This window comes from Pseudomonas sp. MWU13-2100 (assembly GCF_023242365.1).
GTDB lineage: Bacteria > Pseudomonadota > Gammaproteobacteria > Pseudomonadales > Pseudomonadaceae > Aquipseudomonas.
In genome coordinates this window covers 1-57234 of sequence record NZ_JALLIX010000011.1, presented here as the reverse complement: position 1 = coordinate 57234, position 57234 = coordinate 1, and the positions used below count along the sequence as shown (strand labels likewise).

Annotated in this window: 51 protein-coding genes (1 of these 51 only partly in view); 25 read left to right on the top strand and 26 right to left on the bottom strand. The window is 61.3% G+C overall.

Annotation, left to right across the window (positions count from 1 at the left end; translation table 11 throughout):
• The 4 genes from M5B99_RS10125 to rpsU all read right to left on the bottom strand — a co-directional run.
• Window positions 1-3238: the 5' portion of a bifunctional diguanylate cyclase/phosphodiesterase gene (locus M5B99_RS10125; RefSeq protein WP_248803902.1), read on the bottom strand. 503 nt of this gene lie to the left of the window's left edge; only the first 3238 of its 3741 coding nucleotides appear in the window; its start codon is at window positions 3236-3238; the stop codon falls past the left edge of the window.
• 119 nt (window positions 3239-3357) lie between these two features.
• Entirely contained in the window at window positions 3358-5205 is a 1848-nt protein-coding gene (gene rpoD, locus M5B99_RS10120) for an RNA polymerase sigma factor RpoD (protein WP_248803901.1), read from the bottom strand.
• Window positions 5206-5272: 67 nt separating this feature from the next.
• On the bottom strand, window positions 5273-7237 hold the full coding sequence (dnaG, locus tag M5B99_RS10115) for a DNA primase (RefSeq protein ID WP_248803900.1): 1965 nt from the start codon (window positions 7235-7237) through the stop codon (window positions 5273-5275).
• A gap of 242 nt (window positions 7238-7479) precedes the next feature.
• A complete protein-coding gene (rpsU, locus tag M5B99_RS10110) occupies window positions 7480-7695 on the bottom strand; it encodes a 30S ribosomal protein S21 (RefSeq protein ID WP_002551877.1) in 216 nt (71 codons plus the stop codon).
• Between the two features lie 198 nt (window positions 7696-7893).
• Between rpsU and tsaD the strand changes: the two genes are divergently transcribed.
• Window positions 7894-8919 (top strand): tRNA (adenosine(37)-N6)-threonylcarbamoyltransferase complex transferase subunit TsaD, encoded by a 1026-nt coding sequence (tsaD, locus tag M5B99_RS10105; RefSeq protein ID WP_103495704.1) that lies wholly within the window; start codon window positions 7894-7896, stop codon window positions 8917-8919.
• Window positions 8920-8965: 46 nt separating this feature from the next.
• Here tsaD and plsY read toward each other — a convergent pair whose 3' ends face one another.
• On the bottom strand, window positions 8966-9535 hold the full coding sequence (gene plsY / locus M5B99_RS10100; protein ID WP_248803899.1) for a glycerol-3-phosphate 1-O-acyltransferase PlsY: 570 nt from the start codon (window positions 9533-9535) through the stop codon (window positions 8966-8968).
• A gap of 74 nt (window positions 9536-9609) precedes the next feature.
• Between plsY and folB the strand changes: the two genes are divergently transcribed.
• Together folB and folK are read left to right on the top strand one after the other, a co-directional pair.
• The gene (folB, locus tag M5B99_RS10095; protein WP_121135137.1) at window positions 9610-9963 is read left to right on the top strand and encodes a dihydroneopterin aldolase; all 354 of its coding nucleotides are present in this window, start codon (window positions 9610-9612) and stop codon (window positions 9961-9963) included.
• Window positions 9954-10472, top strand: coding sequence for a 2-amino-4-hydroxy-6-hydroxymethyldihydropteridine diphosphokinase (gene folK, locus M5B99_RS10090; protein WP_248803898.1), 519 nt, complete (start codon window positions 9954-9956; stop codon window positions 10470-10472). The genes folB and folK overlap by 10 nt, the downstream gene beginning before the upstream one ends.
• Before the next feature lie 200 nt (window positions 10473-10672).
• On the opposite strand, the gene M5B99_RS10085 is transcribed toward folK, so the two are convergent.
• From M5B99_RS10085 to M5B99_RS10035, 11 genes are all read right to left on the bottom strand, one after another.
• Window positions 10673-11902 carry a multifunctional CCA addition/repair protein gene (locus M5B99_RS10085; protein WP_248803897.1) on the bottom strand — a complete coding sequence of 410 codons (1230 nt, stop codon included), beginning with the start codon at window positions 11900-11902 and terminating at the stop codon, window positions 10673-10675.
• Between the two features lie 64 nt (window positions 11903-11966).
• A complete protein-coding gene (locus tag M5B99_RS10080) occupies window positions 11967-13538 on the bottom strand; it encodes a SpoVR family protein (protein WP_248803896.1) in 1572 nt (523 codons plus the stop codon).
• Window positions 13535-14806, bottom strand: a complete 1272-nt coding sequence (locus M5B99_RS10075) for a YeaH/YhbH family protein (protein ID WP_248803895.1) — start codon at window positions 14804-14806, stop codon at window positions 13535-13537. Before M5B99_RS10075 ends, M5B99_RS10080 begins: the two co-directional genes overlap by 4 nt.
• A 140-nt stretch (window positions 14807-14946) precedes the next feature.
• Window positions 14947-16869, bottom strand: a complete 1923-nt coding sequence (locus M5B99_RS10070; RefSeq protein ID WP_248803894.1) for a PrkA family serine protein kinase — start codon at window positions 16867-16869, stop codon at window positions 14947-14949.
• A 301-nt stretch (window positions 16870-17170) separates the two neighbouring features.
• On the bottom strand, window positions 17171-17500 hold the full coding sequence (gene glpE / locus M5B99_RS10065; protein WP_248803893.1) for a thiosulfate sulfurtransferase GlpE: 330 nt from the start codon (window positions 17498-17500) through the stop codon (window positions 17171-17173).
• 36 nt (window positions 17501-17536) lie between these two features.
• The gene (locus tag M5B99_RS10060) at window positions 17537-18412 is read right to left on the bottom strand and encodes a symmetrical bis(5'-nucleosyl)-tetraphosphatase (RefSeq protein ID WP_248803892.1); all 876 of its coding nucleotides are present in this window, start codon (window positions 18410-18412) and stop codon (window positions 17537-17539) included.
• Entirely contained in the window at window positions 18412-18792 is a 381-nt protein-coding gene (apaG, locus tag M5B99_RS10055; protein ID WP_248803891.1) for a Co2+/Mg2+ efflux protein ApaG, read from the bottom strand. Before apaG ends, M5B99_RS10060 begins: the two co-directional genes overlap by 1 nt.
• Window positions 18793-18899: 107 nt before the next feature.
• Window positions 18900-19718, bottom strand: a complete 819-nt coding sequence (rsmA, locus tag M5B99_RS10050) for a 16S rRNA (adenine(1518)-N(6)/adenine(1519)-N(6))-dimethyltransferase RsmA (protein WP_248803890.1) — start codon at window positions 19716-19718, stop codon at window positions 18900-18902.
• A complete protein-coding gene (gene pdxA, locus M5B99_RS10045) occupies window positions 19715-20704 on the bottom strand; it encodes a 4-hydroxythreonine-4-phosphate dehydrogenase PdxA (RefSeq protein WP_248803889.1) in 990 nt (329 codons plus the stop codon). The genes rsmA and pdxA overlap by 4 nt, the downstream gene beginning before the upstream one ends.
• Window positions 20701-22017: a peptidylprolyl isomerase gene (locus M5B99_RS10040; protein ID WP_248803888.1), complete on the bottom strand. Its 1317-nt coding sequence runs from the start codon at window positions 22015-22017 to the stop codon at window positions 20701-20703. Before M5B99_RS10040 ends, pdxA begins: the two co-directional genes overlap by 4 nt.
• On the bottom strand, window positions 21998-24796 hold the full coding sequence (locus M5B99_RS10035) for an LPS-assembly protein LptD (protein ID WP_248803887.1): 2799 nt from the start codon (window positions 24794-24796) through the stop codon (window positions 21998-22000). Before M5B99_RS10035 ends, M5B99_RS10040 begins: the two co-directional genes overlap by 20 nt.
• A gap of 130 nt (window positions 24797-24926) precedes the next feature.
• Here M5B99_RS10035 and M5B99_RS10030 point away from each other — a divergent pair, with 130 nt between their 5' ends.
• The 3 genes from M5B99_RS10030 to M5B99_RS10020 are packed head-to-tail and all read left to right on the top strand — an operon-like array spanning window position 24927 to window position 27393.
• Window positions 24927-25952 (top strand): aminoglycoside phosphotransferase family protein, encoded by a 1026-nt coding sequence (locus tag M5B99_RS10030; RefSeq protein ID WP_248803886.1) that lies wholly within the window; start codon window positions 24927-24929, stop codon window positions 25950-25952.
• Complete coding sequence (murU, locus tag M5B99_RS10025) at window positions 25949-26623, top strand: N-acetylmuramate alpha-1-phosphate uridylyltransferase MurU (protein WP_248803885.1); 675 nt, start codon at window positions 25949-25951, stop codon at window positions 26621-26623. The genes M5B99_RS10030 and murU overlap by 4 nt, the downstream gene beginning before the upstream one ends.
• A 2-nt stretch (window positions 26624-26625) precedes the next feature.
• Window positions 26626-27393 (top strand): TerB family tellurite resistance protein, encoded by a 768-nt coding sequence (locus tag M5B99_RS10020; RefSeq protein ID WP_248803884.1) that lies wholly within the window; start codon window positions 26626-26628, stop codon window positions 27391-27393.
• Window positions 27394-27403: 10 nt separating this feature from the next.
• Here M5B99_RS10020 and M5B99_RS10015 read toward each other — a convergent pair whose 3' ends face one another.
• Window positions 27404-28393 carry an alpha/beta hydrolase family protein gene (locus tag M5B99_RS10015; RefSeq protein ID WP_248803883.1) on the bottom strand — a complete coding sequence of 330 codons (990 nt, stop codon included), beginning with the start codon at window positions 28391-28393 and terminating at the stop codon, window positions 27404-27406.
• A gap of 72 nt (window positions 28394-28465) precedes the next feature.
• Between M5B99_RS10015 and M5B99_RS10010 the strand changes: the two genes are divergently transcribed.
• The 14 genes from M5B99_RS10010 (at window position 28466) to M5B99_RS09945 (ending at window position 44304) form a co-directional block, all read left to right on the top strand.
• Window positions 28466-30859, top strand: coding sequence for a PAS domain S-box protein (locus M5B99_RS10010; protein ID WP_248803882.1), 2394 nt, complete (start codon window positions 28466-28468; stop codon window positions 30857-30859).
• 133 nt (window positions 30860-30992) lie between these two features.
• A complete protein-coding gene (locus tag M5B99_RS10005) occupies window positions 30993-31622 on the top strand; it encodes a response regulator (RefSeq protein ID WP_248803881.1) in 630 nt (209 codons plus the stop codon).
• Between the two features lie 354 nt (window positions 31623-31976).
• Complete coding sequence (locus M5B99_RS10000; RefSeq protein ID WP_100940517.1) at window positions 31977-33101, top strand: ABC transporter ATP-binding protein; 1125 nt, start codon at window positions 31977-31979, stop codon at window positions 33099-33101.
• Between the two features lie 69 nt (window positions 33102-33170).
• The gene (locus tag M5B99_RS09995; protein ID WP_248803880.1) at window positions 33171-34211 is read left to right on the top strand and encodes an ABC transporter substrate-binding protein; all 1041 of its coding nucleotides are present in this window, start codon (window positions 33171-33173) and stop codon (window positions 34209-34211) included.
• Between the two features lie 223 nt (window positions 34212-34434).
• On the top strand, window positions 34435-35682 hold the full coding sequence (locus tag M5B99_RS09990; RefSeq protein WP_248803879.1) for an ABC transporter permease: 1248 nt from the start codon (window positions 34435-34437) through the stop codon (window positions 35680-35682).
• Between the two features lie 12 nt (window positions 35683-35694).
• Window positions 35695-36519 (top strand): ABC transporter permease, encoded by an 825-nt coding sequence (locus M5B99_RS09985; protein WP_248803878.1) that lies wholly within the window; start codon window positions 35695-35697, stop codon window positions 36517-36519.
• A 240-nt stretch (window positions 36520-36759) separates the two neighbouring features.
• Complete coding sequence (locus tag M5B99_RS09980; protein WP_248803877.1) at window positions 36760-37908, top strand: iron-containing alcohol dehydrogenase; 1149 nt, start codon at window positions 36760-36762, stop codon at window positions 37906-37908.
• 117 nt (window positions 37909-38025) lie between these two features.
• Entirely contained in the window at window positions 38026-38700 is a 675-nt protein-coding gene (gene rpe / locus M5B99_RS09975) for a ribulose-phosphate 3-epimerase (RefSeq protein WP_248803876.1), read from the top strand.
• The gene (locus tag M5B99_RS09970) at window positions 38697-39515 is read left to right on the top strand and encodes a phosphoglycolate phosphatase (RefSeq protein ID WP_248803875.1); all 819 of its coding nucleotides are present in this window, start codon (window positions 38697-38699) and stop codon (window positions 39513-39515) included. Before rpe ends, M5B99_RS09970 begins: the two co-directional genes overlap by 4 nt.
• A gap of 70 nt (window positions 39516-39585) precedes the next feature.
• Window positions 39586-41073 (top strand): anthranilate synthase component I, encoded by a 1488-nt coding sequence (trpE, locus tag M5B99_RS09965; protein WP_248803874.1) that lies wholly within the window; start codon window positions 39586-39588, stop codon window positions 41071-41073.
• Between the two features lie 13 nt (window positions 41074-41086).
• The gene (locus tag M5B99_RS09960) at window positions 41087-41680 is read left to right on the top strand and encodes an aminodeoxychorismate/anthranilate synthase component II (protein WP_103495730.1); all 594 of its coding nucleotides are present in this window, start codon (window positions 41087-41089) and stop codon (window positions 41678-41680) included.
• Between the two features lie 9 nt (window positions 41681-41689).
• Complete coding sequence (gene trpD, locus M5B99_RS09955; protein ID WP_248803873.1) at window positions 41690-42739, top strand: anthranilate phosphoribosyltransferase; 1050 nt, start codon at window positions 41690-41692, stop codon at window positions 42737-42739.
• Window positions 42736-43575 (top strand): indole-3-glycerol phosphate synthase TrpC, encoded by an 840-nt coding sequence (trpC, locus tag M5B99_RS09950; RefSeq protein WP_248803872.1) that lies wholly within the window; start codon window positions 42736-42738, stop codon window positions 43573-43575. Before trpD ends, trpC begins: the two co-directional genes overlap by 4 nt.
• Before the next feature lie 27 nt (window positions 43576-43602).
• Complete coding sequence (locus M5B99_RS09945) at window positions 43603-44304, top strand: biotin/lipoate A/B protein ligase family protein (RefSeq protein WP_248803871.1); 702 nt, start codon at window positions 43603-43605, stop codon at window positions 44302-44304.
• Here M5B99_RS09945 and crp read toward each other — a convergent pair.
• Window positions 44301-44951 carry a cAMP-activated global transcriptional regulator CRP gene (gene crp, locus M5B99_RS09940; RefSeq protein WP_177145678.1) on the bottom strand — a complete coding sequence of 217 codons (651 nt, stop codon included), beginning with the start codon at window positions 44949-44951 and terminating at the stop codon, window positions 44301-44303. The two genes, M5B99_RS09945 and crp, sit on opposite strands and share 4 nt — an antisense overlap.
• Window positions 44952-45172: 221 nt before the next feature.
• Here crp and M5B99_RS09935 point away from each other — a divergent pair, with 221 nt between their 5' ends.
• Window positions 45173-45595 (top strand): OsmC family protein, encoded by a 423-nt coding sequence (locus M5B99_RS09935; RefSeq protein WP_048372189.1) that lies wholly within the window; start codon window positions 45173-45175, stop codon window positions 45593-45595.
• A gap of 243 nt (window positions 45596-45838) precedes the next feature.
• Complete coding sequence (gene speD / locus M5B99_RS09930; RefSeq protein WP_248803870.1) at window positions 45839-46633, top strand: adenosylmethionine decarboxylase; 795 nt, start codon at window positions 45839-45841, stop codon at window positions 46631-46633.
• Between the two features lie 75 nt (window positions 46634-46708).
• On the opposite strand, the gene coq7 is transcribed toward speD, so the two are convergent.
• The 6 genes from coq7 to hemJ form a co-directional block, all read right to left on the bottom strand.
• A complete protein-coding gene (gene coq7 / locus M5B99_RS09925) occupies window positions 46709-47356 on the bottom strand; it encodes a 2-polyprenyl-3-methyl-6-methoxy-1,4-benzoquinone monooxygenase (RefSeq protein ID WP_248803869.1) in 648 nt (215 codons plus the stop codon).
• Between the two features lie 238 nt (window positions 47357-47594).
• Window positions 47595-47933, bottom strand: coding sequence for a histidine triad nucleotide-binding protein (locus M5B99_RS09920; RefSeq protein WP_248803868.1), 339 nt, complete (start codon window positions 47931-47933; stop codon window positions 47595-47597).
• A gap of 63 nt (window positions 47934-47996) precedes the next feature.
• Window positions 47997-48785 (bottom strand): SDR family NAD(P)-dependent oxidoreductase, encoded by a 789-nt coding sequence (locus M5B99_RS09915; RefSeq protein WP_248803867.1) that lies wholly within the window; start codon window positions 48783-48785, stop codon window positions 47997-47999.
• Between the two features lie 60 nt (window positions 48786-48845).
• The gene (locus tag M5B99_RS09910) at window positions 48846-49811 is read right to left on the bottom strand and encodes a DUF805 domain-containing protein (RefSeq protein WP_248803866.1); all 966 of its coding nucleotides are present in this window, start codon (window positions 49809-49811) and stop codon (window positions 48846-48848) included.
• Between the two features lie 56 nt (window positions 49812-49867).
• Window positions 49868-50839: an NAD(P)H-dependent flavin oxidoreductase gene (locus M5B99_RS09905; RefSeq protein ID WP_248803865.1), complete on the bottom strand. Its 972-nt coding sequence runs from the start codon at window positions 50837-50839 to the stop codon at window positions 49868-49870.
• 36 nt (window positions 50840-50875) lie between these two features.
• Window positions 50876-51304, bottom strand: a complete 429-nt coding sequence (gene hemJ, locus M5B99_RS09900; RefSeq protein ID WP_100940497.1) for a protoporphyrinogen oxidase HemJ — start codon at window positions 51302-51304, stop codon at window positions 50876-50878.
• 134 nt (window positions 51305-51438) lie between these two features.
• On the opposite strand from hemJ, the gene argC reads away from it, so the two are divergent.
• Window positions 51439-52473: an N-acetyl-gamma-glutamyl-phosphate reductase gene (argC, locus tag M5B99_RS09895; RefSeq protein ID WP_248803864.1), complete on the top strand. Its 1035-nt coding sequence runs from the start codon at window positions 51439-51441 to the stop codon at window positions 52471-52473.
• Window positions 52474-52642: 169 nt separating this feature from the next.
• On the top strand, window positions 52643-52993 hold the full coding sequence (gene erpA, locus M5B99_RS09890; protein WP_007906865.1) for an iron-sulfur cluster insertion protein ErpA: 351 nt from the start codon (window positions 52643-52645) through the stop codon (window positions 52991-52993).
• A gap of 55 nt (window positions 52994-53048) precedes the next feature.
• On the opposite strand, the gene M5B99_RS09885 is transcribed toward erpA, so the two are convergent.
• Window positions 53049-54137, bottom strand: a complete 1089-nt coding sequence (locus M5B99_RS09885; protein ID WP_248803863.1) for an anhydro-N-acetylmuramic acid kinase — start codon at window positions 54135-54137, stop codon at window positions 53049-53051.
• A 6-nt stretch (window positions 54138-54143) separates the two neighbouring features.
• Window positions 54144-55556, bottom strand: a complete 1413-nt coding sequence (locus M5B99_RS09880) for a peptidoglycan DD-metalloendopeptidase family protein (RefSeq protein WP_248803862.1) — start codon at window positions 55554-55556, stop codon at window positions 54144-54146.
• Window positions 55557-55765: 209 nt separating this feature from the next.
• Here M5B99_RS09880 and tyrS point away from each other — a divergent pair, with 209 nt between their 5' ends.
• A complete protein-coding gene (tyrS, locus tag M5B99_RS09875) occupies window positions 55766-56965 on the top strand; it encodes a tyrosine--tRNA ligase (RefSeq protein ID WP_248803861.1) in 1200 nt (399 codons plus the stop codon).
• Window positions 56966-57234 lie beyond the last annotated feature (269 nt).

Below are 57234 nucleotides of genomic sequence, written 5' to 3'. Positions count from 1 at the left end.
GGCGCAACTGCGCGCCGGCGAGGTTGACCGAGAGCGGGCCGAAGTCGCCATGGGTCCTGTTCCAGCGTTGCATTTGTTGGCAGGCGCGCTCCAGTACCCAGTCGCCAATCTGCAGGATCATGCCGTTCTCTTCGGCCAGCGGAATGAAATGCTCCGGTGGCACCTCGCCAAGGGTCGGGTGCTGCCAGCGGATCAAGGCTTCGGCCCCCACCATTTGGCCGCTGTCGAGGCTGATCTTGGGCTGATAGAGCAGGTGCAGTTCCTGGCGTTCGAGGGCCCGGCGCAGTTCGTGCTCCAGGGCCACGCGTTCGCTGGCCTGGGCCGTGAGGTCGCGGGTGTAGCTTTCCACCCGGTTGCGGCCCTTGGCCTTGGAGCGGTACATCGCCGCATCGGCGTTCTTGACCAGGGTCGCTACGTCGCTGCCGTCCTTGGGGTAGAGGCTGGTGCCGATGCTGGCACTGATGAAAAACTCATGTTCACCGGCCTGGAACGGCGCGCTGAAGCACTCCAGCAGTTTGTTGGCCAGGTGTGTGGCGTCGCTGGCCTGATGCAGACCCGGCAACAGGATAATGAACTCGTCGCCGCCCAATCGGGCCACGGTGTCGATGTCTCGCAACTGTTCCTTGAGCCGGGCGGCAATGCCCTTGAGCAACAGGTCGCCAACCGGATGGCCGAGGCTGTCGTTGATGTGTTTGAAACGATCAAGGTCGAGAAAAAGCACCGCCCCCTGGCCGCCGTTTTCCGCTTGGTTGTTCAGGGCGGCCAACAGGCGACTTTCGAACAGGGTGCGATTGGGCAGGCCGGTCAGCGGGTCGTGGTGGGCCTGGTAATCCAGGCGTGCCTGGGCGTGCTTGAGGCTGGAGATGTCGGCGAATACGGCGACGAAGTGGGTGATCACGTTATTGCGGTTACGCACGGCACTGATGGTCAGCCAGCTGGGGTAGAGCTCGCCGTTCTTGCGCCGGTTGCAGATCTCGCCTTGCCAATGACCTTCGGCGGTCAGTTGATGCCACATGGCCGCGTAGAAGGCACTGTCATGCTGGCCGGAGGCAAGCAGGCGCGGGGTGTGACCCAGGGCTTCGGTTTCGCTGTAGCCGGTGATTTCGCTGAAGGCCCGATTGACCGCACTGATGTGTTGTTGGGTGTCGGTGATCAGCACGCCCTCGGCAGTGCTTTCGAAAACGGTGGCGGCCTGTTGCAGTTTTTCCTGCATCAAGTGGCGTTCGGTGATGTCTCGGGCGATGGTCAGCATGCAGTCCTCGCCGCCGATCGGCAGCGGACGGCTGGAGACCTCGCACAGGCGGATCAGTCCGTCGTTGCGGCGGATATGGCAGCTGAAATCGCGGACGAAACCATCGCGATGCATCAGTTCGAGCATGTGTTTGCGTTCGTTCAGGTTGACCCAGATGCCCAGTTCCAGGGTCGAACGGTCCAGCGAGGTGGCGGCGTTGTAGCCGGTGAGGCGGCTGAAGCCTTCGTTGACTTCCAGCAGCAGGCCGTCGCTTTGCCGGCTCAACAGCAAACCGTCGGGGGAGGCATGGAAGGCCTTGGCGAACTTTTCTTCGGAGGTTTGCAGTTGTTGTTGGGTCTGCTTGAGCTGGCTGATGTCCCTGACCACCACCACCAGGGCCGGCGTGGTGTCGAGTTCGAAGGGTTCGGCGGAGATCAGCCCGGTAAACAATTGGCCATTGCTGCGCCTGAACGGCATCTCCAGGTTGCGGATACTGCCGCCTTGCAAGCGCTGCAACAGTCCCGAGCCGACACCCTCGATGCCCCAGATATTGAGTTCGGTGGCGGTATGCCCGATCACTTCCCTGGCATTCAAGCCGATCTGCTCTTCGAAAGCGCTGTTGACTTCCAGCAGACAGCCGTCGGACAGGCGGGCGATCACCAGGATGTCCGGGCATTGCCGGAAGACCGAGGCGAATTTCTGTTCGGACAGGCGCAACGCTTCCTCGGTGCGCTTGGTTTCGCTGATGTCGATCATCAGACCGCGGATCAGCGGCTCACTGTCGTGTTCGATCAGGCTGACCAGGTCGCGGACCCAGAGCGTGCGGCCATCGGCGCTGATCACCCGATAGTCGAGCGTGTGGTCGCGGCCTTCGGTGATCTCCTTGTCGCAGAAGGCCTGGGCCCGGATCAGGTCGGCGGGGTGGGTGATGCTGCGCCAGAAGCCGGGAATCAGCCAATGGCCCAGCGGATAACCGAGCAGGGCTTCAGCGTGGGGCGAGACATAGGTGTAGGTGAAATCCATGCGCGCTTCCCAGGCGATGGCCGACAGGCTCTCCACCAGGCCACGGTAATGGTATTCGCTGCTGCGCAGTTCCTGTTCGAGGGCCACACGCTGGGATATTTCCGAACTCAGGCGGCGGTTGATGCGGATAACCACCACCAGTACGCTGGTCAGCAGCAGGATGCCGGGCAGGCCATAGAGCAGCAGGTCGGTCCAGAGCGTGGGATTGATCAGGACATTGCCCACCCAGCGCTTCTGGATTGCCTCGGTCTCGGCGACGGTCATGTCGGCCAAGACCTTGTCGAGAATCCCCACGAAAATTTTCTGGTCCTGCGGCACGGCCATCGCCAACTGGTAGCGATAGGGTGTTTCACCGCTGACGTAGAGCCCTTCGAGCTTGAGCTGGCGCAGGCTCCAGACACTGGAGGCGAGATCGCCGACGACAGCATCGACCTCGTCGGTGGCCAGGGCCTGCAGGGCCGAACTGACGTTGGGCAGTGCCACGAGGTTGAGGTCCGGGTGATGGCTGCGTAACAGCTCATGGGGAGCATAGTTCTCCACCACGGCGATCTTCAGGCCATAGAGCTCTTTCATGTTATGGGGTTTGGCACCGCCTTTGTGGGCCAGGATAACAATCGGAAAGTCCAGGTAAGGACGGGTAAAGGACAGGTAGGTCTGGCGTTCCGGGGTCGACATGATGCCGGGCAGCAAATCGATCTGATTGGTCTTTGCCAGTTGCAGCACTTCGGTCCAGCTCACCGGGTCGATGGGGGTGAGCTTGATGTCCAGGCGGTCTTCGATCAGCTGGATGTAATCGGCTGTCAGCCCCTGATAGGCGCCGCCTTCGCTCCTGAACTCGAAGGGTGGCCACGAGGCATCGACACCCAGGCGCAGTTGCGGGTGGGCTTTCAGCCAGTCACGTTCATCATCGGTGAGATTCAACGCGCCAGCCGTTGCGGTCCAGGTAAGCAGCGAAAACAGAAGCAGGGCCGACAGTCTGGGCATAACGGTCTCGTTATGGCTCGGAGGGATGATTCGAGTGTAGACGGGCAGCGCGCGGGCGGCGGACAGAGAGAGGGGAATCTGCAGAAAGCAAAACCCCCGGCGAGCCGGGGGTTTTGGTGTTACTCGTCGAGGAAGGAGCGTAGATGCTCGCTTCGCGTCGGATGGCGCAGCTTGCGTAGCGCCTTGGCTTCGATCTGACGAATCCGCTCACGGGTAACGTCGAACTGCTTACCGACTTCCTCAAGGGTGTGGTCGGTATTCATGTCGATGCCGAAGCGCATGCGCAGAACCTTGGCTTCACGGGCAGTGAGGCCGGAGAGTACTTCGCGTGTCGCTTCCTTAAGGCTCTCAACGGTGGCGACATCGATTGGCGACTGCATGGTCGAGTCTTCGATGAAGTCACCCAGATGGGAGTCTTCGTCATCACCGATCGGGGTTTCCATGGAGATCGGCTCTTTAGCGATCTTCAATACCTTGCGGATCTTGTCCTCAGGCATTTCCATGCGTTCGCCCAGCTCTTCCGGGGTCGGTTCGCGACCCATTTCCTGCAACATCTGCCGGGAAATACGGTTGAGCTTGTTGATCGTCTCGATCATGTGCACCGGAATACGGATGGTGCGGGCCTGGTCGGCGATCGAGCGAGTGATCGCCTGACGGATCCACCAGGTGGCATAGGTCGAGAACTTGTAGCCGCGACGGTATTCGAACTTGTCCACCGCCTTCATCAGGCCGATGTTGCCTTCCTGGATCAGGTCGAGGAACTGCAGGCCGCGGTTGGTGTACTTCTTGGCGATGGAGATCACCAGACGCAAGTTCGCTTCAACCATCTCTTTCTTCGCGCGGCGGGCCTTGGCCTCACCGATCGACATGCGACGGTTGATGTCCTTGATCTCGGCGATGGTCAGGCCGGTTTCGGTCTCGAGCGCGGTCAGCTTCTGCTGGCAACGAACGATGTCGGCCTGTACGCGACCAATGGCTTCTGCGTATTTGCTCTTGCCTTTGGCCAGTGCATCGGTCCAGCTTTCGTCGACTTCATTGCCCGGGAACTGGCGCAGGAAGTCAGCACGCGGCATGCGAGCATCACGCACGCACAGCTGCATGATGGCGCGTTCCTGCTGACGCAGGCGATCCAGGGCACCCCGAACACGCTCGACCAGGCCTTCGAATTGCTTCGGTACCAGTTTGATCGGCATGAACAGCTCGGCCAGGGCCAACAGTTCGGCAATCGCCGCCTTGTTGCTGCGACCGTGCTTTTTCAGGGCCTTGCGGGTGATCTCCATCTGCTCGGCCACGGCGCCGAAGCGCTGTGCGGCAATGACTGGATCCGGACCGCTTTCGGCTTCTTCTTCGTCGTCGCTGGCTTCGGCTTCTTCGTCGTCAGTGTCGTCGTCGGCCTTCACCGCCTTGGCGTCGACAGGCGGCGGTACTTCGGCGGCCGGCGGCGCAATGCCGTCGTCCGGGTCGATGTAGCCGCTCAGGACGTCGGACAGCCGACCGCCTTCGCTGGTAACACGATCATATTCGCTGAGGATGTGATCAACCGTGCCAGGGAAGTGCGCGATTGCGCCCATCACTTCACGGATGCCTTCCTCGATACGCTTGGCGATTTCGATTTCGCCTTCACGTGTGAGCAGCTCTACCGTACCCATTTCGCGCATGTACATGCGCACCGGGTCAGTAGTGCGACCGATGTCGGTTTCCACGGCCGCCAACGCAGCCGCTGCTTCTTCGGCAGCGGCTTCGTCGGTATCGGCTTCGGCCAACAAAAGGGCATCCGCATCCGGAGCACTCTCGAATACGTTGATCCCCATGTCGTTGATCATGCGGATGATGTCTTCCACCTGTTCCGGATCTGAAATATCCTCCGGCAGGTGGTCGTTGACCTCCGCGTAAGTCAGGTAACCCTGCTCACGACCACGGCTGATCAACTCTTTGAGGCGAGACTGCTGTTGCGCTTTTCCGGACATAACACCCTATCCACTGAAGGTCTTGGCGGGCAAAAAACAAGCCGAGGATTATACCCGAGCTATGACCTCACGCGCCAGTTGAGGTCGGGTTTGATGCAGGAAGATTGCGTTTTAGTAGATCAAGCAGCTGAATTTTGTCTTCAGCGCTCAAATCGCCCTGTCGCGACTTCCTGATGAGTTGTTCCAGCTTTCGCTCGGTTTGACGGGCTGACAAGCTGGTTATGGTGTCGAAAAACTGTTGTTCAAGGTTCTCTCCTTCAATCAGCCACTCCTTTTCCGCCAAACGGGTGAGTAATCGACCCTGTTCGGTGCCGTGCCAACGCGATATCAGTTGAAATGAGCTTAGTCCAGGATTCTTTTGCACGGCTTCGAGCAGGGCCACGAGCAGCTGTGCATGGGTATTTTCTTCGTCTGCGAGGTGACCAGCGGTCTCGACCTTGCCGGCCAGTTGCGGGTGATGGACCAGGGTGCGCAGGGCGGTGAGCGTCGGCGGCTCGACAGCGGCCGGGATGCGCGGGCCGCGTGGCTCGTCGCGGTCGCCGCCGCGCTTGCCGTTCTTGTCCCAGGGCTTCTTGTCCCACTTCTTGCCGCCCGCACCGGGTTTTTTCGGTGTCCACTCCTGCTGGGGCGCGTAAGCCTCCTGCAGGGGAGCATGATAGTCCGAATAGTCGGGCATGGCGTCATAGTCGATGCCAGGGTCATAGGCCGGCGGCGCCTCGGCCGGTGCGCTGTGCACCAGCTGACTGACGGTTTCGTGGGTCAGGCCGGTGATCTGGGTCAGGCGCTGGCGCATCAGGGTGCGCAGGTTGGCCCCCGGTACCTTGTCGATCAGCGGTGCGGCGAGGGTGGCCATGTGTGCCTTGCCCTCCAGCGAGCGCGGGTCGGCCTCTTCGGTCAACTGCTGGAAGAAGTAATCCGCGAGCGGCTGCGCATGCTGGTTGATCCGGGCGCGGAAGGCGTCAGTGCCTTCGGCGCGAATCAGGGTGTCCGGGTCTTCACCTTCGGGCAGGAACAGGAAACGCGCGCGGCGACCGTCCTGCAGGCTGCCCAGGGTCGCTTCCAGTGCGCGCCAGGCGGCGTTGCGACCGGCCTGGTCGCCGTCGAAGCAGAACAATACGTTGGGCACTACGCGAAACAGACGCTTGAGGTGTTCTTCGCTGGTGGCGGTGCCCAGGGTCGCGACGGCGTTGCGCAGGCCTTGCTGGGCCAGGGCGATGACGTCCATGTAGCCTTCGACGACGATGATTTCGTCGAGGTTGCGGTTGTTCTTGCGCGCCTCGAACAGGCCGTAGAGCTCCTGGCCCTTGTGAAACACCGGGGTTTCCGGGGAGTTCAGGTATTTCGGCTTGTCGTCGCCCAGCACCCGGCCGCCGAAGGCGATGATCCGGCCGCGGCTGTCGCGGATGGGGAACATCACGCGGTCGCGGAAACGGTCATAGCGCTTGCCGGTTTCGGCGTTCTCGATCAGCAGGCCGGCGTCGATCATGGCCTTTTGCTGCAGTGTGTCGCTGGCGAGGTGCTTGTACAGGTTGTCCCAGCCCGGCGGGGCGAAACCCAGGCCGAAATCCCGGGCGATCTCGCCGGTCAGGCCGCGGCCCTTGAGGTAGTCCACCGCCGCCTTGCGCGCCGGATGGCTTTTCAGGGCCTGGCGATAGAAGTCGGCGGCCGCGCTAAGGAGCGGGTAGAGCGGCGAGTCGGTCGGCTGGCGCGGTTTGCGCGCGTGGCCGCTTTCCTCGCGGGGGACTTCCATGCCGGCGGCTTTGGCCAGGTCCTCGATCGCCTGGGGGAAATCCAGGTTGTCGTGGTCCATGAGGAAGCCGAGGGCGTTGCCGCCAGCGCCGCAGCCAAAGCAGTAGTAGAACTGCTTGTCCGGGCTGACGCTGAAGGACGGGGTCTTTTCCTTGTGGAACGGGCAGCAGGCGGTGTAGTTCTTGCCGGCCTTTTTCAGTTGCACGCGCGAACTCACCACGTCGACGATGTCGGTGCGGTTGAGAAGGTCGTCGATAAAACTTTGGGGAATTAGCCCGGCCATGGCGTTCTCATCATCGCAGAGTGCTCGATAGCTGGAACGGAAAGGGTGTGCTCGTCGTTAGCCTTGGAAGGCTCGTCAGTAAAGACGCGCACCACTGGCAAGTGCCAGGTCTGACGGGGTCAAGCAGGTTCGTCTGGGTCGCATCGGCGGCTTCGACGGTGAAGCATCAAGCGATATCCGCAAATGCCATTAGCCCGGCTGAGGGCCGGGCTTGGCAGAAGCTTGCAACGAACGTCTGTGTATTAGTACAGGCGAACGGCGCGGCGCTGTTCGCGCTGAACTTTCTTGGCGTGACGTTTGACAGCAGCAGCTGCCTTGCGCTTACGCTCCGAAGTCGGCTTCTCGTAAAATTCGCGGCTACGAACTTCAGCCAGAACACCGGCTTTTTCGCAGGAGCGCTTGAAACGACGCAGAGCTACGTCGAAGGGTTCGTTCTCTTTAACTTTGACGGCTGGCATCCAGAGCTACCTTCATTCATTACCGGGGTCGACGTCCTCAGGCAAAAGCGCACTGGAGATCGTCGGTTTTTAAGGGTTGCGGATGTTAACCCCTCATGACGCGGAATGCAAAGCCTCTGATCGAAAACCGCTGGTAGGGGCCTGGAGTGACGACTATTATGCGCGCCTTCGAATCTAGCCTCTACAAGGCGCAAACCCATGCTAGTACTGGGATTAGAAACCTCCTGCGACGAAACCGGCGTCGCGCTGTACGACAGTGAACGCGGGCTTCTCGCCGATGCGTTGTTCAGTCAGATCGACTTGCACCGCGCTTATGGTGGCGTAGTGCCGGAGCTGGCCTCCCGCGATCACGTCAAGCGTATGCTGCCGCTGATCCGCCAGGTTCTGGCCGAGGCCGACTGCGCGCCGACCGAGATCGACGCAATTGCCTACACGGCCGGCCCGGGTCTGGTCGGGGCCTTGCTGGTCGGGGCTTCGTGCGCCCAGGCCCTGGCTTTTGCCTGGGATATACCAGCCCTGGGCGTGCATCACATGGAAGGCCATTTGCTGGCGCCGATGCTGGAAGAGCGGCCGCCAGAGTTTCCGTTCGTCGCTTTGTTGGTCTCCGGCGGGCACACGCAGCTGGTTCGGGTCGATGGCATCGGCCAATACGCGTTGTTGGGGGAAAGCCTGGATGACGCAGCCGGCGAAGCTTTCGACAAGACGGCGAAGATGATGGGGCTCAATTATCCGGGCGGCCCGGAAATCGCCCGCCTGGCCGAGCAGGGTGTGGCGGGGCGCTTCGTCTTCCCGCGGCCGATGTGCGATCGCCCGGGGCTGGATTTCAGTTTCAGTGGCTTGAAGACCTTCGCCCTGAATACCTGGCAGCAGTGCGCGAGCACTGGAGACGACGGCGAGCAAACCCGTTGCGACATCTCGCTGGCCTTCCAGCAGGCGGTGGTGGAGACTTTGACCATCAAGTGCAAGCGCGCGTTGAAGCAGGCGGGCATGAAGCGCCTGGTGATCGCCGGTGGCGTCAGTGCCAACAAGGCCCTGCGGGTTTCGCTTGAAAAAATGCTGGGTGAGATGAAGGGCGACGTGTTCTATGCCCGCCCCGAGTTCTGCACCGACAATGGCGCGATGATCGCGTTTGCCGGGTGTCAGCGCTTGCAGGCCGGACAGAAGGAAAGCCTGGCGATCAGCGTGCAGGCACGCTGGCCGATGGAGCAGTTGTCGGCGATTTGAGTGGGATTGTTGCCAGGTGGACAGTGAGCCACCTTCGCGGTCAGGATCAGAAATGTCGTTCGCGCCCTGCGAAAAGGTCGCGTAGATTGCCGCGATGGCGCCAGACGATGAGTCCGGTCACCACGCTCATCGGCAGCAAGGCGGCCGGTTCCTGCCAGGCCAGCAGCGGCAGGGTCAGCGGCGTGGCGATCAAGGCGGCCAGCGAGCTGGTGCGGGTGAGGTAGAAGGTCAGCAGCCAGGTCAGCAGGGCCAGCAGGGCGGCGGGGGGATACAGCCCCAGCAGCATGCCGGCGGCCGTGGCGACACCTTTGCCGCCGCGAAAGCGGAAGTACAATGGAAACAGGTGGCCGAGGACGGCGCAGAGCCCGATCCAGGCTTGCTGCTGGAGCGACAGCCCGGCGACACCGGCGATCAGCACTGGCAGCAGGCCTTTGCACAGGTCGCCGAGCAAGGTCAGGATGGCCAGTTTCTTGCCGGCCAGGCGCAGCATGTTGGTCGCGCCGGCATTGCCCGAGCCACTCATTCGCGGATCGGGATTTCCCGTGAGGCGGCTGAGCAAAATGGCGAAGGACAGAGAGCCGAGCAGGTAGGCGAGGATCGCCAGTAACCAAAACATGCTAACTATTCCGGGCGGGGATGCCCTGATTCTAACGGCGCATTGCGCCCTTGTCGTGCTGCGGAGAGAAGTGCTTGGACAGAGTGTTTATCGAGGGCCTGGAAGTCGACACCGTGATCGGTGCCTATGACTGGGAGCGCGGCATCCGTCAGTGCCTGCGTCTTGATCTCAGTTTTGCCTGGGACAACCGCCCGGCGGCGGCCGGTGACGATCTGAGCCTGGCCCTCGATTATGCGAGCGTTTCCTCGCGTATCCAGCTGTTTGCCGAGCAGTCGCAGTTCCAACTGGTGGAAACCTTTGCCGAGCGCCTGGCCCAGGTGCTGATGAGCGAGTTTCAGATTCCCTGGTTGCACCTCAAGCTGACCAAGCCGGGAGCCGTTGCGGCGGCCAAGGGCGTGGGCGTGGAGATCGAGCGCGGATGTCGCTAACTCAGGTTTATCTCGGGCTCGGCAGCAATATCGAGCGTGAAACCCACTTGCGTGCCGGGTTGGAGGCGTTGGCCGCTTTCCTGGTGGATATCCGCTGTTCGGCGGTGTTCGAAAGCCAGCCGGTGGGCATCAAGAGCGGGCCGTTCTTCAATCTGGTGGTGTCGGCGTTTACCGACCTGCCATTGCTGGAGCTGGATCGCCGCTTGAAGTTCATCGAGGCCGACAATGGCCGCTATGCGCCGGACCGCAAGGGGCTGCCGCTGGATATCGACGTGCTGTTGTACGGTGACTTGGCAGGGAATTTCGACGGGCTGATCCTGCCGCGGGCGGAAATTCTCAAGAATGCCTTTGTGTTGTGGCCGCTGGCGCTGATTGCCCCGGACCGGTTGCATCCCGAGGCGGGGAAATCTTTCGCGACCCTGTGGGAAGAGGCGCGGATTGATCAGGTGCTGGCCCCTGTGGCGTTTGAGTGGCGTGGCGCGCAACTGACTCCAGCGGATTTGTTGTAGGGGGGCGTCTTGCCTCGTAACCACGACCAGCGCGGTCATTGTGGAAGCCGGCAAGCCGGCTTCCACGATGTTTAGTGTCGAATCAGGAACTTGCCGCGACCTGAAGCCAATGTGGGAGCGGTGCTTGCCCGCGAAGCTTTTGGCCCCCCTCAAGGGCCTCTTCGCGGATAAATCCGGCTCCCACAGGGGTGGGGGGCGTTTCAGCCAGTACTTTTTTCCTTGTAGGCCTTGAGGGCTTTCAGGCGTTCACGCTTGAGCGCTTCACCCAGTTCCGGTCCTTTGAAGCCTTGTTCCAGCAGCGGCTGAACCGCGACCGCCTTGGCGACTGCCGCCGCCCCGCGTAAATAATCCGCCTGTGGATAAGTCCGCTCCTCCAGCCCCAGGCGCCCACGTGCATCCATCTCGCAGGCGGCAATGAACTCTTCGAAACGCTGCGGTCGTCGATAGACATCGAAACTCTGCAGCAACTCCAGCAAGGTCGAGGCCTTGAGCTCCAGGGCGCGATGACCGTGGGTGTGGTATTCGCCCACCAGCAAGGCCAGTTCCTGGCAGTCGCGTGGTGCCTTGTAGCGCTCGTTGACCGCCTTGATCAGCTTCAGTCCCTTGAACTCGTGGGCAATATGCTTCGGCCAGTGGCTTTCGGGTGTCAGCCCTTTGCCGAGGTCGTGCAGCAGGCAGGCCCAGCGCACGGTCAAAGGTTGCTGGTGGTGTGCCGCTTGCTCCAGCACGCTCAGGGTATGCACGCCGCTGTCGATTTCCGGGTGGTGGGCCTCGGGCTGCGGCACCCCGAACAGTGCGTCGACTTCCGGAAACAGCACGGCGAGTGCGCCGCAGTCGCGCAGTACCTGGATAAACACCTGGGGTTGGTCTTCCATCAACGCCCGGGAGATTTCCTTCCAGCTGCGCTCCGGTGTCAGGGCCTGCAGTTCGCCCGACTCGGCCAGTTGGCGCATCAACGCCAGGGTCTCGGGGACCACCTTGAAACCCATGGCGGCATAGCGTGCGGCAAAGCGGGCAACGCGCAGAACCCGGAGGGGATCTTCGGCAAATGCCGGGGAAACATGGCGCAACAGGCGGGCGTCAAGATCCGCTTGGCCGTGATAGGGGTCGGTCAGGTTGCCGTGCTCGTCTTCAGCCATGGCATTGATGGTCAGGTCCCGGCGGATCAGGTCCTCTTCCAGGGTGACATCGGGGCTGGCGTGGAATGTGAACCCACCATAGCCGCGTCCGCTCTTGCGTTCGGTCCGGGCCAGGGCGTATTCCTCGCCGCTGGACGGGTGAAGAAAAACCGGAAAGTCCGCGCCGACCGGGCGAAAACCCTTGGCGAGCATGTCCTCGGCGCTGGCACCTACCACCACCCAGTCGATATCGGTAACCGGCTGACCCAGCAGGCGATCGCGCACTGCGCCGCCGACTTTATAAATCTGCATGAAAAACCTCCGTTGGCACGACAGGATAACCCGTGGATCGCGCCAGCGGAGGTGAGGGTGCTGTTCAGAGATGAATCACGGCCAGGTCCAGTCGACCGTATTCCCCTTCGCTGTGCTCGCCCTTGGGTGGGACGTGGTGGGTTTTCATGACCTGGTCGCCTTGCAGGGTCTCCAGGTGGATATCGAAGCCCCAGAGACGGTGCAGGTGCTTGAGCACTTCCTCGGTGGAGTCGCCCAGGGGTTTGCGGTCGTGTTGCTGGTGACGCAGGGTCAGTGAGCGATCGCCGCGGCGGTCGATGCTCCAGATCTGTACGTTGGGTTCGCGATTGCCCAGGTTGTACTGGGCGGCCAGGGTTTCACGGATGGTCTGGTAGCCGCCTTCGTCATGAATGGCCGGCACCAGCAGGTCGTCGCGCTGGTCATCATCGAGGATGCTGAACAGCTTGAGGTCGCGAATCACTTTGGGTGACAGGTACTGCAGGATGAAACTCTCGTCCTTGAAACTGCTCATGGCGAACTTGATGCTCGAGAGCCAGTCGCTGCCGGCCAGTTCCGGGAACCAGTGACGGTCTTCTTCCGTGGGGGACTCGCAGATCCGGCGGATGTCGCGGTACATGGCAAACCCCAGGGCATAGGGGTTGATGCCGTTGTAGTAGGGGCTGTCGAAACCGGGTTGGAACACCACGCTGGTGTGGGAGGTGAGGAACTCCATCATGAAGCCGTCGGTGACCAGCCCTTCGTCGTAGAGGTCGTTCATCAGGGTGTAGTGCCAGAACGTTGCCCAGCCTTCGTTCATCACCTGGGTCTGGCGTTGCGGGTAGAAGTACTGGGCGATCTTGCGCACGATCCGGACGATTTCCCGCTGCCAGGGCTCCAGCAGCGGTGCGTGTTTTTCGATGAAATAGAGGATGTTTTCCTGGGGTTCGGAGGGGAAGCGCGCGTTGTCCTTGTCGCTGAATTTGTCCGCGCCCTTGGGAATGGTGCGCCACAGGTCGTTGATCTGCTTTTGCAGGTGTTCTTCGCGGTCCTTCTGCCGCCGGCGCTCTTCTTCGGCGGAAATCGGGTAGGGCCGTTTGTAGCGGTCGACGCCGTAGTTCATCAGGGCGTGGCAGGAGTCGAGCAGGTCTTCGACCGCATCGATGCCATGGCGCTCCTCGCACTGCATGATGTACTGCTTGGCGAAGACCAGGTAGTCGATGATCGAGCTGGCATCGGTCCAGGTGCGGAACAGGTAATTACCCTTGAAGAAGCTGTTATGGCCATAGCAGGCATGAGCCACCACCAGCGCCTGCATGCAGATGGTGTTTTCTTCCATCAGGTAGGCGATGCACGGGTCGGAGTTGATCACGATCTCGTAGGCCAGGCCCATCTGACCGCGGCTATAGGATTTTTCCGTGCTAAGGAAGTGCTTGCCATAGGACCAGTGGTGATAACCCAGGGGCATGCCGACGGAGGCATAGGCATCCATCATCTGCTCGGCGGTGATGACCTCGATCTGGTTGGGGTAGGTATCCAGGGCATAACGATTGGCAATACGGCTGATTTCGCGGTCGTAGGCCTGGATCAGTTCAAAGGTCCACTCCGATCCGGTGGAGATGGGCTGGCGCTTCTGTTGTTTCTGCTCTCTGGCGGTCATGTCACTAACCTGCGCTGGAAGAGTTCACGGAAGACCGGGTAGATATCACCGGCCGACACCAGCTGCTGCTGGGCAAACGTATCGCTGAACGCTTCGCTGATGCGCTCATATTCGTACCACAGGGCCTGGTGTTCGCGGGGGGTAATCTCTACATAAGTGTAGTACTGCACAAACGGCATGATCTGGTTGATCAGGATGTCGCGGCAGATCGGCGAGTCATCGTTCCAGTTGTCGCCGTCGGAGGCCTGGGCGGCGTAGATGTTCCACTCGTTGGTCGGATAGCGTTCGGCCATGATTTCCTGCATCAACTTCAATGCGCTGGAAACAATGGTGCCGCCGGTTTCCCTCGAGTAGAAGAACTCCTCTTCGTCGACTTCCCGGGCGCTGGTGTGATGGCGGATAAACACTACCTCGATCTTGTCGTAGTTCCGTTTGAGGAACAGGTACAGCAGGATGAAGAAGCGCTTGGCGATGTCCTTGGTCGCCTGGGTCATGGAGCCGGACACGTCCATCAGGCAGAACATCACCGCCTTGGAGCTGGGATTGGGTTGCTTGATCAGCAGGTTGTACTTGAGGTCGAAGGTGTCGAGGAACGGAATGCGATGGATGCGCGCACTGAGTTTCTCGATTTCCGCCTCTATTTCCTGGATGTCGCCGAAATTGTCTGGTTCTTCGCGTCTCAGGCGCTCCAGCTCGGCCTTGGCTTCCTTGAGTTTGGCGCGGCTGCTGCCGGACAGGGCGATCCGCCGTGCGTGGGCTGAGCGCAAGGTGCGGATGATGTTGATGCGCGAGGGGTTGCCCTCGTTGCTGATCCCGGCGCGGACGGTCTTGAAGGTATCGGTGCCGGTAAGGTTGCGTTTGACCAGGTTCGGCAGTTCCAGATCCTCGAACATGAACTCGAGAAACTCTTCCTGGGTGATCTGGAAGGAGAACTCATCCATCCCTTCGCCCGAGTTGCCGGCCTTGCCTGGGCCGCGGCCGCCACCGCCGCCCGGAGGCCGGGGGATATGCTCGCCGCTGGTGAATTCCTTGTTGCCGGGATGCACCACGGTCTGCTTGCCGCCACGACCGTGGTGCAGCACGGGTTCATCGATATCGCGGCCAGGGATGCTGATTTGCTCGCCATGCTCCATATCGGTAATGGAGCGCCGGCTCACGGCTTCCTCGACAGCCTTTTTGATATGGTCACGGTAACGCCGCAGGAAGCGCTGACGGTTCACCGTGCTCTTGTTCTTGCCATTGAGACGTCGGTCGATCACATAGCTCATGAGGAGCCCTCCGGACAGCTTCAAGTTACAAGCTTCAAGCGCCAAGCTGGAAGCTTAAAGACAAGCGGTCAGCTCCTGCACCGCAGGCACGTCGATAAACGTGCCCGCGGCTTGTCGCGTGCCGCTTGCAGCTGCCGTTACTACTGCGATTTTCTGACCCGCAGGTACCACTCGGAGAGCAGTCGTACCTGTTTGTCGGTGTAGCCACGTTCGACCATGCGGGTGACGAAGTCGTTGTGCTTTTGTTGATCCTCTTTGCTGGCTTTGGCGTTGAAACTGATGACTGGCAGCAGATCCTCGGTGTTGGAGAACATTTTCTTCTCGATCACCACCCGCAGCTTCTCGTAGCTGAGCCAGGTCGGATTCTTGCCGTTGTTGTTGGCCCGGGCGCGCAGGACGAAGTTGACGATCTCGTTGCGGAAATCCTTCGGATTGCTGATGCCGGCCGGTTTTTCGATTTTCTCCAGCTCTTCGTTCAGGGCTACGCGGTTGAGGATTTCGCCGGTTTCCGGGTCGCGGTATTCCTGATCCTGAATCCAGAAGTCGGCGTACAGCACGTAGCGGTCGAAGATGTTCTGACCGTACTCGCTGTAGGACTCCAGGTACGCGGTCTGGATTTCCTTGCCGATGAACTCGATATAGCGCGGAGCCAGGTATTCCTTGAGGAAGCGCAGGTAGCGCTCGCGGGTTTCGGCCTGGAACTGTTCCTGTTCGATCTGCTGCTCCAGCACGTAGAGCAGGTGCACCGGGTTGGCGGCGATCTCGTGGGGATCGAAGTTGAAGACTTTCGAGAGGATCTTGAAGGCGAAGCGGGTCGAAAGACCATTCATGCCTTCGTCGACGCCCGCGCTGTCGCGGTACTCCTGGATCGATTTGGCCTTTGGATCGGTGTCTTTGAGGTTTTCGCCGTCATAGACGCGCATTTTCGAGTAGATGTTCGAGTTTTCCGGCTCCTTGAGACGCGACAGCACGGTGAACTGGGCAAGCATCTTCAGGGTGTCGGGCGCGCAGTGGGCCTTGGCCAGGGAGCTGTTGAACAACAGCTTGTCGTAGATCTTCACTTCGTCGCTGACCCGCAGGCAATACGGGACTTTGACAATGTAGATCCGGTCGATGAAGGCTTCGTTGTTCTTGTTGTTGCGGAAGGTGTGCCACTCCGATTCGTTGGAGTGGGCCAGCAGGATGCCAGTGAACGGAATCGCCCCCAGGCCTTCGGTACTGTTGTAGTTGCCTTCCTGGGTGGCGGTCAGCAGCGGGTGCAGCACCTTGATCGGTGCCTTGAACATTTCCACGAATTCCATCAGGCCCTGGTTGGCCCGGCACAGGGCGCCCGAGTAGCTGTAGGCGTCGGCGTCGTTCTGTGGAAACTCTTCGAGCTTGCGGATATCGACCTTGCCCACGAGGGCGGAGATGTCCTGGTTGTTTTCGTCTCCAGGTTCGGTCTTGGCCACGGCGATCTGGTTGAGGATCGAGGGATAGAGCTTGACCACCCGGAACTGGCTGATGTCACCGCCGAACTCGGCCAGGCGCTTGGTGGCCCAGGGTGACATGATGGTGTTCAGATAGCGTCGGGGAATCCCGAAGTCCTCCTCGAGGATCGCGCCGTCTTCGGTGGCATTGAACAGCCCCAGGGGTGATTCGAAGACCGGCGAACCCTTGATCGCGTAGAAGGGGACCTTCTCGATCAGCTGTTTCAGTTTTTCGGCCAGGGACGATTTACCGCCGCCCACCGGACCGAGCAGATAGAGGATCTGCTTCTTCTCTTCCAGGCCTTGGGCGGCATGGCGGAAATACGAGACGATCTGGTCGATGCATTCTTCCATCCCGTGGAAGTCTTCAAAGGCCGGATAGCGCCGAATCACCTTGTTGGAGAAGATGCGCGACAACCGTGAGTTGGTGGACGTATCCAGCAGTTCGGGTTCGCCGATTGCCAGTAGCAGCCGTTCAGCTGCTGACGCGTAAGCGCTGCGATCCTTTTTGCACAGTTCGAGGTACTCCTGCAGCGTGAGTTCTTCTTGCCGTGTGGATTCGAAGCGTTGTTGGAAATGGCTGAAAATGCTCATGACGTCACCTCGCTCGATACGTGGAGCCGGTGCCGGATCAGTCAGTCCAGTGCTGGCACGCAACCGCGAAAGCCGTTGCCGTTTACCCCCCAGAACACCTTCAAAGCGATGATCACTTTGAAAATTACTACCGATGACCCGTACGCCGGTGTACCGGCTCTCCCCTGATTTGGATGGCCTGCGCTTAAGGATAGTTCGGAATCGGCGGGGTCAAGTCAAGATGATCAATTAGTTGCGCCTGACCGTTCGTCAGGAAAGGCTCTAGCCCGCGAATCCCGCGGGCTTCAGCAACAGAAAAAAATTATTCGGAAATATCTTGAGCAATTTCTGACGGATAGGTCGTGCGCCACAGTTCGAAGCCACCGTCCAGGCTGTAGACGTCGCTGAAGCCCTGGCTGATCAGGTAGGCGGCGGCGCTCTGGCTCGAATTGCCGTGGTAGCAGCACACCACCGTTGGCGCATCGAGGTCGGCGGCGCGAATGAAGTCGGCTATGTTGTGGTTGTCCAGGTGCCGGGCGCCGCTGATGTGGTTCAGGGCGAAAGCCTGCGGGTCGCGGACGTCGACAACCACGGCGCCGTGCTCGCGCAGGGCCTGGGCTTGTTCGGGCGGGATACGTTTGAATTCGGTCATGCTGGGCTCCGTCGGGGGGCGGGTAGGTCTTACAGTCTAGCGATATAACCAGGCTCGGAAGCGCTCGGCCAGGGTTGGTGGCGGAGCGACGCCACCCTGGGCATCGCACTTGCAGGTCAGAAGCTCACCGCTGTCGACGTTCATCAGGGTCATGGCACCGCCCCAGACGCAGCCGGTATCGAGGGCGAAGATGCCGGGCTCGTCGCATTGGCCTTCAAGGGCCGCCCAGTGGCCGAAGATGATCTTCAGGTCGTGGGTCTTGCGTTCCTTGTAGCTGAACCAGGGGGCGTAACCGCGGGGCGCGGTATCGGCGCCTTCCTTGCCCTTGAGGTCGAGCTTGCCGTCGGCGGTGCAGAAGCGCATGCGGGTAAAGTAGTTGGTGATCACCCGCAGGCGGGGCACACCTTGCAGATCGCTACTCCACTTGTTCGGCTCATTGCCGTACATACCGTCGAGGAAAGGCGTCAGCAGGTTGTCATCGCGCAAGGCGGCTTCCACTTCGGCGGCGTATTTGAGCGCTTTCTTCAGTGTCCACTGGGGTGGAATGCCGGCATGGACCAGGGCCACATTGCGCTCGGCATCATGGTGCAGCAGCTTCTGGCGGCGCAGCCAGTCCAGCAGATCGGCGCTATCCGGTGCGTCGAGGATCTCGCGCAGCGTATCGCTTTTTTTCAGCCGTTCGACATTGTGTCCGGCGGCGAGCAGGTGCAGGTCATGATTGCCCAGCACGCAGACCAGCGACTCGCGCATGCCGTAGAGAAAACGCAGGGTTTCCAGGGATTGCGGGCCCCGGTTGACCAGGTCGCCCACCAGCCACAGCTTATCCTGGGCCGGATCGAACTTGACGCGTTCAAGCAGGCACTTGAGCGGTTCCAGGCAGCCTTGCAGGTCGCCGACGGCGTACACCGCCATCAGTGCAGGGACCCCGGGACGGCAAGGCGGAAGGGTGCGATCACGGCGTCGAAGTGCTTACCGTCCTCGGCCAGCATCTGGTAGGTGCCCTGCATGTTGCCGACTTTTGTCGTCATCACCGTGCCGCTGCTGTAGGTGTGGCTCTGGCCGACCTCGATCAGCGGTTGCTGGCCGACGACGCCGGCGCCGCGGACTTCTTCCACATGACCGTCGCCATCGGTGATCACCCAGTGCCGTGACATCAACCGGGCGGGCAGTTCGCCGTTGTTCTGCACCGTGATGGTGTAGGCGAAGGCAAAGCGGTTCTGCTCGGGTTGCGATTGTTCTGCAAGGAAGCGAGTGACGACGCTGACGTCGACCTGGTAACGAGGATCGGACATGCAAGAGGCCTTGGAAGCTGAAGCGCAAGAGACGCTGGACGAAGCCCAGTCTAGGTCAAGTCCCGGGTAGTAGGCCAGAGATGGACGCTGGCCCGCCACCCGCGAGATCAGTTGACGTCGGGGGCCGGGACGGGCTGCTCACTGAGTTTGTCGGCCAGGCGCACGAAGGCGGCCAGGTCGAGCTGTTCCGGGCGCAGGCTGCCGTCGACGCCGGCGGCTTCGATCTCGGCATTGCTGAGCAGGGCCTTGAGGGTGTTGCGCAAGGTTTTGCGGCGCTGGTTGAAGGCTTCGCGCACCACGCGCTCCAAGAGCCGGTGATCCTTGGCCGGGTGGGGCAGGACGGCGTGGGGCACCAGGCGCACGATGGCTGAGTCGACCTTGGGCGGCGGGTTGAAGGCGCCCGGGCCGACATTGAACAGATGCTCCACGCGGCAATGGTACTGGACCATGATCGACAGACGTCCCCAGTCGCCGCCGCCAGGGCCGGCGGCCAGGCGCTCGACCACTTCCTTCTGCAACATGAAGTGCATGTCGCGAATCAGGCTGGCATTGTGCAGCAGATGGAAGATCAGCGGCGTGGAGATGTTGTAGGGCAGGTTGCCGACCACCCGCAGGCTGTTGGGCGCCGGGTTCAGGCTGGTGAAGTCGAACTTCAGCGCGTCGCCCTGGTGCAGGTGGAAATTGGCTCTGCTGCCGAATTGCTGGTTGAGGATCGGTACCAGGTCCTTGTCCAGTTCGACGACATCCAGCTGTGCGCCACTGTTGAGCAGGCCTTCGGTCAAGGCGCCCTGGCCCGGGCCGATTTCCAGCAGGCGGTCATCGGCCTTGGCATGGATGGCGCGCAGGATGCGGTCGATCACGCCGGCGTCGTGCAGGAAGTTTTGCCCGAAACGCTTGCGCGCCCGGTGTTGGTATTGCTCGGTCATAAACGGGTCTCGGCCATCTGGTAGGCGGTTTCCAGGGCGACTTGCAGGCTGCCGGTGTCGATGTTGCCACTGCCGGCCAGGTCCAGGGCGGTGCCGTGGTCGACCGAGGTGCGGATGATCGGCAAGCCCAGGGTCACGTTGACTGCGGCACCGAAACCTTTGTATTTCAGCACGGGCAGGCCCTGGTCGTGGTACATCGCCAGCACCGCGTCGCAGTGCTCCAGATATTTGGGGGTAAACAGAGTGTCGGCAGGCAGCGGGCCACGCAGGTCCATGCCCTCGCCGCGCAGGCGCTCCAATGTCGGTTCGATGATGTCGATTTCTTCATGGCCCAGGTGCCCACCTTCGCCAGCATGGGGGTTGAGCCCGCAAACCAGGATACGAGGCGTGGCAATGCCGAACTTTTCCCGCAGGTCGCCGTGCAGGATACGGGTGACCCGTTCCAGGCGCTCCGGGGTGATCGCATCGGCGACCTGTCGCAGGGGCAGGTGGGTGGTCACCAGGGCCACGCGCAGTCCTCGGGTCGCCAGCATCATCACCACCTGGGTGGTGTGGGTCAGGTCGGCGAGGAATTCGGTGTGGCCGGAAAAGGCGATCCCTGAGTCATTGATCACGCCTTTGTGCACCGGGGCGGTGATCATGCCGGCGAAATCGCCGTCCAGGCAGCCTTGGCCGGCACGGGTCAGGGTTTCCAGGACAAAGGCGGCATTGGCCCGGTCCAGTTGTCCTGCAACGACCGGGGTCGCCAGCGGGGTATCCCAGACATACAGGCTACCCGCTGCTGCCGGTTGGTCAGGCCACTGGCCTGGTGTCACGGGCAGTAGATCGACAGCCACGCCCAGCTGCGCGGCCCGCTCGCAGAGCAGGTCACGGCTGGTAATGGCGATCAGGGGGTAGGGCTGGGACTGCGAGGCGAGCAGCAGGCAAAGGTCTGGACCAATGCCCGCCGGCTCGCCGGGTGTCAACGCGAAACGCTGGGGTTTCACTTTGGCGCCTGTTCCGCGCCGGGGAGCTTGATTTCAACGTAGGCTTCGTCGCGGATCTGACGCAGCCAGGTTTGCAGCTCTTCATCATATTTGCGATTACGCAGCACGGTCATGGCTTGCTGTTCGCGGGCCTGGGTGGTGCTGTCGGTGGCGCGACGGCCAAGGACTTCCAGTACGTGCCAGCCATATTGGGTCTTGAACGGCTTGGACAGGACGCCTTGCGGGGTCTTGGCCATCACTTCGCGGAATTCCGGCACCAGTGCGTTCGGGTCGACCCAGTTCAGGTCGCCGCCGTTAAGCGCCGAGCCCGGGTCTTCCGAGAAGCTCTTGGCCAGCGTACCGAAATCTTCGCCGTTGGAGATCCGCTCGTAGAGTTTCTGCGCCAGGGCTTGGGTTTCGGCTTCGCTGCGAATGGCGTTGGGCTTGATCAGGATGTGACGGACATGCACTTCGTCACGCATCTGTGTCTCGCCACCGCGCTTCTCCAGGACCTTCAGGATAATGAAGCCCCCAGGGGTGCGTGTCGGTTCGCTGATGTCGCCGATTGCCATGCTGCTGAGCATGCGGTCGAACGGCGGTGGCAACTGAGCTGGTTTACGCCAGCCCATGTCGCCGCCTTCCAGGGCGTTATCGCTGCCGGAGTGGGCAATGGCCAACTGACCGAAGTCAGCGCCTTGCTTGAGCTGCCGGTAGAGGTCCTGGGCCTGGGCCGCTGCGGCCTGGATGGCTTGCGAGCTGGCGCTGTCCGGAACCGAAATCAGGATATTGGCCAGGTGCAGTTCTTCGGAGAGCTGCATCTTGCCCAGGTCCGAGGCGAGGAAGTTCTTCACTTCCTGTTCCGACACCTGGACCCGCTCGGCGACACGACGCTGGCGCACACGGCTGATGATCATTTCCCGGCGAACCTGGTCACGGGCGTCCTCATAGGAGAGGCCGTCGTGGGTCAGGGCCGCGCGGAACTGATCGATGCTCATGTTGTTGCGCTGGGCAATGGTGCCGATCGCCTGGTTCAACTCATCATCACTGATGCGGATACCCGAGCGTTCGCCGATCTGCAATTGCAGGTTTTCGACGATCAAGCGGTCCAGGACCTGTTGGTCGAGGACGCTGGTGGGCGGCACGCCGCCACCGCGCTTGGCAATGGTCTGCTGAACCTCGTGGACGCGCTGGTCCAGTTGGCTCTGCATGATGACATCGTTGTCGACGATGGCCACGACGTTGTCGAGGGGCTGCACAGCGGCGTGAACCGCTGCGCTCAGGACCAGCGCGCCCAGCATCAGCGGGCGCAGACAATCAGAAAGCTTGATCTTCACGTTCACGATAACCTTGGATGCCTTTGTCGAGGAAGCTCTCAACCTTGTTGCCCATGACGCCACCCAGGCCCTTCAGTACAAACTGAAGGAAGATACCGTGGTCGCCTCGTTCGTTTTGCGGAGCCAGTTGACTGAACTCGTCATACTGGACCCAATAGCGGTTGATCAGGCGCATTTTCCAGCAGCAGTTGTCGTACTCGAAGCCACCGAAGGCTTCCAGCGTACGGTTGCGGTTGTAGTCGTACTGCCAGCGGCTGATGACATTCCACTGCGGAACGACCGGCCAGATGACCGAGAAGTCGTGCTGCTCGATCTTGTAGTAGTCCTTCACGAAGCCGGGTTGGCCTGGTGTGCCGTAGTCGCCGCCGAACTGCCATTGGCCGGTGTTCTGGTTGTAGATCACCTGGTCGTTGCGATAGCGATAGCCGGCGTTGATAACCTTGTTCGGGTTGTCTTCAGGCTGGTAGTGGAACATCGCACTGCCGGAACGTGGCTGGTGACTTTTCGGATCCCAGTTGTAGTCGGCCGTGGCGCGCCAGTCGTGGTTGAAGTTGTAGGCGTACTCCAGTGCATACGGCGAGACATTGGTCTTGGCGTCGGCACGAGTAGTGAAGTCCACGCCCGGCAACTGCACGGTGCGATCCTTGAAGTAGTACGCCTGGCCAACACTCACACGCTGACGTTCGAAACCGTTGTCCTCGATCCAGCGGCTGGTGACACCCAAGGACAGCTTGTTCTCGTCGCCGACGCGGTCGTTGCCGGAGAAGCGGTTGTCACGGAACAGCGAGGCGTAGTTGAAGCTGTACTCGGCAGTATCAAACACCGGAATATTTTTCTGATCTTTCTCTGGAACATAGAGATAGAACAGGCGAGGCTCCAGGGTCTGCCGATAGTTGGTGCCGAACATTTCAGTGTTGCGGTCGAAGTACAGGCCGCTGTCGATGCTGGCGATGGGGACGGCACGGCTTTGCGAGCTGCTGTAGGTTCCACCGACGTAATTCGGATTAGCCGCCTGGGCTGCCACGATTTGAGACTGGCCCAGTGAACCCAGATCCAGATCGTATTGGGTGTACTGGTACTTGAGCGACGGTGTTACAAAACCATAGGTCCAGTTGAGCGGCAGGCTGACCCCCGGCTTGAGGTTCAAACGGTCGCCGTTGGCGCGGGCGAGACCAGTCACGTTGGTGTCCAGACGTGGAGCGGTGACGCCATCCTTGTCGGCGAAGGTCCCGGTTTCCAGGCTTCGCTCGAAGCGAACGGCTTCAGTTTCATAGGTGAAATTGAGGCCTTCCGGATGATAGGGCAGGGTGCCGTTGAAGGTAATCTGCGGCAGGCGGTTATACGGTGTGATAACGGCCACGCTGGCCAATTGGTAGGCCTGTACGTTCAACTGCGCGGTGAAGTTGTCACCACGATAGGTTGTCATGGCCTGCTGATTCACATAGTCAACGTTCTTGACGCCGAGCTGGTTGGTCTGCAAATCCTGGAAGTAATACGGATCGCTGATCTTGGTGTAGTCAACCGTGGTCAGTACCCGTGAGTCCAACCCGCTCTTATTCTGCCAATTGATCATGTAGCGATCTTTGGTGGCATCCGACTGTTTAGCGCGGTCGTTGCTCTCGTCGCTCAGGAATGCGCCGCCGAACTGGCCTTCGCTGGACTTGGTCAGATAGCGGAACTCGCCTTCGGTCAACATGCCGCGCTTGCTCATGTAGTGCGGATACAGCGTGGCATCGTAGTTCGGTGCCAGGTTGAAGTAGTAAGGCGTGGTCAGGTTGAAACCCGAGGTGCTGTCGCTGGAGAAACTCGGCGGCAGGAAACCGGACTGACGACGATCGTCGATCGGGAAGTAGATGTACGGGGTATAGAGGACTGGAATGTCCTTGACCCGCAAGGTCACGTTGGTTGCCGTACCGAAACCGGTCGCCGGGTTCAGGGTGATGTTGTTGCCCTTGAGTTGCCAGGCGTTGCTGTTCGGTTCGCAAGTGGTGTACGTACCGTCCTTGAGGCGGATGATCGCGTTCTCGGCACGTTTGGCGTACAGCGCGTTACCCCGTACATGGGATTTGTGCAGCACGTATTCGGCGTTGTCGACCTTGGACTCGCCCGTGTCCAGTTGCACCTCGGCATGGTCACCGACCAGCAAGGCGCCCTGGTCGCGAACCCGAACGTTGCCGTTCAGCTCGCCACGGTTCTCAGCCTGGTAAAGGCTGGCTTCGTCGGCCTCGGCCTGCATGCTGCCCTGGCGCATGACCACGTCGCCGGCCAGTGTTGCGACCTGCTTGTCCTGTTCATAACGCGAAGCCTTGGCCCCGATGAACGTCGGCGCATCACTTTTATTCGTCGTGTCATTCATGCCTGGACGAATCGGTTCGATATAGGAACCAGAGCAGTAAGGACCGGTTTCGGCCAACTGCGCGGCAGTCAGCTTGTCACGCGGGACCCAGTCGAGGTGACTGTAGTCGGCACTGCGCGACTTCAGACCACGGCCCTTGGCCTCGGTGACCAGCACCGGGCCGGCAGCTTTCTCGCTGCTGGAACCGCTGTCCGCCGGGGCAGCAGTGCCCAGGGCCTCGGCATTCCCGTCATGCACGGGACGCGGTGGCAGCTGGGCGGTAGTGGTTTTGGGCGCACAGTCCCAGGCGCCGGAAGCAGAGACGGAACAGTCATACTGTTCCGCAGCGACCGCGAACGGGGTGGCAAGAGGTTGCAGAGCCAGCAAACCGCCGGTAACCAGCAACGGGAATTTTTTACGAAACGCGGGGGATTTCAATGCCATCTTATTAGTCCGGGCTTCCTGCGTGCCATCTGCCCGCGGTGGGGGTCACACGCCTATCGATGGTCAGAAAAAGATGCTGGATAATAAAGCAACACCCGCTTGACGGCTAGCGTCGTCGGAGACCCATGTAATGCCTGATCAAGATGTACGCTTGGAACACCTGAAAGTTTGGCTGGATCGGCAGTTGGAAACGCTCTTTCTGGCCGAAGGTTGGGGCGCCATTCCCCCGGCCACGTTGACCTCGGCCAGTAGTGACGCGAGTTTTCGACGCTATTTTCGCTGGGAGGGCGAGGGCCGTAGCCTGATCGTGATGGACGCGCCGCCACCCCGGGAAAACTGCAAACCCTTCGTGGATATCGCCCATTTGCTGGCGAAATCCGGAATCAACGTGCCGAAAATTTACGCGCAGGATCTGCAAAACGGTTTTCTTTTGCTCAATGACCTGGGCAACCAGACCTATTTGGACGTGATCAACGCCGACAACGCCGATCGATTGTTCGCCGATGCCATCGACGCCTTGCTGGCCTTCCAGCAACTGCCGATGGACAGCCAGCTGCCGAGTTATGACCTGGCCTTGCTGCGCCGTGAGCTGGAACTGTTCCCCGAGTGGTACGTGGGGCATGAGCTGGGTCGCGTTTTCGATCCTGCGCAGTTGGCGATCTGGCAACGGGTCAGCGACCTGCTGATCGACAGCGCCCTGGCCCAGCCGAAAGTGCTGGTGCACCGTGACTATATGCCGCGCAACCTGATGGCCAGCGAGCCCAACCCCGGCGTGCTGGATTTCCAGGACGCGGTCTATGGGCCCGTCACCTACGATATTACCTGCCTGTTCAAGGATGCCTTCCTCAGTTGGCCCGAGGCCCGGGTGCGTGGCTGGCTGCTGGACTACTGGCATCGGGCGATAGGTGCGGGTATTGCGGTGCAGGCCGATTTCGAGGAATTCCTCCGGGCCAGCGACCTGATGGGTGTGCAACGTCATCTGAAGGTGATCGGGATCTTTGCGCGCATCTGCCACCGCGATGGCAAGCCGCGTTATCTGGCGGACGTGCCACGCTTCTTCGCTTATATAGATGCCGTGGTGGCGCGCCGTCCGGAGCTGGCCGAACTGGGTGAGTTGCTGGCCGGCCTGCGTGAGCCGGAGGGGGCCGACGTATGAAGGCAATGATCCTGGCCGCCGGCAAAGGCGAGCGGATGCGTCCTTTGACCTTGCATACCCCCAAACCGCTGATCCGTGCCAACGGCACGCCATTGATCGACTATCACCTGCGCGCACTGGCGGCCGCCGGCTTCAAGGAGGTGGTGATCAATCACGCCTGGCTGGGGCAGCAGATCGAGGACTACCTCGGCGACGGCTCCCGCTATGGCGTGAGCATCGCCTATTCGCCCGAGGGTGAGCCGCTGGAAACCGGTGGCGGCGTTTTCCGCGCGTTGCCATTGTTGGGCGATGAGCCCTTTCTGGTGGTCAACGGCGATATCTGGACCGACTATGATTTTGCCTCGCTGCGTCGGCCGATCGCCGGCCTGGCGCACTTGGTCATGGTCGACAATCCGCCGCATCACCCCGCCGGGGGCGACTTCAACCTGCTCAACGGCCAACTGCATGACGGTGGGGCGCTGGGCGAGAAGCTGACCTACAGCGGTATTTCAGTCCTGCACCCCAGGCTGTTTGCCGCCTGCACCGGCGGTGCCTTCAAGATCGCGCCGCTATGGCGCGAGGCGATGGCACGGGGGCTGGTGAGTGGAGAGCATATGCACGGACACTGGGTTGACGTCGGCACCGTGGAGCGCCTGGCGCAAGTCGAGCAATTGTTGAAAGAGAGACACTGATTATGTTGTGGCCAGGGACTCTGATTGGAGCCGGGGCGGGTTTTGCTATCGCCAGTATTCCGGGGGCCATGTTGGGCGCCTTACTCGGGCAGGCGCTGGATCGGCGCCTGCAATTGCACAGTCTTGCCCATTTGCGTGAACGCCTGGGGGGCAAGCCGGCGTTGCGCAACGATGAATTACTATTTGTCTTGCTGGGACGACTGGCCAAGAGCGATGGGCAGGTGGTCGACGGGCATATCCAGCAGGCGCGTGAGGAAATGCGTCAATTGGATATGCCCGATGCGGCGCGGCGCCGGGCGATTGCCGCGTTCAACCGTGGCAAGTCGGGACGCGATCGACTGCACGGCTACCTGAACCATCTGAAGGCCCAGCCCCATGCCGCCGAAGGCGTTTTGCGGGCGTGCTGGCGAATGGTCTGGGCCGACGGTCGGGTCGGGTCGAAAGAGCGTGAACTGATCATGCTCTGGGGCAAATGGCTGGGTTGGACGAGCCACCAGGTCCAGGCCCTGGCCCATGACTACGAGCCCGGGCGCAAGTCGCTGTCGGGCACGACCGGGACTTACGAGGAGGCACTGGTGTTATTGGGCGTGGCGGCCAACAGTGAGCCGGCACAAATCAAGCGGGCTTACCGGCGCCTGCTCAGCCGCCACCATCCTGACAAGATCGCGGGCAGTGGAGCGACGCCTTTACAAGTGCGCGAGGCCACGGAGAAAACCCGCGACCTGCATAATGCCTATGTGCTGATTCGCGAACGAAGGGATTTCCGTTAGGCGACGCGCTTCAGAGGCCGCCCACATCCTGCGGGCTCAACCAGCCACGGATGCGCCGGAACAACTGCTCCTGCCCGGCGTTGCCCGGCAGGGCCTTCAGCGCAATCTGGTTGTAGCTCGAGGTTTTCTGCCGCTTGCTGGCCTGCAATCGCTCCAACGCGGCTTTGCGATCCAGCGGTCGGTCCTGGTAGAAGAAGTCTGCTGTCGCCAGTTTCAGTCCTGGCGTGATCTGGGCCAGGTCCTGTGGGGCCGTGGTCGGTGTCTGCGCGGCCACCAGGAGCAGTTTCTGGATCTGCGGCGAAGGCCTCTCGCTCATGTAGCGGGCGGCCCAGTAAGCGCCGGTGCCATGGCCCAGGAGGACCACGCTGCGGGCATTTTGCTGTTTGGCGTAGGTAATTGCGGCGTCGATTCGTGCGAAGATCCGTTCGGCATCGGCCTTCAGCTGATCTTCAGCGGTTTGCGCGGCGGCCTGGTCGACCACCTCGGCTTCGGCGCTGGCCGCCTGTTCGATGGGTTTGGCCGTGGTGCTGGCGTCTTTGCTGTTGCTGGTGGTTGCCGCCGGTGCCTTGGGCGCTTCGGCCACCCGCGGCTGGATCGCATCGCTTTGCAGGTCCGGCAGGGTCAGGCTCAGACTGCCCCACTGGGCATCCGGGAACTTGCGCCGCAACGGACCGATTACCTGGGGCCAGTCAGCGGTTTCGCCGGCACCGGGAATCAGGATCACGGCGCCCAGGGGCGAAGCTGTGTTGGCCGGTTTCCACAAGGCCAGGAAGCTGTCGCCGCCGGCTTGCAGTTGCTGTTGTTCCTGCTGGGGCAATTGTCGTTCCAGCGCGGTCGCGTCTTCCTGGCTACGCTCGAGCAGGGGCTGGCGCTCCACTGGCTTGTCGGCGGCCTTCTGCGCCGGGTCCGGCGTCGGGTCGGCGGCCATGACGGGTGCGGCACAGGGTAGTATCAGTGACAGGCACAGCGCAGGCAGTGCCAGGCGGTAGAGAAGGGGCATCGGATTTTCCAGGCCAGAGTCATCCTGGCAGCCTAATGGGTTGGTCAGCATTTGTCAGTGTGTGAGCGTCGGATGATACGGTTTTGCTGCCTGTGGGTTATCGGCTGTTTGTGTTTTCCCTTGATTGCCTGGGCGGCGCCTGCTCCCCATGGGCAGGGCATTGCCTGGTCCGGCGAGCAGCGCGAGTGGCTCGACCAGCACCGCGAGCTGCGGGTCGGCCTGGTCCTGCAGGCACCGTATGCGCAATATGACCGTCGGCTGCAGCGCTTGTCCGGGGCCAATGTGGAGCTTATGGCCTGGATCGCCAAGAACCTCGATATCGAGCTGACCTGGCGTAACTTTCCCGATCAGGTACAACTGGAAAAAGCCTTGCGCGAGGGCGAGATCGACCTCGCGCCGGGGCTGACCCAGACCCCGGCGGGGCTGCGCCTATGGTTGTTCTCCGATCCTTACATGCGTGTACCGCAACTGGTGGTGGGCGAACGCAACGGCGCCGGCGCGGTGGAGCTGGAAAAACTCGACAGCCAGACCCGCGTGGCCGTGCGCATGCCCAGTACGGTCGCCGATTACCTGCGCAACACCTACCCCAACCTCAATCTGCAGGGTGTGCCGCTGGAGCGCCAGGCCCTGCAATTGTTGACGAGCCAGCAGGCGCGCTACGCGGTGATCGATGAGGCGCAGCTCAGCCGCCTGTCCAATGAGGAGGAGTTCGCCGGGCTGGCAGTGGTCGGTGATATCGGCTTGCCGCAGCTGCTGCGAGTGGCGACACGGCGCGACTGGCCGGAACTGGCCGGTGTCGTGGAGACGGCTCTGCATACGATCCCGGCGCGGGATCTGGAGCAGCTGCACGCCCGCTGGTTGCAACCGAAGTATCCGCGCCTGACCGAGTCGCCGGGCTTCTGGCAAAACCTCTGCCTGCTGCTGGCGGTGCTGCTGCTGGCTGGCCTGGCCATCGTCTTCTGGCTGCGTCGTCAACAGCACGGCCTGGAGCATGAACTGCTCGCGGCCCGGGAAGCCCTGGCCCGGCGTGAGGCGAGCGAAGAGGCCCTGCGCCTGACCCAGTTCTCCATTGACCAGAGCACGGTGGGGATTCTCTGGGTCAACTGGGACAGCCACGTCCGTTATGCCAACCGGGCGGCGGAAGAGATGCTCGGTTATCCGCCGGGCGGGGTGTTCGACCGCCCCTTGATCGACTTCGATCCGAACCTGCACATGGACCGCTGGCTGAACCTGTGGAAGCGTGCCCGGGCCAGCGAGGAAAGCCCGCAAAGCCTGGAAACCCAATGCGTTCGCGCCGATGGCAGCATCCTGCCGGCCGATGTGTCGTTGAGCTTCCTGCGCTTTCGCGGGGGGGAATACCTGGTGGTCTACCTCAATGACGTCACCGAGCGTCGCCGTGCACTGGCGGCGGCGCAGGAAAGCGAGGCGCGGTTGAAGGCGATAGCGGCCAATGTGCCGGGCCTGGTGTTTCGTCTGGAGCGGGTACCGCTGACCGGCGAACTGCATTTTCCCTATATCAGCGAAGGCAGTGAGAGCCTGGTCGGTTATGCCCCGGCGACTCTGCGCCGGCAGGAGATCGGCTTGCGCAGCCTGGTGCATCCGGACGACAAGGCCGGTTACCACCAGACCCAGGATCGGGCGCTGGATGCGGACAGCGACTGGTCCTGGCAAGGTCGGATCATGACCCGCGAAGGCCGGCAGCGCTGGGCTGAGATCAAGGCCATCAGTCGTCGGCTCGAGGATGGCACCGTGGTCTGGGACGGCATCGTCTGGGATATCAGTGAAAGCAAGCGCATCGAACTGGAACTGGCGGCGTCCCGCGAACAGTTGCGCGAGCTGTCGGCTCACCTGGAAAGCGTCCGTGAAGAGGAAAAGGCCCGCATCGCCCGGGAAGTTCATGACGAGCTGGGGCAGATGTTGACGGTGCTCAAGCTGGAAACGTCCATGTGCGAGTTGGCCTATGCCCAGCTCGATCCCGGCTTGAATGACCGGCTCAACAGCATGAAGAAGCTGATTGCCCAGTTGTTCCAACTGGTCCGGGATGTAGCGACGGCCTTGCGCCCACCGATTCTCGACGCCGGGATTGCCTCGGCCATCGAGTGGCAGGCCCGGCGGTTCGAGGCGCGGACGCAGATTCCCTGCCTGGTGCAAGTGCCGGAGCATCTGCCGGCCCTCAGCGATGCGAAAGCCATTGGCCTGTTCCGTATCCTCCAGGAAGCACTGACCAATGTCATGCGCCATGCCCAGGCGCATACTGTTGAATTGACACTGGCCATTGAGGGCGGCGATTTATGCCTGACCGTCAGTGATGATGGCGTAGGATTCGTCTCCGCCAGTGGCAGGCCGACCTCCTTTGGGGTGGTGGGTATGCGTGAGCGGGTGTTGATGCTCGGCGGCACGCTGCGCCTGGAAAGCGTGGTGGGTGAGGGGACGACCCTCTGCGCCCGAGTGCCGTTGGATGTGTAGGCCTTGATGGCCCTATCGCCGGCAAGCCGGCTCCCACAGTGTCTGTGCCGAAGGGTGCTGCTGCATACACCTGATACTGTGGGCAGCGGCTTGCCGGCGATAGCGGTCCGACTGACTCAACCTGGAGATAAACGTGATCCGCGTATTGGTAGCCGAAGACCATACCATTGTCCGCGAGGGCATCAAGCAGTTGATCGGCCTGGCCAAGGACCTGTCCGTGGTGGGGGAGGCCAGCAATGGCGAACAACTGCTCGAAGTCCTGCGCCAGACGCCCTGCGAAGTGGTCCTGCTGGACATTTCCATGCCCGGCGTGAATGGTCTGGAGGCGATCCCGCGGATTCGTGCGTTGAACAATCCGCCGGCGATCCTGGTGCTGTCCATGCACGACGAGGCGCAGATGGCGGCGCGTGCGCTCAAGATCGGTGCCGCCGGCTACGCCACCAAGGACAGCGACCCGGCGCTGTTGCTGACGGCGATCCGCAAGGTCGCGGCCGGGGGGCGCTACATTGATCCGGACCTGGCCGACCGCATGGTCTTCGAAGTCGGCCTGACCGATTCGCGGCCACTGCACGCCTTGCTCTCGGAGCGTGAGTTCTCGGTCTTCGAACGCCTGGCCCAGGGCGCCAACGTCAACGACATCGCCCAGCAATTGGCCTTGAGCAGCAAGACCATCAGCACCCACAAGGCGCGCTTGATGCAGAAACTCAACATCACCTCCCTGGCCGAACTGGTGAAATACGCGATGGAGCACAAGCTGCTCTGAACAGGCGCCCCCTCTGTAAACAACACGGTCTCTGTAGGCGCCGGCTTGCCGGCGATGGCGGCCGAAAGAGCGATGCAGGATTCACGGGCCTCATCGCCCGCAAGCCGGCTCCTACAAAAGAAAACCCGCGCACATATCCATTTGCGACAGGTTCGGGTTGTCTTTTGACGCTGTTCCGGGCCTCGCCGTCGAGAACGGCTTGCGGGCTTATCCAAACCCGCCATCTTTGTAGGGCGATCCCTACCCCAATTCTTCCAGACGGCTGAGGCCAATCTCTCCGGCCCCCCGATTTGCGCTGCCGCGAGCCTTCACTAGGCTTAGCTCCACGGCAGTCCAAAACAAAAAGGTGAGGGTATGAGCGAGGTCGATTCAAGCGCTGGGGCGAACGATGTACTGGTCAGCTTTCGTGGCGTACAAAAAAGCTACGACGGTGAGAACCTGATCGTCAAAGACCTCAACCTGGACATTCGCAAGGGCGAATTCCTTACCCTGCTCGGGCCTTCCGGCTCCGGCAAGACCACCAGCCTGATGATGCTGGCCGGGTTCGAAACCCCGACCGCCGGCGAGATCCTGTTGGCCGGTCGCTCCATCAACAATGTCCCGCCGCACAAACGCGACATCGGCATGGTGTTCCAGAACTACGCGCTGTTTCCGCACATGACCGTCGCCGAGAACCTGGCGTTTCCGTTGACCGTCCGTGGCTTGAGCAAGACCGACGTCAGCGAGCGGGTCAAGCGGGTGCTGGGCATGGTCCAACTCGACAAGTTCGCCCAGCGCTACCCGGCGCAGTTGTCCGGCGGCCAGCAACAGCGGGTAGCCTTGGCCCGGGCCCTGGTGTTCGAACCCCAGTTGGTACTGATGGACGAGCCCCTCGGTGCGCTGGACAAACAGTTGCGCGAACACATGCAGATGGAAATCAAGCATCTGCACCAACGCCTCGGCGTGACTGTGGTCTACGTGACCCACGACCAGGGCGAAGCCCTGACCATGTCCGACCGCGTGGCGGTGTTCCACCAGGGCGAGATCCAGCAGATCGCACCGCCGCGGACCCTCTACGAAGAACCGAAGAACACCTTTGTCGCCAACTTCATCGGTGAGAACAACCGCCTCAACGGCCGCCTGCACAGCCACACCGGTGATCGCTGCGTGGTCGAGCTCGGCCGTGGCGAGAAGGTCGAGGCGCTGGCGGTGAACGTCGGCAAGACCGGCGAGCCGGTGACCCTGTCGATCCGCCCGGAACGTATCAGCCTCAACGGCTCCAGCGAGTCCTGCGTGAACCGCTTCTCGGGCCGCGTGGCCGAGTTCATCTACCTGGGCGACCACGTGCGCGTGCGCCTGGAAGTCTGCGGCAAGACCGATTTTTTCGTGAAACAGCCCATTGCCGAGCTGGACCCAGCCCTGGCGGTCGGCGACGTAGTACCTCTCGGCTGGCAGGTGGAGCACGTTCGCGCGCTCGATCCATTACTGGACGCCAGCTGAGCGCGGTAACCCAAGAGGCGAATCCATCGCCCCGTGCTTCACCAACCTGCACTGTGGAGAGAAGAATAAATGCTTAAATCCCTGAAATTCAGCGCCCTGACCCTTGGGCTGATGTGCGCGGCAAATGCCATGGCGGCGACTGACCTGACCGTGGTGTCCTTTGGTGGCGCGAACAAGGCCGCACAGGTCAAGGCGTTCTATGCGCCGTGGGAGGCGGCGGGCAAGGGCAAGATCGTGGCCGGCGAGTACAACGGTGAGATGGCCAAGGTCAAGGCCATGGTCGATACCAAGAGCGTGTCCTGGGACCTGGTGGAGGTCGAGTCGCCCGAGCTGTCCCGCGGTTGCGACGAAGACATGTTCGAGCCGCTCGACCCGGCGCTGTTCGGCAAGGGCGCAGACTACGTCAAGGGTGCGATCCAGCCTTGTGGTGTTGGCTTCTTCGTCTGGTCGACGGTCCTGGCCTACAACGCCGACAAAGTGAAAACCGCACCGACCAGTTGGGCCGATTTCTGGGACACCAAGAAATTCCCGGGCAAGCGTGGCCTGCGCAAGGGCGCCAAGTACACCTTGGAATTCGCCTTGATGGCTGATGGCGTGGCGCCGAAAGACGTTTACAAGGTACTGGCGGGCAAGGATGGCCAGGACCGTGCGTTCAAGAAGCTCGATGAACTGAAGCCGAATATCCAGTGGTGGGAAGCCGGTGCACAGCCACCGCAGTATCTCGCCTCTGGCGACGTGGTGATGAGTTCGGCCTACAACGGGCGGATTGCCGCGGTACAGAAGGAAAGCAACCTGAAGGTCGTCTGGAACGGCGGCGTCTATGACTTCGACTCCTGGGCGATTCCAAAAGGCTTGAAAGGCGAGCGTCTCGAAGCCGCGAAGAAATTCATCGCGTTCTCGGTGGCACCGCCGCAGCAGAAGATCTACTCGGAAAACATCGCCTACGGTCCGGCCAACACCCAGGCGGTACCGTTGCTTGATAAGGCGATCTTGAAAGATATGCCGACCACCCCGGAAAACATCGCCAACCAAGTGCAGATCGATGTGGGCTTCTGGGCGGACAACGGTGAGCAGCTGGAGCAGCGCTTCAACGCCTGGGCGGCCAAGTAACAGAACACGGTCCGACAGACGCTGCATAACCCTGTAGGAGCCAGCTTGCTGGCGATGGCGTTCAAAAAACGACGCAAGGCTCCAGGGCCTCATCGCCGGCAAGCCGGCTCCCACAAGGGCTTGCGTTCAGCCCGTTGGGTTTGTGTGTTTCAGAAGAACAACAGGCGGTGTCTCGAAACGGGACGCCACCCGCTGTAACAATAAAAGAATTCCGGAGTTCGCCATGGCCCTCACCGTTCCTCTGAACGAGGTCACCAGTCCCACCTTGAAGCAGCGCCTGGCGCATGCCGAGCGGGTCAACCGCTGGAAGTCCCAGGCCTTGATTGCACCGCTGGTGCTGTTTCTGTTGCTGGTGTTCCTGGTGCCCATCGTGGCGCTGCTCTACAAAAGTGTCGGTAACCCGGAAGTGGTCGGCGCCATGCCGCGCACAGTGGCCGCCGTCGCCGCCTGGGACGGCAAGAGTTTGCCCGGCGAGCCGGTTTACAAGGCCTTGAGCGAGGATCTCGGCGAGGCCCACAAGAATCAGACCCTGGGCGATCTGTCCAAGCGCCTGAACATGGAACTGGCCGGCTATCGCAGCCTGTTGACCAAGACCGCGCGAGCCTTGCCGTTCAAGACCGAACCGGCCTCCTATAAAGAAGCACTGGAAGCCCTCGACGAGCGCTGGGGCGATCCGGCGTACTGGCAGGTGATCCGGCGCAATACCAGCAGCATCACGCCGTACTACCTGCTGGCAGCCGTCGACCATCGGATCGACGACCTCGGCGAATTGGCCCCGGCCACCCCGGATCAGGCGATCTACCTCGACATCTTTGCCCGCACCTTCTGGATGGGCCTGGTGATCACCGCCATTTGTCTGGTGCTGGCCTACCCGCTGGCCTACCTGCTGGCGAATCTGCCGTCACGGCAAAGCAACCTGTTGATGATCCTCGTCCTGCTGCCGTTCTGGACCTCGATCCTGGTGCGGGTCGCGGCCTGGATCGTGCTGCTGCAGTCCGGCGGTCTGATCAACAGCGCGTTGATGGCCATGGGGGTGATCGACAAACCCCTCGAGCTGGTGTTCAACCGCACGGGGGTCTACATCTCGATGGTGCACATCCTGCTGCCGTTCATGATCCTGCCGATCTACAGCGTGATGAAAGGCATCTCGCCAACCTACATGCGCGCGGCGATTTCCCTGGGTTGTCATCCGTTCGCCAGCTTCTGGCGGGTGTACTTCCCACAGACCTATGCCGGCGTAGGCGCGGGTTGCCTGCTGGTGTTCATCCTGGCGATTGGTTACTACATCACCCCGGCATTGCTCGGTAGCCCGAACGACCAAATGGTCAGCTACTTCGTGGCGTTCTACACCAACACCAGCATCAACTGGGGCATGGCGACCGCCCTGGGTGGCTTGCTGCTGTTGGCGACCGTGATCCTGTACCTGATTTACAGCCGGTTGGTCGGCGCCAGCCGCCTGCGCCTGAGCTAAGGAGAATAAGAAATGCTGAGTCCCTACATGTCGCCCGTCGAGCGGGTCTGGTTCTACGGTTCGCGCATTCTGTGCGGCTTGATCCTGCTGTTTCTGATCCTGCCGGTGCTGGTGATCATCCCGCTTTCGTTCAACTCGGGCAGTTTCCTGGTCTACCCGCTGCAAGGCTTCTCGCTGCACTGGTACCAGGACTTCTTCGCCTCGGCGGAATGGATGCGGGCCTTGCGCAACAGCATCATTGTCGCCCCGGCGGCCACGGCGCTGGCGATGGTCTTCGGGACCCTGGCGGCGATCGGCCTGACCCGTGGCGACTTCCCGGGCAAGCCGCTGGTGATGGCCCTGGTGATCTCGCCCATGGTGGTGCCGGTGGTGATCATCGGCGTGGCCAGCTACCTGTTCTTCGCCCCGCTGGGGCTGGGCAACAGTTTCTTCTCGTTGATCGTGGTGCATGCGGTGTTGGGTGTGCCCTTTGTGATCATCACCGTGTCGGCGACCTTGCAAGGCTTCAATCACAACCTGGTGCGCGCTGCTGCCAGCCTGGGGGCCTCGCCCCTGACGGCGTTCCGCCGGGTGACCTTGCCGCTGATCGCGCCGGGGGTGATTTCCGGGGCGCTGTTTGCCTTTGCGACCTCGTTCGACGAAGTGGTGGTGACCCTGTTCCTCGCCGGCCCGGAACAGGCAACCTTGCCCCGGCAGATGTTCAGTGGCATTCGCGAGAACCTCAGCCCGACCATCGCCGCGGCGGCGACCCTGCTGATTGCCTTCTCGGTGATCCTGCTGCTGACCCTGGAGTGGCTGCGCGGACGCAGCGAAAAATTGCGCACCACCCAGGTATGAGAAGGGCGCCTGGAGGGCGCCGCGAAAAACTGTAGGAGCCGGCTTGCCGGCGATGAGGCTCTTGAGTCTGTATCGTTCTTGCGGCCGTGATCGCCGGCAAGCCGGCTCCCACAGGTTTGCTGGCGCTCATGAGACACGCTTCCCATTCACACTCCGAATGCAACTTCTGTATGACAGCGCAAAGCCATTCCCGGTTATGCTTGCCCGTGCCCTGATCATCACGACAAGAAGGCTGCGAGCATGAGCATTTCCTCATTCAAGATCGCCCATAAACTGATCACCGGCCGTGGCGCCATCGAGCAATTGGCCGATGAGCTGACCCGGCTGAATGTCGACCATCCGTTGATCGTGACCGATGCGGCACTGGTCAAGTCAGGGACTGTCGAGCTGGCACTGGCTCACCTCGGTGGGCGCACCTATGCAATCTTCGATCGCGTGCTGCCCGACCCGGAAATCGCCATTGTCGAGGACTGCATGCGCGCCTATCGCGAAGGTGGGCACGACGGCCTGATCGGCCTGGGTGGCGGCAGCGCCATCGACATCGCCAAAAGCGTCGGTGCTTACGCCGGTTACCACGGGGTCCTGGAGGATCTGTTCGGCATCGACCAGGTGCCGCGCAAGGGACCACCGCTGATTGCCATCCCCACCACTGCCGGCACCGGCTCCGAGGTGACCAATGTTGCCATTCTCTCCGACAAGCAGGCCCAGCTGAAAAAGGGCATCGTCAGCGATTACCTGCTCCCGGACGTGGCGCTGGTCAGCCCGCAGATGACCCTGACCTGCCCGCGCAGCGTCACCGCCGCCAGTGGCGTGGATGCCATGGTCCACGCGATTGAAGCCTATCTGTCACTCAATGCCTCGCCGATTACCGACGCCCTGGCCATTGGCGCGATCAAGCTGATCGCCACGGCGCTGCCCAAAGCCTATGCCAACCCGTCCAACCTCCAGGCCCGTGAAGAAATGGCGACTGCCAGCCTGATGGCGGGCATGGCTTTCGGCAATGCCGGCGTTGGTGCCGTCCATGCCTTGGCCTATCCGTTGGGTGGACGCTTCAATATCGCCCACGGCGTCAGTAATGCCCTGCTGCTGCCCTATGTCATGAGCTGGAACAAGATCGCCTGTGTCGAGCGCATGCAGGACATTGCCATCGCCATGGGCGTCAATGTGGCCGGCTTGAGCTTGATCGAGGCGGCCGACAAGGCCGTCGCCGCCATGACCGCTCTATGCGCCGCAGTGGAAATTCCCGCCGGCCTCGCAAGCTTCGGCGTACCCCTGGACGCGATCCCGGCCATGGCCGAGGAGGCCGCCGCAACCGAGCGGTTGATGCGCAACAACCCGCGGCGGCTGAGCGCGGCGGATATCGAAAAGATCTACCGCGCCGCTTACTGAGGGCTTTGGCTCAAGCATTGCGGGCTTGCATGGCCAATCATCGCGGTCACGGTGGGCGGGGCAAAGCGGGCGGTATACAATGCCCGCCATCGTGATTCTGCTCAAAAAAGGTGCGTCATGCAGCCCTTCGTCATTGCTCCGTCGATTCTCTCCGCCGATTTCGCCCGCCTGGGCCAGGAAGTGGACAACGTGCTCGCCGCCGGTGCCGACTTCGTGCACTTCGATGTCATGGACAACCACTATGTGCCGAACCTGACCATCGGCCCGATGGTCTGTGCGGCGCTGCGCAAGTACGGCATCACCGCGCCCATCGACGCGCACCTGATGGTCAGTCCGGTGGACCGCATCATCGGCGACTTCATCGAAGCCGGTGCGACCTATATCACCTTCCACCCGGAAGCCACGCTGCACGTCGATCGTTCCCTGCAAATGATCCGCGAAGGCGGTTGCAAGGCCGGCCTGGTGTTCAACCCGGCCACGCCCCTGGACGTGCTCAAGTACGTGATGGACAAGGTCGACATGGTCCTGCTGATGAGTGTCAACCCGGGTTTTGGCGGGCAGAAGTTCATTCCCGGCACCCTCGACAAACTGCGTGAAGCACGGGCCCTGATCGACGCCTCGGGCCGCGATATCCGTCTGGAAATCGATGGTGGTGTGAACGTCAACAACATCCGCGAAATCGCCGCGGCGGGGGCTGACACCTTTGTCGCCGGCTCCGCGATCTTCAATGCCCCGGACTACCGAGAAGTCATCGAGAAAATGCGCGCCGAACTGGCGCTGGCTCGATCATGACTGTGTTCGAGCAGCTTTTTCCGGGCCGTTTGCCCAGGCTGGTGATGTTCGATCTGGATGGGACGCTGGTGGATTCGGTGCCCGATCTGGCCTTGGCCGTGGATAAAATGCTGCTCGCCCTCGGGCGTCCGGTGGCCGGACTGCACGCCGTGCGCGAGTGGGTCGGCAATGGTGTACCGGTCCTGGTGCGTCGAGCGCTGGCCGGTGATCTTGATCATTCAGGCGTCGATGACGGCGAAGCCGAGCAGGCGCTGGCGATCTTCATGGAGGCCTATAGCGGTGGTCATGAACTGACCCAGGTCTATCCCGGTGTGCAGGAAACCCTGAGCTGGATGCACAAGCAGGGCATGGAAATGGCCCTGATCACCAACAAGCCGGAACAGTTCGTCGCGCCTTTGCTGGATGAAATGAAACTGGGACGGTTTTTCCGCTTGATCATCGGCGGTGATACCTTGCCGCAGCGCAAGCCTGACCCGGCGGCGCTGTTCCACGTGATGAAAATGACCGGTATCCCGGCCTCGCAATGCCTGTTCATCGGTGACTCGCGCAGTGATGTGCAGGCCGCCAAGGCCGCCGGTGTCACCTGCGTGGCCCTCAGCTATGGCTACAACCATGGCCGGCCGATCGCCGAAGAACAGCCGGCCCTGGTCATCGACGATCTGCGCGCGCTGATTCCCGGTTGCCTGGAAGCTGGCGCTGAGCTAATGTCGGCGGACTCTGTTCAATTCCCTCCTGGAAACGCCATTGTGGTGGTCACTCGCAAACTCTGGATGAAAGTCATCAAGGCCCTGGCCCGCTGGCGTTGGCGCGCCTGACTTGATCCTGGCCGGTTATCCGGCGCGTTTGCATACCTGACTGTTCGACCCTCAAGCCACGAGGCATATCATGACCCGCGAAGAATTCCTGTGTTTGGCCGCTGCCGGCTACAACCGCATCCCGCTTGCCTGCGAAACCCTGGCCGACTTCGATACCCCGCTGTCGATCTACCTGAAACTGGCCGACCAGCCCAACTCCTACCTGCTGGAGTCGGTGCAGGGCGGCGAGAAATGGGGCCGTTATTCGATCATCGGCCTGCCGTGCCGCACCGTGCTGCGGGTGCATGACCATCAGGTCAGCGTGACCCATGACGGCGTCGAGATCGAGCGCTGCGAAGCCGAGGATCCGCTGGATTTCGTCGAGACCTTCAAGGCGCGTTACAACGTGCCGACCATCGCCGGGCTGCCGCGTTTCAATGGCGGCCTGGTGGGCTACTTCGGTTATGACTGCGTGCGCTATGTGGAGAAGCGTCTGGGCAAATGCCCGAACCCCGATCCCCTGGGCGTGCCGGATATCCTGTTGATGGTCTCCGACGCCGTGGTGGTCTTCGACAACCTGGCGGGCAAGATGCACGCCATCGTCCTCGCCGATCCGTCCCAGGACAATGCCTACGAACAAGGCCAGGCGCGTCTGCAGGAACTGCTTGAGCAACTGCGCCAGCCGATCACTCCGCGCCGCGGCCTGGAACTCGACCGGCCACCGGCCGCCGACCCGCTGTTCCGTTCGAGTTTCACCCAGGGTGACTATGAGCGGGCGGTCGATACCATCAAGGAATACATCCTTGCCGGTGACTGCATGCAGGTGGTGCCGTCGCAGCGCATGTCCATCGATTTCAAGGCCGCGCCGATCGACCTGTATCGGGCGCTGCGCTGCTTCAACCCGACGCCCTACATGTACTTCTTCAACTTCGGCGACTTCCATGTAGTCGGCAGTTCGCCGGAAGTGCTGGTACGGGTCGAAGATAACCTGATCACCGTCCGTCCCATCGCCGGTACTCGCCCGCGTGGCGCAACCGAGGAAGCCGACCGGGCACTGGAAGCCGACCTGCTGTCCGACGCCAAGGAAATCGCCGAGCATCTGATGCTTATCGACCTGGGCCGCAACGACACTGGGCGGGTGTCGGAGATCGGTTCGGTGAAACTGACCGAGAAGATGGTGATCGAGCGTTACTCCAATGTGATGCACATCGTGTCCAACGTCACCGGGCAACTGAAGAGCGGCCTGACCTCCATGGATGCGTTGCGCGCGATCCTGCCGGCGGGCACCTTGTCCGGTGCGCCAAAGATCCGCGCCATGGAAATCATCGACGAACTGGAGCCGGTCAAGCGCGGCGTGTATGGCGGCGCGGTCGGCTATTACGCCTGGAACGGCAACATGGACACCGCGATCGCCATTCGCACCGCGGTGATCAAGGACGGCGAGTTGCATGTGCAGGCCGGTGGCGGCATCGTCGCCGACTCGGTGCCGGCGCTGGAGTGGGAAGAAACGCTGAACAAGCGTCGCGCGATGTTCCGTGCTGTCGCCCTCGCTGAACAAACCCCCGCGTCCGACGCCTGAGGAGCTTTTTGTCATGTTGCTGATGATCGATAACTACGACTCGTTTACCTACAACGTCGTGCAATACCTCGGTGAGCTGGGCGCGGACGTCAAGGTCGTGCGTAACGACGAATTGACCGTGGCCGAAATCGAAGCCCTCAAGCCGGAACGCATCGTGGTCTCTCCAGGCCCGTGCACGCCGACCGAGGCCGGCATTTCCCTCGAGGCAATCAAATATTTCGCCGGCAAACTGCCGATCCTCGGCGTCTGCCTGGGGCACCAATCCATCGGCCAGGCCTTTGGCGGCGATGTGGTACGTGCCCGCCAGGTGATGCACGGCAAGACCAGCCCGCTGTTCCATGAAGGCAAGGGTGTGTTCGCAGGCCTGAACCTGCCGTTGACCGTTACCCGTTATCACTCACTGATCGTCAAGCGCGAAACCTTGCCGGACTGCCTGGAGCTGACCGCCTGGACCCAGCTGGAGGATGGCTCGGTCGACGAGATCATGGGCCTGCGCCACAAGACACTGAACATTGAAGGGGTGCAATTCCACCCCGAGTCGATTCTCTCCGAGCAGGGCCACGAGCTGTTCGCCAACTTTCTCAAACAGACCGGCGGCACGCGCTAAGGAGTTTTCATGGATATCAAGACAGCCCTGGGTCGTATCGTCGGCCACCTGGACCTGAGCACCAGCGAGATGCGCGATGTCATGCGTGAAATCATGACCGGGCAATGCACCGAGGCGCAGATCGGCGCCTTCATGATGGCCATGCGCATGAAGAGCGAAAGCATCGACGAGATCGTCGGCGCGGTCTCGGTGATGCGTGAGTTGGCGGACAAGGTCGAGCTCAAGACCCTCGACGGTGTGGTCGACGTGGTCGGTACCGGCGGTGACGGGGCGAATATTTTCAACGTGTCCACCGCATCCGCCTTTGTGGTGGCCGCTGCCGGCTGCACCGTGGCCAAGCATGGTAACCGCGCGGTGTCGGGTAAAAGTGGCAGTGCCGACCTGCTCGAAGCCGCCGGTATCTACCTGAACCTGACCCCGGTCCAGGTGGCACGCTGCATCGACAATGTCGGGATCGGCTTCATGTTCGCCCAGACCCACCACCGTGCGATGAAGTATGCCGCGGCACCGCGCCGCGACCTGGGCTTGCGCACGCTGTTCAACATGCTCGGCCCGCTTACGAATCCGGCCGGCGTGAAACATCAGGTGGTCGGCGTATTCACCCAGGCCCTTTGCCGGCCCTTGGCCGAAGTGCTGCACCGCCTGGGCAGCAAGCACGTGCTGGTGGTGCATTCCCAGGATGGCCTGGACGAATTCAGCCTGGCCGCGCCGACCTTCGTGGCGGAGCTGAAAGATGGTGCAATAACTGAATACTGGGTCCAGCCTGAAGACTTGGGTATAAAAAGCCAGAGTCTGTTTGGCTTGGTGGTCGAGAGTCCGGCGGCATCCCTGGAACTGATCCGCGATGCCCTGGGTCGTCGCAAGACCGAGAACGGCCAGAAAGCCGCGGAAATGATCGTGCTCAATGCCGGCGCCGCGCTGTATGCCGCCGACCATGCCAGCAGCCTCAAAGAGGGCGTTGCCCTGGCTCACGATGCGCTGCACACCGGCCTCGCCCGGGAAAAACTCGAAGAGCTGGGCGCGTTCACCGCTGTATTCAAGCAGGAGAATGAAGGATGAGTGTGCCAACCGTTCTGGAGAAAATCCTCGCCCGCAAGGCCGAGGAAGTGGCGGAGCGTAGCGCCCGTGTCAGTCTGGCGGAGCTTGAGACACTGGCTCGGGCCGCTGATGCGCCGCGCGGTTTTGCCCAGGCGCTGATCGAGCGCGCGAAGCAGAAGCAACCGGCGGTGATTGCCGAAATCAAGAAAGCCTCGCCGAGCAAGGGTGTGATCCGCGAGAACTTCATCCCGGCCGACATTGCCCGCAGTTACGAGAAGGGCGGTGCGACCTGTCTGTCGGTATTGACCGACGTCGATTATTTCCAGGGCTCCGACCTTTACCTGCAACAGGCGCGCTCGGCGTGCAAGCTGCCGGTGATCCGCAAGGATTTCATGGTCGACCCTTATCAGATCGTCGAAGCCCGCGCCCTCGGCGCCGATTGCATCCTGCTGATCGTCGCGGCGCTGGACGATGGGCTGATGGCCGAACTGGCCGCGGTGGCCAAGGGTGTGGGCCTTGATGTGTTGGTGGAGTCCCATGACGCCGCCGAACTGGAGCGGGCGTTGAAGGTGCTCGATACGCCGCTGATCGGGATCAACAACCGTAACCTGCACACCTTTGAAGTCAGCCTGGAAACCACCCTCGATCTGTTGCCGATCATCCCCCGCGATCGACTGGTCATTACCGAGAGCGGTATTCTCAACCGGGCCGATGTCGAACTGATGGAGATCAGCGAGGTGTATTCGTTCCTGGTGGGCGAGGCCTTCATGCGCGCGGACAGCCCGGGCGATGAACTGCAGCGGCTGTTTTTCCCGGAGCGTGGTGCGCCGGCGATCAGTGGTTCGACCCTCGACTGACCGAGGCTTGCTATCAGGATGGCCCCGATGTCGCTGCCTATTGCCCTCACCGTCGAAGCCGGCCTGCGCGCCGAGCAGGATTTGCTGGCCTCGGTCTGTGCCGGTGAGCAGGATTGGGGGCTGTTGTTCTGGCAACCCAGCGACCGTGCCCTGGTGATGCCACGGCGCTTGAATCGTCTGCCGGGGTTCGATGCGGCGTGCGATGCCCTGGCGGCCACTGGTTGGCCGGTATTGCTGCGTGAAACCGGCGGCGAGCCGGTGCCGCAGTCCGGCGCCACGGTGAATATCGCCCTGGTGTATGCCCCGCCCCGTCACGAAGGTGACCAGTCTCGTATCGAGACCGGTTATCGGCGGCTGTGCCAGCCGATCTGTGATGCGCTTGATGAGCTGGGGGGCATTTCATCCCTGGGGGAAATCGACGGTGCGTTTTGCGACGGCCGCTTCAACGTCAACCTCAACGGCCGCAAGATGGTCGGTACTGCCCAGCGCTGGCGCCAGAGTCAGGGGGGAACTCGGCCGGTGGGGTTGGTGCATGGGGCGATGTTGATCGATAACGAGCGCGACTCGATGGCGGCGGCGGTCAATCGCTTCAACCAGGCTTGTCAGTTGGATGCCCGGGTCAGGGCGCAAAGCCATGTCGCCTTGCATGAGGTGTATGCCGCGCCGCTATTCCTCGAGCGGCTCAGCGAGCTGTATCAACTGATGCTGCAGGACATTTTCCAGCCTTAACGGGTGCCGAATACCACCATGGTTTTGCCTTTGACGTGCACCAGGCTCTGCTCTTCCAGATCCTTGAGCACGCGTCCGACCATTTCTCGCGAGCAACCGACGATCCGACCGATTTCCTGACGGGTGATCTTGATCTGCATGCCATCGGGGTGGGTCATGGCATCGGGTTGCTTGCACAGTTCGAGCAGGCAGCGGGCAACACGACCGGTGACGTCGAAGAACGCCAGGTCACCGACCTTGCGTGTGGTGTTACGCAGGCGTTGGGCAATCTGGCCGCTGAGGGCGTAGAGAATATCCGGGTCCTGCTGGGCCAGTTCGCGAAACTTGCAGTAGCTGATCTCCGCTACTTCGCACTCGACCTTGGCCCGTACCCAGGCACTGCGCTCCTGCTCGTGACCGGCCTGCTCGAACAAACCCAGCTCACCGAAAAAGTCGCCGGCGTTAAGGTAGGCAATGATCATTTCCCGACCATCGTCATCTTCGATCAGGATCGTGACCGAGCCCTTGATGATGAACGACAGGGTTTGCGAGCGATCACCGGCACAAATGATATTGCTCTTGGCCTGGTAGCGGCGGCGCTGACAGTGCATCAGCAGTTTGTCGAGGTTCTTGATTTTGGGGGCGGAAGCGGAAGCCAGAGCAACCATGGTTGTATCCCGAAAAGACTGCACGGTGTGGTTTGTAGTTTTAGGCATAGCTGCAGGGCTGGCATAACGCCAGTCATTTGGCGCCAGCATAACAGAGGCATTGGTTGGGAAATGGGGAATTTATGTGGCCGACTGACCGGTCGTCGCCCGTTGCCGGTTTCCTGTCGGAGCGGGGGGCTGTGCTAAGCTGGCTCCCTTTTTTCAGCAGTGGAGTCTAGGTGATGAAGGCACGCATCCAGTGGGCTGGCGAAGCCATGTTCCTCGGAGAGTCCGGTAGCGGGCATGTGGTGGTCATGGACGGTCCGCCAGAAAGCGGCGGCCGCAACCTGGGCGTTCGTCCCATGGAAATGCTGCTGTTGGGCCTGGGCGGTTGCAGCAACTTCGACGTGGTCAGCATTCTGAAGAAGTCCCGTCAGCCGGTTGAGAGCTGCGAAGCCTTTCTCGAGGCCGAGCGCGCCACTGAAGATCCCAAGGTGTTCACCAAGATCCACCTGCATTTCGTGGTCAAGGGCCGTGGTCTGAAGGAAGCCCAGGTCAAGCGGGCGATCGAGCTGTCGGCGGAGAAGTACTGCTCGGCTTCAATCATGCTGGGTGCCGCCGGCGTTGCCATCAGCCATGACTACGAGATTGTCGAACTCGGCTGAGTCGACATTCAACTATCATAAAGCCCATGCAGACTCTGGTGATCAGTCGTTCAGGTCTGCATGACGCGCCACTTTTCTCCAGGGCGCCTGGCCAGCAGCAAGCCTGCGGCCGCGGACCCGAACAGACAAGCAGAATCGCCATCGCGAAGAGGTGTTAACCGTCCTACGCAGCTGTGTCGTTCACAACTGACGGGCATGCTTGATCACGCGGCGGCGCCGCCTCGATATAGAGAGTTTTTAACGGTGAAAAGCAAACTCAAGCTCCACGGGTTCAATAACCTGACCAAGACCTTGAGCTTCAACATCTATGACATCTGCTATGCGGAAACCCCGCAGGACCAGCAGGCCTACGTCGAGTACATCAACCAGGAATACGACGCGGAACGCCTGACGCAGATTCTCACTGAAGTGGTGGAGATCATCGGTGCCAACATCCTGAACATTGCTCGTCAGGATTACGACCCTCAAGGTGCCAGTGTCACGATCCTGATCTCCGAACAGCCGGTGACCCCAACCGACAGTCAGATCGAAGAATCCCCGGGCCCGTTGCCCGAGACCATCCTGGCTCACCTCGACAAGAGCCATATCACGGTGCATACCTACCCGGAAATCCATCCGGTCGACGGTATCGCGACGTTCCGTGTGGATATTGACGTGTCGACCTGCGGCGTCATCTCACCGCTCAAAGCCCTCAACTACCTGATTCACCAGTTCGACTCGGACATCGTCACCGTTGATTATCGCGTGCGCGGTTTCACCCGTGATATCGAAGGCAAGAAGCACTTTATCGACCATGAGATCAACTCGATCCAGAACTATCTCTCGGAAGACAGCCGCAAGAGCTATCAGATGACGGATGTGAACGTGTACCAGGAGAACCTGTTCCACACCAAGATGCTGCTCAAGGACTTCGAGCTGGACAACTACCTGTTCGGCGACGCCACCAGCAGCCTGTCGGCAGAACAGCGCGACCAGGTGACCGAGCGGGTGAAACACGAAATGCTGGAAATCTTTTACGCGCGCAATATGCCGATGTAAGTTTTTCGCTCAAAAAGAAGGGCGCCCCCGTGGCGCCCTTCTTTTTTGCCTGCTGCCTGGCGCAGCCGCGGTGGGTCAGATGCGGTAGGTGCTCTTGGTCATGACCTTGGCCAGCAAGCTCATGCCGAACTTCACCGGTGCCGGGAAGCGGAAACCGCCGGCATTCAGTGCGGACTCGGCGTGATGTTCTTCGTCGATACGCATCTGCTCGAGGATCGCCCGGGACTTTTCGTCTTCGGTCGGCAACTGCTCCAGGTGTTCGTTCAGGTGTTTGCACACCTGGTCTTCGGTGGCGGCGACAAATCCCAGGCTGACCTTGTCGCTGATCAGTCCGGCCGCGGCGCCGATGCCGAATGAAAGGCCATAGAACAGCGGGTTGAGCACGCTGGGATGACTGCCCAACTGACGGATGCGCTGTTCGCACCAGGCCAGGTGATCGACTTCTTCTTCGGCGGCTTTTTCCATGGCGGCCCGCACGTGGGGTAGCTTGGCGGTCAGGGCCTGGCCTTGATAAAGCGCCTGGGCACAGACTTCCCCGGTATGGTTGATGCGCATCAGGCCGGCGACGTGACGGCTGTCGTCTTCGCTCATCGGCGCGTCGGGCTGCACGATCGCCGGCGAAGGACGGTAAGGCTGGCCGCTGAATGGCAGCAAGGTACGCATCGCGGTATCGGCTTGCAGCAGAAGACGGTCAATCGGCGAGTAGTGACGTTGGGTAGTCATGCTGACCTCCGGGAAAAATCTCGGCCTGCAGTTTACCGCAATCGAGCGCGGAAGGTTTGCGTTGGGTCATGGGGGGATGTTGCTGTAGTACGCAATCCTGCTAACAGCGTCGAACTTGTAGGAGCCACCGATCGACGCTCGATTGCCAGCGATGACGTCCGAAAGCGCGATGCACGACTCAAGGGCCTCATCGCTGGCAAGCCAGCTCCTACAGGAGATCGAGTTTATCTTGGGGGTATCAGCCCGGCGGCCAGTGCATCTGGCGCTGACCCAGCACATGCATATGAATGTGATAGACGGTCTGCCCACCTTCCTCGTTGCAGTTCATCACCACGCGAAAGCCTTTTTCGCAGCCCAGCTCCAGGGCCAGGCGCTGGGCGGTGAACAGGATATGCCCGGCCAGGGTCTTGTCCTCTTCGGTCAGGTCGTTGAGCGTACGGACCGGCTTTTTCGGAATGACCAGGAAATGCACCGGTGCCTGCGGGGCGATATCGTGGAAGGCCAGGACCTGGTCATCCTCGTAAATGATCTTCGCGGGTATTTCTCTGTTGATGATCTTGGTGAACAGAGTATCCACAGCTGTTTCTCCATTGGGTGGGTCGGGCCAGAGTCTGTACGGACACGGCCTTGAGTTCAAGCGTCAGCGCGGGCAATAGGCCTTGGTCACGACACCGGCGAGTTTGCGCATCGCCCAGCGCGGCATCAGGCGCGGGGCGCGGGCCAGCCAACGGTTACGCCAGCCGGGAATGATCACTGCGCGGTTCTTGTCCAGCGCACGCACGGCATACAGCGCCACTTCTTCGGGGCTCATCATCAGTTTGCTGTTCGAAAGCTTTTCGACAGCCAACTGTGCGGTGCGAAAGAACGCGGTCCGGGTCAGGCCCGGGCAGAGCACCGACACCTTGATACCGGTTTTCTTCAGCTCTTCGCGCAGACCTTCGGAGAAGTACAGCACATAGGCCTTGCTCGCGTAATAGCTGCTCATCCAGGGCGCGGGGTGAAACGCCGCGACGGAGGCGACGTTGAGGATCTGTCCGCCACCCTGTATTGCCATGAGATTACCCAGGGTATGACAAAGTCGGGTCAGGGCCAGGACATTGACTTCGATCAGGTCCTGCTCCGTCCCCCAATCCTGGGCCAGGAAGGGGCCGCAGGTGCCGAGGCCGGCGCAGTTGACCAGCAGATCGATCTGCCGTTCACCTTCTTCCAGTTCCAGCAGAAAGCCGGAAAGGCGTAGCGGTTCGCTCAGGTCGCAGGCGCGAAACAGCACCTCGACGCCGAAGCGTTGGGTCAGTTCGAGGGCGATGGTTTCCAGCTGATCACGCTGGCGGGCCACCAGAATCAGGCTGCGGCCGCGACGCGCCAGGGCTTCGGCCAGTGCCAGGCCGATGCCGCTGGAAGCGCCGGTGATCAGGGCGTAACGGGTCATGCAGTTCTCCATCACAACGGCTCCGAGCCTTGGGACAGAGGGTCGCAGGCTCAGAAACGGTTATTCTTTTTCATCTTGGTCATAGTCTACAGCGGGCGGAGCGGATTCGGCTGCTGCTGCTGCATCGCCGGGGCTATCGGCCTCGTCGGTGCCGGAGGCATCGCTGCTTTCGGAATAGCTGGCCGACTCGTGGTTGTAACCTTTCTCCAGGTTGGTCAGGCCACCGGTCACGGCCACGATGCCGAAGATGACCCCGCAGACTACCGAGAGCACGGCAAGGACCTTGACCGCGGTGCTGTTGGGCGGTGGTGGTGCGCCGTACTGGTTGGCGCCGCTATTGCCAGGGCAGAACATCAGCACGAAGGGGAACAGGCTGCCGACGAAGGGGACCAGGGTCAGTAGCCAGAGCCAGCCGGACCAGCCGATATCGTGCAGGCGCTGTACGGCTATCTGGACGGACACGACCACGAAGGCGATCAAGGCTGCGCCACCGAGTATCACGCCGATGGTGATCGCCGTGTTCAACGAAGCAGCCGCGGTGCCCATGGCGAAAGCGAAGATCGCGCCGGCCACTGGCATCGTCACGAACATCAGGACCAGGCTCCAGGCCAGGTAGCGCAGCCGCCCGATACGCCCATTGACGGTGAAGGCCTTCAGTTGGCCGAAGGCCGGAAGGTTGTCGCCGACCCGTGCTTGTGGCGGGGCGTAGGGGGATTGGTAAGTCGTGGTGTCCGCCGGAGGCGTGCTGGCCGGCAGGTCATCGATATCCGCCAGGCTCAGTTCGACGGCCGCGGGTTCGGCTTCCAGGCGGGCTTCGATGCCGGTCTTGCGCAAGGCTTGCAGATAAGACTCGGCCTCGGCGGCCGAAAGGTCGCGCTTCAGGGCAACGGGCTGGCCGCTGAACAACCGTTCCACCGAAGCGACGTCGGTCTTGAACAGCGCGGCCAGGTTGAACTGTGCGGTGGTTTTGTCCACGCCGGCCTGCAAGGTGCCGTCGAAGACGATTTTGAAGCGGTTGTCGCTCATGAAGGGCGTCCTTGTCACAAGTCATTGGTGTTGCAGGGTAAGCCTGCACACGGATGTTACGAGCGTGGCCAGTGCCGGGGCAACTCTGCCGCCAGTGCCTGGGCCTTGCGGTACTCGGCATCGAGCCGGGCGACCAACTGATCGACATCGGGCAAATCATCGATGCCACCCACCCCCTGGCCGGCCGACCAGACGGTTTTCCAGGCCTTGGCCTCGTCGCTGATCGGTTTGAGCTTGGAACCGAAGTTCACTTCGCCCTTGCCTTGCAGCGCGGCGAGGTCGAAGCCGGCGTTTTCCAGGCTCTGGCGCATAAAGCTCGCGGGCACCCCGGATACCGCCGCAGTGTGCAGGATATCAACGGCCTGGGATGTGAGCAGCATCTCTTTATAAGCGTCGGGCGCATGACTTTCCGTGGTGCCGATAAATCGCGTGCCGAGATAGGCCAGATCCGCGCCAAGCAACTGGGCGGCGAGAATCTCGTGCCCGTGGTTCAGGCAACCGGCCAACAGCAGGGTCTTGTCGAAGAACTGGCGGATTTCAGCGATCAGGGCAAACGGACTCCAGGTGCCGGCATGGCCACCGGCACCGGCGGCCACGGCAATCAGCCCGTCGACACCGGCCTCGGCGGCTTTTTCGGCATGGCGGCGGGTGGTCACGTCGTGGAACACCAGGCCACCGTAGCTGTGTACGGCGTCCACCAGTTCCTTGACCGCGCCCAGGCTGGTGATAACGATTGGCACCTGGTGCTCGATGCAGATCTGCAGATCCGCCTGTAGTCGTGGGTTGCTGTTGTGCACGATCAGGTTGACGGCATAAGGCGCCGGATTATCCAGGGTTGCCAAGCCCGCTTCGATTTCCTCCAGCCAGGCCTTGAAACCGCTGCTTTCGCGTTGGTTCAGGGCCGGGAAGCTGCCCACCACCCCGTTGCGACAGCAGGCGAGCACCAGTTGCGGGTTGGAAATCAGGAACATCGGCGCGGCCACCACGGGCAAGCGCAGGCGTTGTTCGAGCAGGGCGGGCAGCGACATGGAGAGTGCTCCGATCAGGGGTGGGGTGACTTGCAGCTAGAACGGTCGGACAACGACCAGAATGACAATAGCCAGCAATAGCAGAACCGGCACTTCATTGAACCAGCGATAAAAGACATGACTGCGGGTGTTTTCGCCACGGGCAAAGCGTTTCACCTGGGCGCCGCACATATGGTGATAGCCGATCAACAGCACCACCAGGGTCAGTTTGGCGTGTATCCAGCCTCCCTGGCTGAAGATGCTCGGGTTGAGGGCGATCAGCCAGCCGCCGAAGATCAGCGTGGCAATCATCGCCGGGCCCATGATCCCGCGATACAGTTTGCGCTCCATGACGCTGAAGCGCTCCTTGCTGACGTTGTCCTCGCTCTGGGCGTGGTAGACGAACAGGCGCGGCAGATAGAACAGGCCGGCAAACCAGCAGACGACACTGACGATATGAAAGGCTTTGACCCACAGATAGAGCATTTTTGGTTATTCCCAGGTTCACGGTAGGTCGAATAGTAGAGGCTTGGGCGTCCGCACGTCACCTTGGCGGTTGTCGCAGGCGCGCGGCGCCCCTATTATCGTGGGCTTTCCAGTGGTTTCGTTGAGGGCAGGTCATGGTCAAGGTCGGTATCGTCGGCGGCACGGGTTACACCGGTGTCGAATTGCTGCGTCTGTTGGCACAGCATCCGCAGGCAGAAGTGGCTGTCATCACTTCGCGATCCGAGGCGGGTCTCGCCGTGGCCGATATGTATCCGAACCTGCGCGGTCATTACGATGGCCTGGCGTTCAGCGTTCCGGACATCAATACCCTCGGCGCCTGCGACGTGGTGTTCTTCGCCACCCCCCATGGTGTGGCCCATGCCCTGGCCGGTGAGCTGCTGTCCGCCGGCACCAAGGTTATCGACCTGTCCGCCGACTTCCGTCTGCAAGACGCCGAAGAATGGGCCAAGTGGTACGGTCAGCCGCACGGTGCGCCGGCGTTGCTGGAGGAGGCGGTGTATGGCTTGCCGGAAGTGAACCGCGAGCAGATCAAACAGGCCCGCCTGATTGCTGTGCCCGGTTGCTATCCAACCGCGACCCAGCTGGGTTTCCTGCCGCTGCTTGAAGCAGGTATTGCGGATACCACGCGGCTGATCGCCGACTGCAAGTCGGGCGTCAGCGGTGCCGGTCGTGGTGCCAGTGTCGGTTCGCTGTACTCGGAAACTTCCGAAAGCATGAAGGCCTATGCGGTCAAGGGGCACCGCCACCTGCCGGAAATTCGCCAGGGGCTGCGCCGCGCGGCGGGCCGGGATGTGGGCCTGACCTTCGTGCCGCACCTCACGCCGATGATCCGAGGCATCCATTCCACGCTTTACGCAACCGTGGTCGACCGTTCGGTAGACCTGCAGGCGCTGTTCGAGAAGCGTTATGCCAATGAACCGTTCGTCGATGTGATGCCCGCTGGCAGCCATCCGGAAACCCGGAGCGTGCGTGGTGCGAACGTCTGCCGGATTGCCGTGCACCGTCCGCAGGATGGTGACCTGGTGGTGGTGTTGTCGGTGATCGACAACCTGGTCAAGGGCGCTTCGGGCCAGGCGGTGCAGAACCTGAACATCCTGTTCGGCCTGGACGAGCGTCTGGGTCTGTCCCACGCGGGCATGCTGCCGTAAGGCCCCGCCCGCGTTTGCCAGGAAGGCCCGCTTGACGGGCCTTCCTGCATTCTGTGAGGTCGCTCGGGTTGATTGATATACCATAACAATAGTTGACCGCTTTTCTAGGAGAAGCGGATAATGCCCGTCATCACGCATTATGGCGGCGTAGCGCCGGGAGATAGTCAGCATGAGCGTTGAATCCTTCACCCCCACGGCTTTGCAATTCACCCACGGTGCCGCGCACAAGGTGAAGAGCCTGGTCGATGAAGAGGGTAATGATCGCTTGAAGCTGCGCGTATTCGTTACGGGCGGCGGTTGTTCAGGGTTTCAGTACGGCTTCACCTTCGATGAAGAAGTGGCCGATGACGACACCATCGTCGAGCGCGAAGGCGTCAGCCTGGTGGTCGATCCAATGAGCTTCCAGTACCTGGCAGGCGCAGAGGTGGATTACCAGGAAGGCCTGGAAGGCTCGCGTTTCGTGATCAAGAACCCGAATGCCACCACCACCTGTGGTTGCGGGTCGTCGTTCTCGATCTGATCATCGCTTGCGCTTTACCCTCGACGCCGCGAACTTCGCGGCGTTTTACTGTGTGTCAGGCCGGGTAGATTGCGCCCAGCACCCGCAGGCCACGGGCACCGGTGACGCTGGGGCGATTGGCGGCGACGCCGTCAAGGCAGCATTGGGCCAGCCAGGCGAAGGCCATGGCTTCAACCCAGTCGGGGTCCACGCCATGGCTGGCGGTGCTGGCAACCCGGGTGGCGGGCAATAGTTGGCCGAGTCGAGCCATGAGCGTCGCGTTATGGGCGCCGCCGCCACAGACCAGTAATTCTTCCGTGTTCTCCTGGGCGCCAGTCAGCGACTCGACGATGGTCCGTGCACTGAGTTCGAGCAGGGTGGCCTGGATATCTTCGGCCGCGAGGGGCGGCAGGCGACCCAGGTGTTGCTTCAGCCAGGGCAGGTTGAACACTTCGCGACCGGTGCTTTTCGGGCCCGTGGTCTGGAAGAACGGGTCGCTGAGCAGTTCCCGTAGTAGCGCGGGCTCCACCTTGCCGCTGGCCGCCCATTGGCCGTTGCGGTCATAGGATTCGTTGCGTTGGTCCTGAATCCAGGCGTCGAGCAGCACGTTGCCGGGGCCGCAGTCGAAGCCGGAGACCGCCTTGTCAGGCTCGATCAGGCTCAGATTGCTGAAACCGCCGATATTCAGCACGGCGCGATGGCCTTCACGTTCTTCGAAAAGGGCTTCATGGAAGGCCGGAACCAGCGGCGCGCCCTGGCCGCCGGCGGCTACATCGCGGCGGCGGAAGTCGCCGACGACGGTGATGCCGGTCAGCTCCGCCAACAAGGCCGGGTTGCCGATCTGCACGGTAAAGCCGCGTGCCGGTTCGTGGCGGATGGTCTGGCCGTGACTGCCGATGGCGCGAATGGCGTCCGGTGCGAGGCGCTGTTGCTCCAGCAAAGTATTGATGCCCTGGGCGGCCAGGGTCACCCAGTTGTGCTCGGCGATGGCAACGCGGGCAACTTCGTCGGGGCCGCTGGCGCATAGGCCAAGCAGCTCGACGCGCAAAGCCTCGGGCATGGGAATGTAGTGGCTGGCCAGCAACCGGATGGAACCGTCGAGCGCCACCAGGGCAATGTCCAGCCCATCAAGACTGGTCCCGGACATCACACCTATGTAGAGCATCGTGGTTTACCGTTTGGCCGAGGCGACTTTGCTGGGCTTTTCCTGGTTCATGCGCGCCATCAGCGGCTGGCTCTGTTGCAGGAAGCGGGCGCGTTCGGACTTGGCGATCGGATCGGCCATGGGCAGTTTCTGGCCCAGCGGGTCGACGTGCACGCCATTGACCTGGAACTCGTAGTGCAGATGCGGGCCGGTCGACAGGCCGGTGGTGCCGATATAGCCGATCACCTGGCCCTGCTTGACGTTGCTGCCGGTCTGGATGCCCTTGGCAAAGCCCTGCATGTGACCGTACAGGGTCCGATAGGTATTGCCGTGCTGGATGATCACGGTATTGCCGTAGCCACCTCGACGACCGGCCAGTATCACCTTGCCATCACCTGCAGCCTTGATTGGCGTACCGCGCGGGGCTGCGTAGTCGACGCCTTTGTGGGCGCGGATTTTGTTCAGGATCGGGTGTTTGCGGCCCATGGAAAAGCGCGAGCTGATGCGGGCGAAGTCCACGGGGGTGCGGATAAAGGCCTTGCGCATGCTGTTGCCGTCAGCGGTGTAGTAGTTGCTGACGCCTTGCTTGTTGGTGTAACGCACGGCGGTAAAGGTCTTGCCGCGGTTGGTGAAACGAGCGGAAAGGATATTGCCCGTGCCGATAGTCTTGCCGTTGAGCACTTTTTGCTCGTAGATCACTTCGAACTCGTCGCCGGGGCGGATGTCCTGGGCGAAGTCGATGTCGTAGCCGAATACATGGGCCATTTCGCGCGTCAGGCTGTGGGGCATGCCGGCACGTTGCGCGGAGAGTGACAGCGAGCTGTTGATCACGCCGTGCACATAGGCCGAATGGACCACCGGCTGGGTGACCACGCGCTTGAAGGTGAAACCTTTCGGGCCCTTGGTCAGGGTGATGGTTTCAAGGTCGCTGACCTTGCTGTGCAGGTTGTTCAACTGGCCGTCGGGAGTCAGCTCGAACTCCAGGACCTGGCCATGCTTGAGTTGGGAAAACAGCTTGGCTTGTTTATCGCTGGCCAAGACCTCATGTACTGAGGCGGCGGGCAGCCCAACCTTCTCGAACAGCGTGGAAAGGGTATCGCCGCGGGCTACGGTAACCTCCCGGTGGCCGGGGACCTTCTTTTCCTCGGGTGCGGGTGCGGTCTTGGCGGTTTCCTGGGGGGCTTCGGCGCTGTTGTCGATCTGGGCGAAAGGCGATGGATTGCCTTCATTTGTGGCTTGATCGAGTTCTACGGCGTCTTTGTCTTGTGTCAGTTGATCAGCTGGGGTTTCCAGCTCCAGATGCAACGTTGTCTTCTTGGCCTCTACGTCACTGGAAGGAAATACCAGTAGCGCCAGGCTGAGAAGGGCGGCGATACCACTTGCGGCCAGCAGGTGGGTCTTCGGATAAAGCGGGGGCGCTTTAGTCGGCTCTGTGGTCATAGGTAATTTGACTTTGAAGAAGATGAATTGGAAAAGATGAATGACATGATGAAGATGAAATAACTGTATAAAATATAACCAAATCATCGCTGAAGCAAGTCTGTCATGTGCGGGCGGGCGTTTCGTGCCCGTATGCCGGGCAAAACTTGTATTTGGGCGGCGATCTTGTATGGTTGGTCCCCTTTGAATCTGAGCCTTGCAGGTTGGTTATGAAGTCGGTTGAAGAGCAGCTCGCGCTGATCAAGCGTGGTGCGGAAGAGGTGTTGGTCGAGTCCGAATTGGTCGAGAAGCTCAAGCGTGGCCAGCCGCTGCGTATCAAGGCCGGCTTCGACCCGACGGCACCGGATCTGCACCTGGGGCACACAGTCCTTATTAACAAGCTGCGCCAGTTCCAGGAGCTGGGGCATCAGGTGATCTTTCTGATCGGCGACTTCACCGGCATGATCGGTGATCCGAGCGGCAAGAGCGCCACGCGTCCGCCGCTGACCCGTGAGCAGGTGCTCGAGAACGCCGAGACCTACAAGGCCCAGGTATTCAAGATCCTTGATCCGGCCAAGACCGAGGTCGCGTTCAACTCCACCTGGATGGACCAGATGGGGCCGGCGGACTTCATTCGCCTGACGTCGCAGTACACCGTGGCGCGCATGCTCGAGCGCGACGACTTCGACAAGCGCTACAGCACCAACCAGCCGATCGCCATCCATGAGTTCCTCTATCCGCTGGTGCAAGGCTATGACTCGGTTGCGCTGCGCGCGGATGTCGAGCTGGGCGGTACCGACCAGAAGTTCAACCTGCTGATGGGGCGTGAGCTGCAACGTGCTTACGGTCAGGAGGCCCAGTGCATTCTCACCATGCCATTGCTCGAAGGGCTGGATGGCGTGAAGAAGATGTCCAAATCCCTGGGTAACTATGTGGGGATCCAGGAAGCGCCGGGTGTCATGTACGGCAAGTTGGTGTCGATCCCGGATGCACTGATGTGGCGTTACTTCGAGTTGCTGAGCTTCCGCTCGATGGATGAGATCAATCAGTTGCGCAAGGATGTCGAGGCGGGTGCCAACCCGCGTGACGTCAAGATCAAGCTGGCTGAAGAGATCGTCGCGCGCTTCCATGGTGAGGAGGCTGCGGCCAATGCCCACCGTGCGGCGGGGAATCGCATGAAGGATGGCGAGCTGCCGGACGATCTGCCTGAAATTGAAATCGGTGCGGCTGAGGATATGCCGATCGCCGCTGTCCTCAATAAGGCGGGCCTGGTGAAGAACTCGGCGGTCGCTCGCGATCTGCTGGGTTCCGGTGGCGTGCGTATAGATGGTGAGGTCGTCGACCGCACCTTTATATACAAGCTGGGCGCTACCCATGTTTGCCAGGCGGGTAAAAAGGCGTTTGCCCGGATCACCCTCAAGGCAGAGTAACGCTGTTTTGTAGATAGCAAGCAAACTATGGGAGCCGCAGGCTCCCATAGTTGTTTTTGCGCTGCTTTTGCACTCTTGTGACAGAAAAGTGAAAATAAGCGTTGACGGGAAATTCTGTGGCTCTATAATTCGCCCCACTTCCGGCGCAGTCGAAACGGAAAAGCCTTTGAGATTCAATGAGTTGCAAAGGTTTTGAGGGTTTTGATGCGCGGTTCGCTTCAGTTCATCGAGGCGTGGAAGTAGCTGAAAAGGCAGTGTGTTTTCGCCTC

Excerpts from the sequence above, each read along its gene's own strand:
- rpoD (WP_248803901.1), bottom strand. The coding sequence starts at position 5,205 with ATGTCCGGAAAAGCGCAACAGCAGTCTCGCCTCAAAGAGTTGATCAGC.
- dnaG (WP_248803900.1), bottom strand. The coding sequence starts at position 7,237 with ATGGCCGGGCTAATTCCCCAAAGTTTTATCGACGACCTTCTCAACCGC.
- rpsU (WP_002551877.1), bottom strand. The coding sequence starts at position 7,695 with ATGCCAGCCGTCAAAGTTAAAGAGAACGAACCCTTCGACGTAGCTCTG.
- tsaD (WP_103495704.1), top strand. The coding sequence starts at position 7,894 with ATGCTAGTACTGGGATTAGAAACCTCCTGCGACGAAACCGGCGTCGCG.
- plsY (WP_248803899.1), bottom strand. The coding sequence starts at position 9,535 with ATGTTTTGGTTACTGGCGATCCTCGCCTACCTGCTCGGCTCTCTGTCC.
- folK (WP_248803898.1), top strand. The coding sequence starts at position 9,954 with ATGTCGCTAACTCAGGTTTATCTCGGGCTCGGCAGCAATATCGAGCGT.
- M5B99_RS10085 (WP_248803897.1), bottom strand. The coding sequence starts at position 11,902 with ATGCAGATTTATAAAGTCGGCGGCGCAGTGCGCGATCGCCTGCTGGGT.
- M5B99_RS10080 (WP_248803896.1), bottom strand. The coding sequence starts at position 13,538 with ATGACCGCCAGAGAGCAGAAACAACAGAAGCGCCAGCCCATCTCCACC.
- M5B99_RS10075 (WP_248803895.1), bottom strand. The coding sequence starts at position 14,806 with ATGAGCTATGTGATCGACCGACGTCTCAATGGCAAGAACAAGAGCACG.
- M5B99_RS10070 (WP_248803894.1), bottom strand. The coding sequence starts at position 16,869 with ATGAGCATTTTCAGCCATTTCCAACAACGCTTCGAATCCACACGGCAA.
- glpE (WP_248803893.1), bottom strand. The coding sequence starts at position 17,500 with ATGACCGAATTCAAACGTATCCCGCCCGAACAAGCCCAGGCCCTGCGC.
- M5B99_RS10060 (WP_248803892.1), bottom strand. The coding sequence starts at position 18,412 with ATGGCGGTGTACGCCGTCGGCGACCTGCAAGGCTGCCTGGAACCGCTC.
- apaG (WP_248803891.1), bottom strand. The coding sequence starts at position 18,792 with ATGTCCGATCCTCGTTACCAGGTCGACGTCAGCGTCGTCACTCGCTTC.
- rsmA (WP_248803890.1), bottom strand. The coding sequence starts at position 19,718 with ATGACCGAGCAATACCAACACCGGGCGCGCAAGCGTTTCGGGCAAAAC.
- M5B99_RS10035 (WP_248803887.1), bottom strand. The coding sequence starts at position 24,796 with ATGGCATTGAAATCCCCCGCGTTTCGTAAAAAATTCCCGTTGCTGGTT.
- M5B99_RS10030 (WP_248803886.1), top strand. The coding sequence starts at position 24,927 with ATGCCTGATCAAGATGTACGCTTGGAACACCTGAAAGTTTGGCTGGAT.
- murU (WP_248803885.1), top strand. The coding sequence starts at position 25,949 with ATGAAGGCAATGATCCTGGCCGCCGGCAAAGGCGAGCGGATGCGTCCT.
- M5B99_RS10020 (WP_248803884.1), top strand. The coding sequence starts at position 26,626 with ATGTTGTGGCCAGGGACTCTGATTGGAGCCGGGGCGGGTTTTGCTATC.
- M5B99_RS10015 (WP_248803883.1), bottom strand. The coding sequence starts at position 28,393 with ATGCCCCTTCTCTACCGCCTGGCACTGCCTGCGCTGTGCCTGTCACTG.
- M5B99_RS10010 (WP_248803882.1), top strand. The coding sequence starts at position 28,466 with ATGATACGGTTTTGCTGCCTGTGGGTTATCGGCTGTTTGTGTTTTCCC.
- M5B99_RS10000 (WP_100940517.1), top strand. The coding sequence starts at position 31,977 with ATGAGCGAGGTCGATTCAAGCGCTGGGGCGAACGATGTACTGGTCAGC.
- M5B99_RS09995 (WP_248803880.1), top strand. The coding sequence starts at position 33,171 with ATGCTTAAATCCCTGAAATTCAGCGCCCTGACCCTTGGGCTGATGTGC.
- M5B99_RS09990 (WP_248803879.1), top strand. The coding sequence starts at position 34,435 with ATGGCCCTCACCGTTCCTCTGAACGAGGTCACCAGTCCCACCTTGAAG.
- M5B99_RS09985 (WP_248803878.1), top strand. The coding sequence starts at position 35,695 with ATGCTGAGTCCCTACATGTCGCCCGTCGAGCGGGTCTGGTTCTACGGT.
- M5B99_RS09980 (WP_248803877.1), top strand. The coding sequence starts at position 36,760 with ATGAGCATTTCCTCATTCAAGATCGCCCATAAACTGATCACCGGCCGT.
- rpe (WP_248803876.1), top strand. The coding sequence starts at position 38,026 with ATGCAGCCCTTCGTCATTGCTCCGTCGATTCTCTCCGCCGATTTCGCC.
- M5B99_RS09970 (WP_248803875.1), top strand. The coding sequence starts at position 38,697 with ATGACTGTGTTCGAGCAGCTTTTTCCGGGCCGTTTGCCCAGGCTGGTG.
- trpE (WP_248803874.1), top strand. The coding sequence starts at position 39,586 with ATGACCCGCGAAGAATTCCTGTGTTTGGCCGCTGCCGGCTACAACCGC.
- M5B99_RS09960 (WP_103495730.1), top strand. The coding sequence starts at position 41,087 with ATGTTGCTGATGATCGATAACTACGACTCGTTTACCTACAACGTCGTG.
- trpD (WP_248803873.1), top strand. The coding sequence starts at position 41,690 with ATGGATATCAAGACAGCCCTGGGTCGTATCGTCGGCCACCTGGACCTG.
- trpC (WP_248803872.1), top strand. The coding sequence starts at position 42,736 with ATGAGTGTGCCAACCGTTCTGGAGAAAATCCTCGCCCGCAAGGCCGAG.
- M5B99_RS09945 (WP_248803871.1), top strand. The coding sequence starts at position 43,603 with ATGTCGCTGCCTATTGCCCTCACCGTCGAAGCCGGCCTGCGCGCCGAG.
- crp (WP_177145678.1), bottom strand. The coding sequence starts at position 44,951 with ATGGTTGCTCTGGCTTCCGCTTCCGCCCCCAAAATCAAGAACCTCGAC.
- M5B99_RS09935 (WP_048372189.1), top strand. The coding sequence starts at position 45,173 with ATGAAGGCACGCATCCAGTGGGCTGGCGAAGCCATGTTCCTCGGAGAG.
- coq7 (WP_248803869.1), bottom strand. The coding sequence starts at position 47,356 with ATGACTACCCAACGTCACTACTCGCCGATTGACCGTCTTCTGCTGCAA.
- M5B99_RS09915 (WP_248803867.1), bottom strand. The coding sequence starts at position 48,785 with ATGACCCGTTACGCCCTGATCACCGGCGCTTCCAGCGGCATCGGCCTG.
- M5B99_RS09910 (WP_248803866.1), bottom strand. The coding sequence starts at position 49,811 with ATGAGCGACAACCGCTTCAAAATCGTCTTCGACGGCACCTTGCAGGCC.
- M5B99_RS09905 (WP_248803865.1), bottom strand. The coding sequence starts at position 50,839 with ATGTCGCTGCCCGCCCTGCTCGAACAACGCCTGCGCTTGCCCGTGGTG.
- hemJ (WP_100940497.1), bottom strand. The coding sequence starts at position 51,304 with ATGCTCTATCTGTGGGTCAAAGCCTTTCATATCGTCAGTGTCGTCTGC.
- argC (WP_248803864.1), top strand. The coding sequence starts at position 51,439 with ATGGTCAAGGTCGGTATCGTCGGCGGCACGGGTTACACCGGTGTCGAA.
- erpA (WP_007906865.1), top strand. The coding sequence starts at position 52,643 with ATGAGCGTTGAATCCTTCACCCCCACGGCTTTGCAATTCACCCACGGT.
- M5B99_RS09885 (WP_248803863.1), bottom strand. The coding sequence starts at position 54,137 with ATGCTCTACATAGGTGTGATGTCCGGGACCAGTCTTGATGGGCTGGAC.
- M5B99_RS09880 (WP_248803862.1), bottom strand. The coding sequence starts at position 55,556 with ATGACCACAGAGCCGACTAAAGCGCCCCCGCTTTATCCGAAGACCCAC.
- tyrS (WP_248803861.1), top strand. The coding sequence starts at position 55,766 with ATGAAGTCGGTTGAAGAGCAGCTCGCGCTGATCAAGCGTGGTGCGGAA.